Below are 57,671 nucleotides of genomic sequence, written 5' to 3'. Positions count from 1 at the left end.
GAAGATGTCCCCGCACACCGCGGCCGTGAGCATGCCCGGGCCGACGTAACCGGCGTGCGCGGGCTCGACCCGCGCCCCCGCCGGAGACCACCGCGACCCGGTCCGGTCGGCGGTCCTCGCGCACCACCGTGGTGGAGCCGTCGAGGAGGGCGACACCACGGTGGGACAGGGCCAGGCCCTCCACCACGCCGCGCTCGGCAACTCCTATCCGGATTCCCACGTGATGGCCCGCCGGATGGGCCTCTCCCTGCGCAGCTGCCAGCGCCACGTCTCCGACCTGATGCGCACCCTCGGCGCCCGCAACCGCCTCCACGCCGGCTACCTCCTGGCCCGCGCGGGCCTGTGAGGCGCCGCCGACTCGACGACTTCGCTGTCGATCAGGACGCGGCCGCCGGGCACGAGACGCCCCGGTCTCGGCCCCACATCCCGGCCCGCGAGGCAGGCATTGGCTCGGGGGAACCGGGGCACGCGGGTGTGCATGGAGACCCATACGACTGGCATGACCACCGCGCGTGGCGGGCTGCCCGAGCGACGGGCCGGCGCCTCGCACCGGCGGACCGGAGGGCGGCACCGGTGCTCCGGGCGGCGCCGGGGCAGGTGGCACCGTCGGCTCGTGGCCTATCGCGAGATCGAGCTGCTGCCCTGCCCCGCCCCGGAGGCGAACGGCGAGGACTGCCTGCTCCTGGTGCACATCCGCAAGGTCGTCGGACGGGTGACGTACCGCGCCTGCGACCGGTGCGCAGAGGGAGTGATCACCGACCTGGCTCTCGACGAACCGTTCCTCGGCAGCGGGCTCGGCACCCGAGCGCTGTCGTATCTGCGCTCCCGGTATCCCGGCGTCACCTGGCGCGCCACGCTCGACCGCCGCTTCACCCGCGACCTGCTGCGGCGGATGCGCGTCCCGATGGCACGCGCCGGGCAGAGCTGCCCCCACCTGCTGCCCCCTGTCGACGCCCCTGCCGGTGCCTGAGCGAAGCCGGCAGGCCGCGGGACGAGGCGGCGCGTGCTCGGGCCGGGGCCGCTCGGCCGGTGCGTGGTGCCGACGGCAGGCCCACGCACGGTGGCGGTTCGTGTGCCGGGCGGTACGAGGGCCCGGTGAGGAGCGCGACGGGCTGCTGCTGCAGTGCAAGGGCGCCGCCGCGGCCGCGGCCGCGTGGTGGGTGGCGGCCTGGCTGCTGCCGTCGACGGTCACGGCCTTCGCCACGTTCACCGCCTTGCTGGCCCTGCAGTCCACGGTCTACCGGTCCCTGTGGGACTCGGCGCAGTATCTGGGGGCCATGGCGCTGGGGACGGCCGGAGCGGCGGCGTTCGGCAGCACCGCCGGCGTCCACGTCTGGAGCGTCGGGGTCCTCGCCTTCATCGCCCTGATAGGCGCACGGTTCCAACTCCTCGGCCGCCAGGGCGCCCAGGTGCCCGTGGTCGCCCTGTTCGCGTTCGCCGGCGGCGGTGGCGACATCGACTACATCGGACATCTCGTGGCGGCCGCGGCCATCGGGGTGTGCTGCGGACTGGCCGCCCATCTCGCGGTCGCCCCCTCACCCCACACGGACACGGCACAGGAGATGACCGCGGACCTCACGGCCCGCGCCGAGAACCTCCTGCGCGCACTGGCCCGCACGGCGGAACAGGAAACCGGTGAAGAGAGCTCCCCGGAGTACTGGGCCCGCCGCAGCCAGGAGCTGGCCACCCGGGCGGCCCGGGTCCGCGCGGCCGTGGACCGCGAACAGGAGAACACCCGACTCAACCCCCGCCGCCCCTGGAGCAGCGCCGAGGAATCACTGCACCGCTGCCATGAGACGATCAGCATGACCGAGCGCCTCGGCACCCACATCCGCTCCATCGCCCGCGCCCTGACCCACGCCCCGCGCACTCCCGAAACGGCGCGGGTTCTCACCTCGTACGCGAAGCTGCTGCACGCCACCGCCGACGCCCTGCAGTGCCTCCGTCCGCCCCAGGGCCCGGAGGACCCCGACGCACTGCGCGGGCACATCGAGGACGCCATGCGGCGCTACCACGACGCGACCGCGGCGGTGCGCGAGGACCGTCCCGACACTCCCGGCGAATGGCCGGTCTACGGCACGGCCCTCAACGAGGCCGTCCGCATCCTCGAAGAGATCGAACACACGGCGGACCGCACTCGAGATGGCTCCCCTGAGCCCTGCCGGTCCGAGTGACACGGCGCGGCGCGGGCCGGTCCGCGCGCTCGATTCCGCCCAAGGTCACGTCAGCGTCCGCCACCGACCGATCCCGCCAGGAGTGGAAGAGCTCGACGCATGGCCGTGCCGCCTGCGGAAGGGGGGACCGCAGGCGGCACACCGACCACCAGCCAGCGCCGCCGCCCGCGACTCGGGGGGTTGTCCGCGGACGGCGGCGCTGACGTGCGTCTGCCCCCGCATTCCCACTCCACACCTCCCCTCTTCGGGGGAAACGGAGATGGGTTCCAGGCCGGGAGGGGCTGAACCTCGGCGCGTACACGGACATCCGGGAACCGTCCGAAGTGCCACGCATGGAGGCGGTGTTCGGGGGCACACGGGTGTCGAGCGAATGGGGCCGCTCAACCGGCCCTGCGGCTTCCCCCACCGCAGGGCCTCATGGGGTGGTGACCGGCCCGCACCTGTGGTGCGTGCGGGCCGGTCACGCTACCCCCGCCCCACCCCGCGCGTCGCGCCCCGCTCGCTTCACGACCTGGCGCAAGGCCATGGTCGTACCGTCCGGCAAGGGCACCTGGCGGGCGTGCGGTCCGGACCCCTCACCGATGCGGGTTGCGGAACAGGCCGAGTGTCTTGGTGAGGGTCTTCAGAGGTGAGGTGTCCTGCCGCGGAGCGCCCGGGGCGATCGGCGTGGAGATGTCGTTGCCGCCGGTGGCTTCGGCGAGCGCGGCGAGTGCCGACTCGGCCGCTTCGCGGTACAGGTCGCAGGACGCGGTCATGGCCTCGAGCGCTTGGGCGTAGCGGGTGACCATGGTCCGTGCGTGGATGAGCTCCTCCTCCTGGGTGAGGAGGTGCCATCCCTGGCGCAGCCGCGCCAGGGCCGGTTCGGCGTCGGCCGGCAGGGGACGCGGCGCCGAGGCGAACTCGCTGATCGCGCGCAGGAGTTCGGTGGGTTCCGTGCCGTCGAGGAAGACAGCGCGTACGGTGAAACGCTCGGCGTCGTAGCCCGGGGCGTGCGGTGCCCAGGGCAGCACGACGGCCCCGCCGCGCGGCAGCCCGACGCCCAGCTCGCGTTTCATCGCGAAGTCGGCGATCAGCGCCTGTTCCGGCGTGGCCCGGTGCTCGACCACCCGGTGCCGCAGGCTCGGTGGCAGAAACGCGGTGATCGGCCGCCGCCCCCGCGCGTCCGGCGTCATCGCCTCGTGCACCACGACATGGATGAACCAGCTCTGCCGGGCGCACGCCCGCAGCCGCCGCCGCAACGCGCCGTCGTCCTTCGGCAGGTGGTTGACCGCCCGCAGCCGCACGCCCGGAACCGTCTCGTGATCCCAGGCGACCTGGTCGCTGTCGGGCCAGAACACGGTGGCGGGCGACGGCCAGTCCGTCTCCCACGCCCGCTCCGCCTCCGCGGCCAGCACCCAGGTGACGCCCTCGCTCTCGCTACGCCGGGATTCCGGCCCGTACGTGGTGAGCTGAGCGCGCACCGTGACACCGTCCCCGACGCGCCGCCGGGCCTCGAAGACACGGCGGGCACCGGGACCGGCGTCGGCGGACGCGTCCCGGGGAAACATGTCGGTCGAGCGGGCCGCCTCGATCGGGTCGAGCTCCAGGAAGTCGTCGATCACCCCGGCCGCCTTCAGGGCGAGCAGGTTGCGCCGGACGTCCAACTCGGGCTCGGGCCCGAGGTGACGCCCGCGTCCGAGCCATACGGTGTCGGGGACAGTGGTCGATGAAGTGCTGCTCTTGGCCATGGAACCGTCCAGTGCGTGATCGGGGCTCGACCAGTATGGTCCGCGGCGACAGGGGCTCGGTCCACGGGGCCATGGCGCCGCCTTCACGGAGGGCGGCCCGCCGCCGCGGAGGGAACGCCCGCCGGAGACCCCGGAGACCCCGGAGACCCCGGAGACCCCGGAGAGCCCGGAGGCCCCGGAGGCCCCGGAGGCCCCGGAGACCCCGGAGAGCCCGGAGAGCCCGGCCGAGGTCGGTCGCCCGACGGCGCGGGACGGCGAGGGGAGCGCAGCCCTCGGCCATCCGCCCTCCCGCGCTCGCGCTCCGTCGGACCGACGGTTCCGGGCCCCCGGACCCACCCCGCGCACCGACGCTGTTCAGTACCGCAGCAGCCCCGCGTCGATCCGCTCCCACGCGGCCCGCAGTTCGGCGAGCCGTGCCTGTTCGAAGGGTGCTCGGTCCGCCTGCTCGCGGGTGTCCTCGGACAGGTGGAAGAGCTGGTCCCGGCCGGACTTGCCGCGGTAGTACTTCCAGTCGCCGCGGCGCAGTGCCCGCTCGCCCCGCACCCGCCAGAAGAGGTCTCGCTCGGGCACTTCGGCGCCTCGCAGCAGGTGCCCGGCGAGGCTGACGCCGTCGAGGGGGTACGCGGGGTGGGGACGGGCACCGGCCAGGTCGAGGAGGGTGGCCGTCCAGTCGGGCGTGAACACCGGCAGGTCGCTGACCTGGCCGCCGTCGATCCGCGCCGGCCAGCGCAGGATCGACGGAACGCGAATCCCGCCCTCCTGGAGGGAGCCCTTGTTTCCGGCGAGCGGCCAGTTGTAGGAGAAACGCTCCCCGCCGTTGTCGCTGCCGAAGAAGACGAGGGTGTCCTGCTCCTGGCCGGAGCGCCTCAGCGCGTCGAGGACCCGCCCGATCGAGCGGTCGAGGTCTTCGACCATCTCCCTGTACTTCTCGATGGAGCCGCCGTCCTGGTGCCAGAGGGCGGAGCGGTCGCCGGTCTTGATCCGGCGGACTATCTCGGCGCTCGTGTCCTCGTCGCCGTCGGCGATCCAGGGCCAGTGCGGAGTGGTGAAGTTGAGGTTGAGCAGCCAGGGCCTGTCATGGTCCCGGCTGACGTACTCGCTCGCCCGCTCGGTGAGGATCCGGGTGTAGTAGCGCAGGTCCTTGTACACGGCGTCGCCCTCGTAGAGGTCGTACTCGCCGCCGAGGCCGAGCTTGGAGTAGTACTCCAGGGCTCCGCCGAAGTTGCCGAAGAACTCGTCCCAGCCGGAACGGGTCGGGGAGTAGTCGGGAAGGTATCCGCAGTGCCACTTGCCGATGAGGGCGGTGGCGTAGCCGGAGTCACGCAGCAGCGAGGCGAGCGTGGGATGCGTCGGCTCGAGCCCGACGGACTTGTCGGCGATCGGCTCGGCGAGACCTCCCTTCGTACGGCCCGGGTAGCGGCCGGTGTAGAGGCTGAAGCGGGTGGGCGAGCAGGTCGCGGAGCCGGAGTAGGCGTCGGTGAAGCGGACGCCGCCGCGGGCGAGGCGGTCCAGGTGCGGAGTGCGGATGTGCGGGGAGCCGTAGGAGGAGAGATCCGCCCAGCCCAGGTCGTCACCCAGGACGAAGAGGATGTTGGGCCGCCGGGAGTGGCGGCGCGGGTGCGCGGCGCGGAAGGGGCGCTCCCGCGGATCGGCCGGGATCGCCTGCGCGGACGGCGCGGCGGCACCGAGGGCGGCAGCGGCGGCGACACCGGCGGCGGCCCCACCGAGGGCACGGCGGGACAGGGGCGTGGACATACGAGTCTCCAGAAGGGCGTGCGGATGTACGGGCATGCCGCCGAGGCCCGGCAGGCGGGGACGGCGCCGAGTGCGGGACGGGCAAAGGAGCGTGCGCTGTGTGGCCGGGGGAGCGGGAAGGCCGGCAGGTCAGCGGCAGCGACAGGCCGCGCTCGCGACACGGACGAGGTCCACGTGCCGGCGCTGGACGAGGGTGACCGAGCGGTCACGCGAGGGCTGCATGGGCCAGGAGTCTCGCCGCGGCGGGTGAGGGGCGTCAACGGCGCAGAGGGCGGTTTACGCGTCGTTCGTATGATCGACACGCCACCGCAGGACCTGGCACCCCACGCGGGCCTCAGGCCGCCTGACCGACGCCCCTGAGACACTGCCGCCGGGTCCGGCTCGAAGACCTCTCAGCCCGGCCTCCGCCCCTTCGGCAGCCTGGTCCCCACCGTCGTCAACGCCCGCGCCCAGAAGGGGAGGACGGCCATCGAAGCGGAGCCGGAGCCGTGGCCGGCGAGACACGGCCGGGGCCGGGCGAGGGGACGACCCTCCACGGGCCGACCCGCTGCGCGCCGGCCGGGCTCAGTTCACGGGCATGCCGATGCCCGGCAGCCACAAACGGCCGCGGTCGTTGACCGTCAGCTCCCAGGCCACCAGTTCGTCCGGGCAGACCGAGCCACGGCCGCGGACGTCGGCGACCAGCAGCCGGGCCGCCGACCGCGCCGCCGCGGGGTCCTCGTCCGCGAACACGGCCCGCCACCAGCCGCCGTCGCGGACCTGCCAGCCGCGCTCCCGCATGGTCTGCTCAAGGCCCGGTTCCTCCGGCGTGGTGCGGTGGTCCACCATCAGGGACAACTGCCCGCGGTCCTGGCTGTATCCCACCCGCAGGTGCCGCGGCCAGTCCCGCGCGCACCCCACGACGAAGGACGCCCAGTCGCCGGGCAGCTGCACCGGCAGCTGTTCCATCCACGAGTCGAGGAGCAGCGTGAGCGAGGCCTCCAGGTGCTCCCAGGACGCGGCGGTGTGGTGACCGTCCCAGCGGAAGGCCGGCCAGTCCCGCTCCGGCCCCCGGTGCAGCAGCCAGAGGTAGGGAAGGGCGTCGAAGCCGTGCGGCTGCTCCGGCCGCCAGCCGACCGCACCCGACTCCACGAGACCGTACTCGGACAGGTGCAGGTCGGAGGCCGAGTGCGCGGAGAGCGTGGCGCCCGCCGGACTGCCCGCCAGCAGCACCAGATGCCGCCCGGTGTGCCAGCGCACGCTGGGGCCGGCGGCCGAACCACCGTACAGAGTGGGCTCGCCGAGCTCGGCGACCACCGCTTCGTACACCGGCCTCAGCGCTTCTCGCCGCCCCGCCCGTCCGGCCCCGGGCGGGTACGGGGCGACGAGCACGGCAGGCGCGTCCAGGTGCACCTCGGGCCGCTCGTACAGGGCACGTGCGTGGGCGGCGACACCGACGGGACCGGGAAGGGAGGGGGACGAGCCGATGACCATGGCGCCATCGTGTCAGGCCGCCTCGCCCGACCGGTGCCCGCCCCCGCGGCAGAGGGAACCGTTGCGCCGGCGGCCGTGGGGCCCGCCCGCCGCCCGCACAGCACGGAGCGGAGAGCCGTGGGGAGGTCGGCGGCCGGCGGCTCGGAAAGGACAGGAAGGTATGCTTCCGGTCAACCAGGGGATACGAGTCGACATGTCGACAGGTAAGACCGCACCCCCGACGGCCGCCACCGAGCCTTCCCTCAAGCGAGCCCTCACCACCCCCCTGCTCTTCTTCTTCATCCTGGGAGACGTCCTCGGCGCCGGCGTCTACGTCCTGGTCGGCCAGGTCGCCGCCGACGCCGGCGGCGCCGTGTGGGTGCCTCTCCTCGTCGCCCTCCTGCTGGCTCTGCTGACCGCCGCCTCCTACGCCGAACTGGCGACGAAGTACCCGAGGGCCGGCGGAGCCTCCCACTACGCCACACGGGCGTTCGGGCCCGCCGTCGGCTTCGTCGCCGGATTCTGCATGCTCGCCGCGGGAATCGTCTCGGTCGCGGCACTCGCCCGGGGCTTCGGCGGCGCCTACCTCTCCGCGTTCGTCACCCTTCCCGTCGGACTGGTCGCCGTGGTCTTCCTGATCGCCCTCGCCCTGGTCAACGCGAGGGGCATCAAGGAATCGACCCGGGCGAACGTCGTCGCCACCGTCATCGAGGTCGGCGGCCTCGCCGTCATCGTCGCCCTGGGCGTCTGGCTCCTGGCACGGGGCGAAGGCGACACGAGCCGACTCACCCAGCTCGGCACCCCGGAGAAGGGCGCCGCCGCGGCCGTGCTGAGCGGTTCCGTACTGGCCTACTACTCCTTCGTCGGCTTCGAGACCTCGGTGAACGTCGCCGAGGAGACCCGCAACCCACGCCGCTCCTACCCGCGAGCGCTGTTCGGCGCGCTCGCGACGGCGGGCGCCGTGTACGTCCTCGTGGGAATCGCCGCCTCCGTCGCCGTGCCGACGGACACGCTCGCCGGATCGAGCGGCCCGCTGCTCGAAGTCGTCAAGGCAGCGGGCGGCGTTCCGACCTGGCTCTTCAGCGCCGTCGCACTCGTCGCCGTCGCCAACGGCGCCCTGCTCACCGGCATCATGTCGTCCCGCCTCGCCTACGGAATGGCACGAGAGGGGCTGCTGCCGACCGGACTGACCAAGGTGCTGCCCCGCCGCCGTACGCCCTGGGTCGCGATCGCGGCCACCACGGGGCTGGCGATGCTCCTCGCGCTGACCGGCACCGTCGACGAACTGGCCTCCACGCTCGTCCTGCTGCTCCTCGTGGTCTTCTTCATCGTCAACACCGCCGTTCTCGTCCTGCGCCGTGACCCGGGCGAGACCGACCATTTCCGGGCTCCGACCGTACTTCCCGTCCTGGGCCTGATCTCCTGCGTCGTCCTCGCCACGCAGATCGAGGCGCTGGTGTGGGTGCGTGGCCTCATGGTGATCGCGGTCGGCGTGGTGCTGGCGGCGGTCGCCGCCATGAGGCGGACGAAGACCACCCTCGGACCCTGAGGCGTCTCGCCACCGCGCCGTTCGCCCCCAGACCCCAAGGCCGGGCACCGGCCAAGGCGGCCGGCAGCGGCAGGCCACCGCGGCACCTCGGCCCGTCCGCCATCCCGACGGCAAGCGCCGAAGCCGTCCGGACGGAATGAGATGCGCGGGGCCCCGAGGGGAAGGCGTAGCCATAGCCCGCCGACCCGGTGGGCCTGGACCTGTGGGAAAGGCGCGGCATGGAAGATTTCGACGTGGACCAGGTGGTGCAGCGAGCCCTTGACCGGCTCACGCTCCTGGCGGAGACCACGACCGCCATGACCAGCACACTCGACTCCCATGCCGCCGTACGCCGGGTGTGCCGCATCCTGGTCCCCCAGCTGGCCGACTGGTGCGCGGTCGACCTGCTCGACGACAACGGGCGTCCCCGCCGGGTCAGCGTCGTCCACCGTGACCCCGGCCGGCTTCCGGTCGGCGGCCTCACCGGGCTGCTGCCGGACGTCCCGGAACATCCCGTCGGCCCGCTGTCCCGCGTACTCGTCGGTGCCGGCCCCCTGCTTCTGACCTCGGCCGACATCTCCAGTCCCGACAAGGCCGCGGACGCCCTGCACGCCCGGCAGCTCGAGATGTTCCAGCAGCTGGGCACCGACACCGCCGTCGTCGCCCCCGTACGCGCCCGCCGGCAGGTCCTCGGGGCACTGACCATCGGCCGCTCCGCCGACCGTGCCCCGCTCACCGCCGACGACCTCGCCATGGTGGAGGACCTGACCCACCGCATCGCCCTCGGCGTGGACAACGCCCGGCTGCACCGCGAGACCCAGCACATCGCCGAACGCCTCCAGCGCTCGCTCCTGCCCACCCTGCCCCGCACCGGACCGCTCCGGCTGGCCGCCCGCTACGCACCCGCCGCCACCACCGCCGAGGTCGGCGGCGACTGGTACGACAGCTTCCCCCTGCCCAACGGCAGCACCACCATGATCATGGGCGATGTGACCGGCCACGACCTTCGGGCCGCCATCACCATGAGCCAGCTCCGCAACATGCTGCGCGGCATCGGATGCGACCGGCAGGAACCCCCGGGGCACATCCTGCGCCGCCTCGACCTCGCGCACCACGCGCTCTATCCACAGGCCACCGCCACGTGTCTCTACGCCCTGCTCGACCAGGACGACGCGGGAACCTGGACGATCACGTACTCCAGCGCCGGTCACCCGCCGCCCCTGCTGGTCACCCACGAAGGGGACACCCACTACCTGCAGGGCGGCCGCGGCCTCCTGCTCGGCGTCGACCCGGATCTCCCGCGCCACCACGCCACCGAGACCCTGCCCCCGAACTCCACCGTCCTCATGTACACCGACGGGCTCACCGAACGCCGCGGCGAAGACCTCACCCACGGCATGACCCGACTGCGCCAGCACGCGGCCGCCCTCGCGCGGGAAGACCTCGACACCTTCTGCGACGAACTGCTCACCGGCATGCCCAACGACCACACCGACGACGTGGCCCTCCTCGCCGCACGCACCCCGCCCGCCCCACAGGGAGCCGGCTGAACGCGCGCCCTCACACCGGCACGCCCCCCACCACCGACGGGATCATGCCCGCCCGGCGCGTCAGGGGTGGTGCCCGCCGTGGAGGGGGGCCGTGGCAGTGATCAGATGATCGACCACGTCGGTGAGTTCGGCACGGTGCCGGTAGGCGGCGCGTTGACGCTCCGCTCCGGTACCGATGGTCTCCAGACGGGCCCAGAGGGTGTGCACGAGCTCCGCGTCGCCGTGCTCGACCAACGAGGGCTCCAGCCAGGCCAGCAGCCGGCCGATCACCGCGGTGCCGGGAATGAGGCGGCCCGTGAACACGTCGATGCCCTCTCCGGCGAGGCCGTGGCGGGCCGCGCGCCAACAGGCGGCACGCAACAGCTCCGCCGCGGGCCGTGGCGGCGGCTCCCGGCTCTCGACGGCACGCAGGGCCGTGGCCACCATCGCCCTGACGAGACCGGCGAGCAGCACGGTCTCGTCAGCGGTGGTGTTCGCGTCGGCCATCCGGAACTCGAGCGTGGGCAGGTGGTGCGAGGGCCTGATGTCCCAGTAGAGGCCGCCTCGGTCCAGGAGGACCCCGGTGGCGAGGAAGCCGCCGACGAGGTCTTCGAAATGGTCGGCGGATTCGAAGTACGGCGGAGGACCGGCGACCGGCCACCTTCCCCATGTGGTCGTACGCCAGCTGGCGTGCCCGGTGTCACGCCCCGCCCAGTAGGGCGAGTTGGCCGTCAGGGCGATGAGGGCCGGGATCCAGGGGCGCAGATGGTTGCTGACCTCCAACGCCTCGGGCAGTCCCGGAACGCCGATGTGGACATGGCAGGCACAGGCGCTCTGTTCGTCGTCCAGGGCACCGAACCGCTCGGCGCTGCGGGCGTAACGCGTGCCCGTACTCAAGGGCGTGGGGGCGACCTGCCCGAACACGGGCGTGCCACTGGAGACGATCCGCAGTCCTTGCCGCGCGGCGGCCCGGGCGACCGCGGCGCGGGTGGCCCGGACCTGCTCGCGTAACTCGGCGAGACGGGAGTGCGGTTCGGAGCGGGCCTCGATCTGATAGCGGGTGATCTCGGGGGTGACCTGATCACCGAGTTCACCGGCTGCCTCGGCCAGCACCTTCTCCGCCTCGGGGGCCACAGCGCGCGTAATCGGGTCGACGAGGAGGTACTCCTCCTCGACTCCTATCGTGAGGGGGATCGCCGCCCGTGTGGCGAGGCGGTCTCGGCCCTGACCCGATGCGCCCTGTCGCGAGTCGGCTGCTGAGTGCCCTGTACGCGTCATAGCAAGCATGGTGTCACGCACAGTGATCACCAGCCAGAAGGCACCGACCGCACCGAGCCGGCTCCGGGAAGCGAGGGGCATGGGTCCCGGACGCGACCGGTGCCCCCACCTCACCCGGAACGACCCGCGCGTCGCAGGACGGCTGGAGGCCGTGCGAGTGGGGAAGGGACGGTACGAGCCGCGGTCCAGGCGTCCGCGGGCAGACGAGGGAGGACACATCCATGGCACAGGCCCACCGGCCGACCGGCACCGACTCCGGCACCCGTTCCCCGGCGACGACCCCGGCCACCCAGCGGAACCGACTCCTCCGGCTGGGCACGGCGTCCGTCGCGGCGGCCGCGATGACGGCGACCGTCGCGCTCTACATGACCCTGGTCGCCTTCGGGAACATCACGGACTTCGGCACCAACCAGCAGTTCGTCCAGCACGTCCTGAGCATGGACACCACCTTCAAGGACCCCGACCTGATGTGGCGGGCGGTCGAATCCCCCGCCCTGCAGAACGCCGCCTACGTCGCCATCATCGTCTGGGAGACCCTGGCCGCGACGGTCCTCCTGGCCGCCACCTGGTTCTGGATCACAGGTCTGCGCCGCGACACGTACGACCGCGCCCGCGCCGCAAGCACGGTGGGCCTGGTGATGGTGCTGCTGCTCTTCGGGGTGGGCTTCTTCGCGATCGGCGGCGAGTGGTTCGCCATGTGGCAGTCGTCCGACTGGAACGGTCTGGACGCCGCGGCCCGCAACATCGCGCTGGCCGCCTTCACGCTCCTCGTGGTGCACCTGCCCGGTCTTCGCCGAACAGGTCCCGAACAGATCTGACCCCAGCGGCTCGACCACGACACGTGCCCTCGGAAACTCTCCGCCACCACCCCCGGTGATACCGACGGCGTGAGTGCGACCCTGGACAGGCTTCCTGCCGGACGGCCTCAAGCCAGTCCGATCCGCGTTCGCCCTCACCGCCCCCTCGAAACGCTACGGCGAGGAGCGAAACTGCAGGTCAGCACCTGTATCGGTCACTGCACGGCTCTTGACCAAGCCGCCCTACCGAGGAGTAGCCTCCTGGTGGCCTCCCCCCACAGAGCCGACCCCCTTCCCCGAGGTGTGCGTTGAAGAAGTACGTGCTCTCCGCCGCCGTGAGCGCTCTCATCGCGTTCGCGTCCGCCGCCGCTCCGGTCCATGCCGCCGATACACCGACCTACGACCGGTCCAGCCACCCCATCCTGTTCGTGCACGGATACAACTCGTCAGGCTCGTACTGGAACACCATGGCCGGCAACTTCCGGGCCGACGGCTGGCCGTCTTCCCATCTGGACCAGTGGTCCTACGACTGGCGTCAGTCCAACGCCACCACCGCCCAGCAACTGGCCGCCGAGGTGGACCGCCTGCTCGCGGCCACGGGGGCGTCCAAGGTCGACATCATCACCCACTCCATGGGCGGATTGTCCAGCCGCTACTACGCCAAGAACCTGGGCGGCAGCGGCAAGATCGACACCTGGGTCTCGCTGGCCGGCCCGAACCACGGCACGGACTGGGCCAACGGATGCGACGACGTCTCCTGCCACGAGATGCGTATCGGTTCGGCCTTCCTCACCGCGCTGAACTCAGGCGACGAGACCCCGGGCGCCCCGCGCTACGGCACCTGGTGGTCCCCGTGTGACACCGTCATCAACCCGGACACCAGCGTCGCCCTGAGCGGCGCCACGAACACCCGCACCGCCTGCCTGGGCCACGTGGCGATCGGCTCGGACACCACCACGTACACCCAGGTCCGCGACTTCTCCAACGCCTGACCCGCCCACCGAGTTTGGTGGCCGACGGCGGCGATGCGCGGGTCGGTTGTCGCTCGGCGCTTCCTGGTCCTGTGGGTGGGGCGACGTTCGTCGTCTTTCGATGGCTGAGCGTTTCTGCGGTGAAACACCGCCGCCGGTCGGGTGAGGATACGCCTTGGGTGCTGCCGGTTGTCGCGTCCGTGGGCTACAACCCGCGTGTGATCAGAACTCTGTCGCGGAGCTTGCCGCTCCTCCTCGTTCTCCTGCCCTCACTTGTTCCCGCCGCCGCCTCGGCGGCCGATGGCCGGCACCGGGCGCCGGGTCCGGATCCCGTCGTTTTCGTTCACGGCTGGAACTCCGACGGGTCCACCTGGCGGACCATGGCCGACCGCTTCCAGGCCGACGGGTGGCCGGCCGGCCATCTCGACCGATGGACGTACGACGCGACTCAGTCCAACGCCACCACCGCCGCCCGGCTCTCCGAAGAGATCGCGCGGGTCCTGGACCGCACCGGCGCTGCCAAGGTCGACGTCATCACCCACTCCATGGGAGGCCTGTCGTCCCGCTACTACCTCAAGAACCTTGGCGGCACTGCCAAGGTCGACGCGTGGGTGTCCCTGGCCGGCCCCAACCACGGGACCGACACCGCACACTGGTGCGGGGGCGAGCCGTGCGTCGAGATGCGGCCGGGTTCCGAGTTCCTGAACTCGCTCAACTCCGGCGACGAGACCCCCGGTTCCGCCCGCTACGCCACCTGGCGCTCACCGTGCGACATGATCATCAGCCCGAGGGAGAGCGTGGCGCTCGCCGGTGCCGTCAACACCACCACCGCTTGCCTCGGCCACAGCGAACTGCACAATGACCAGAGGGTCTACGAGCAGGTCAAGAAGCACATCGGCTAACGGAGGAGCGACTCGGAGTCCCGCCGGGTGCCCGCCCCACCCGGCGGGGCGCCGACCCTCGACCCGCGGGGCCCGGTCAGTTCAGCTCGATCTGGTAGCGCAGGAAGCCCCGGTTCTCGGCGACTCTGTCGTACAGCCGTCGCGCCGTGGCGTTGGTCTCGTGGGTGTTCCAGTACACGCGTACGCAGCCCTGCTCGCGCGCCCAGTCCACCACGGCGTCGATCAGTGCCCGCGCCACGCCCCGGCCCCGCGTATCGGGGGCGGTGAACAGGTCCTGGAGGTAACAGACGTCAGGCCCGGAGGTGTTCGCGTGTACGAAGAAGTGCGTGATGCCCACGATCCGGCCGTCGAGCCGCGCCACGCGCGCGTGCATCCGCGACCCTGCCAGGAACTCCTCCCATGCCCGCTCGTACATCGCGGGCGGCTCGGTCCGCTGGTAGAAGTCGATGTAGGCGCGGAACAGCGTCTCCCACGCCTCTCGGTCGGCCGGTCCGGGCTTTTCGATGGTGATCATGCCGCCACTGTCGCACGGAGGCGTGGGCTCCGGTGCGGAACCGCCTGAACGGTGGTGAGGCCGCTGAAGCCCCCGACCACGAACGCACCTACGGGACGATTCTTAGGCATCGATTCAGCCCGCGTCGGCCGAAAGTCGCATGACCGTTGGGTGATGGCATCCCCTGCCGAGGCGACGGCGCCGTCGGGTACGCCTGGTCCGGGAAGAAGCCGGACCAGGCGTGCTGCTCATTCGGGCGGCGACACGCCTCACGCACCGCGTTCTCTTTTCGGCGCTCTGAGCGGCGGGGGGGCGGGGACACGCGCACCCCTCCGCGACCCGCAGGAGCAGTGCCCGCTCCGTGGCGTACCCGCCCGGACGGTCAGACCGCCACGAGCTCCTCGGCGGCGAAGGCCTCCACGAACTCCCGGGTACGACGGTCGAAGGCCGCGTACTGTGCCTCTCGCTCCGCGCCCGTGCTCGCGTCGCCGACCAGGAGATTGCCTTCGGCGTCGATGCGCTGGGGGCGTTCCTCCGCGTCGGTGAGGAGGCCGACGGTGGAGCTCGAGAAGCCGCAGTAGAAGGCGATGCCCTCGTTCAGGCTGGTTTCGAGGACGCTCTGCATGCCTGCCACGACCGGATCGTCGGCCGTGGCACCGGCCAGGGCCAGCCACAGGATGCGCTTGCCGGCGAGGCGGGGCTTGCTGCGGCCGTAGGCGAAGCCGTAGTTCCATACGCGGTCGATCCAGCCCTTGAGGATGGCCGGCACGCTCTGCCAGTACACCGGGAAGACCGCGACGACGGCATCGGCGTCGAGGATGCGCTGCATGTGGGCGTGCACTTCCCGCGAGTACGTCTTGTCCCGGTTGCCCCAGTCCGGCTGGTCCGCCACGTTCATGCGCGGGTCGAACCCCTCGGCGTGCAGGTCGAGCAGGTCGACGCGGTAGCCGGCGGCCTCGAGTTGGGCCGCGGCACGGCGGGCGGTGTGCGCGGTGAGGGAGTCGGTGCGGTGGTGTGCGACGACGACGAGGGCTGTCCTGGCACGGCTGTCGGGCTGCGTCACGGTGTCTCCTGGTGGGTCTCGGCCGCTCTCGGCCCCTGTCGGGCGGTGCCGGCCGCTGACGGGCGGTCTGGTGTACGGGTCCAGTTCAGCCGAGGCGGCGTAGATGATCCATGGGAGAACCGCTCCAGAACATAGGAGATCGTCTACGATTTCTCCTGTGGATCCTTTGAGTTCGCTGCTGAGCGGTATCCGGGCCGAGGGGTCGGTCGTCAGCCACGCCGTGCTCACGGTGCCCTGGGCCGTCCGTTTCGCCGACTCCGCGCCGCTCACCATGATCAGCGTGCTGCGGGGCGGTGGCGTACTGCTGCTGCCCGACGGAACGGACCGGGCGATCGGCGCGGGTCATACCGCCCTCGTACGCGGCCCCGGACCGTTCCACCTCGTGGACCGCCCCGCCACCCTGGACAGCTCCCACGCCGCGTACGAGATCGCCTGTTTCACCGAGAGCCCGGAGTGCGGCGGCCAGGAACTCGGCGGTATCCGGTGGGGTGCCGACTCCGAGCAGGCGACCGCGCTGATCGTGGGCGCCTACCGCGCGGCGGGCCGCCGTCATGAGCGGCTTCTGCGAGCCCTGCCGCCCGTCCTGGTGGTCGAGGAGGAGGCCGAGGTGTGTGCCTGGCTGGAGACGGCCGCCGCCGATGCCGCCCGGCTGTCGGCCGGTTCCCAGGCGCTGATGGACCGGCTCCTGGACTGGGCGCTGGTGTGTACGTTGCGCAGCTGGTTCGAGAAGGCCGGCGCCGACGCGCCCAGCTGGTACCGGGGTCTCGCCGACCCGGTCCTCGCACCCGCGCTGGAGTCCTTCCACGACCGGCCCGCCGAACCCTGGACGGTGGCCTCCCTGGCCGCTCGGGCCGGCGTCTCCCGGGCCCTCTTCGCCAAGCGCTTCACCCACCTGATGGGCCGTCCGCCCCTCGCCTACGTCACCGAATGCCGCATGGACGAGGCCGAGGCGCTGCTGTCCGACACCGACCTCGGCATCGCGCAGATCGCCAGGTCCGTCGGCTATGCCGACGCCTTCGGCTTCAGCGCGGCATTCAAACGCCACAAGGGCCGAAGCCCCAGCGCCTACCGTGCCGCGGTGGCCGTGGCGGGGACCGGTTCCCTCGTCCAGGTGGACCGGCGACGCGACACGCGGAAATCACGGGCCCCCGCCATGGAGGGACGGCAAGCAGCGCGCTGACACGCGCCGCCGGTTCGGCCCCGGCACGCGGCCACCGGAAAACCCTGTCGCGGTCCGCCTGAGCGGGTGGCATGCTGGCGACCGCGAAGGGGTGTAGCTCAGATGGCCAGAGCGCCGGTCTCCAAAACCGGATGTCGCAGGTTCGACTCCTGTCACCCCTGCCACGGAGACGCACTGCGGCGCCCCGCCCCCTCGGCAGGCGCCGCCTTGCTCCGCTCCGCGTCCGCCGCCCCCCGCGTGCGGGGGCGGCCCCGGCGCGCGTGGCGGTGTCGTTCGAGCTGACCGGAGGCTGGGATTCCGGTAGGTGGGATCCGCCGGGGGCGAGGTCGGTCGCCTGTGCGATGATCGCCGCTGATCCTCATGCCACCGCCCCAAAGGGAAAGCAATGCACGCTCGCGTGTCCGTGTACGCCAGATCCGGGAGACCGGCCGCGTACCTCACCACGCTTCTTCTCGCCGTGTCGACGCTGATGACCCTGGTGCTGCCCGCACCGGAGGCTTCGGCGGCCCCGGCCGCGGTCACGGCGGAGGACTGCCCCCAGGCCCCCTGCACCGACGAACCGGTCGCCTACACGTCCCTGGCGCCGTCGGCCGCGGCCAGCGGGACGAAGGCCGTCGTGACCCTCACCGGGTCGGGCCTCAAGTCCGAGCTCACGCTGCGGATCGAGAACTTCTCCGGCGACCGCATCGAGGCCACCACCCTCTCCGTCGCCGCCGACCGCCGGTCACTGACGGCCGAGTTCGACCTCACCGGCGCCCCGGCCGGTGTCTGGTCGCTCGGCGTCGCCGACGGGCCGTACACCGGCGCGGTGAGCCAGACCGGCAGCTTCACGGTCACCCAGCCCGGTACGGCCGGTCTGGGCCTGTACCAGCCGGTCGCGCCGACCCGGCTGATGGACACCCGGTCCGGTCTCGGGGTACCGCGGGCGAAGGTCGGCCCCGGAGGAACCGTGACGCTCCGGGTGGCAGGGGCGGCCGGGCTGCCGGCCGAGGGGATGACCTCCGTCGTCCTCAACGTCACGGCGACCAACGCCACGGCGGCGAGCTTCGTGTCCGTGTACCCGGACGGGGCGCCGCGCCCGAGCGCGTCGAACCTCAACTTCACGGCGGGCCGGACCATTCCGAACGTGGTGGTCGTGCCGGTCGTGAACGGCAAGGTCGGCTTCTACAACCACTCCGGCTCCGTGGATCTGCTCGCCGACGTCGCCGGCTACTACACCGTCGGCGACGGCTCGGGCCTGACGTACCGGCCGGTGCGGCCGATCCGTCTGATGGACACCCGTACCGGGGTCGGCGTGCCCCAGGGCAAGGTCGGCGCGGGGCAGACGGTGACGATGCCGGTACCGGAGCCGGGCATTCGGGCCGTCGTCCTGAACGTGACGGCGACCAACGCGACGGCGTCCGGCTTCGTCTCGGTCTACCCGTACGACACTCCCCGCAGCAGCGCCTCGAACCTGAACTTCACCGCCGGACAGACCATCCCGAACCTGGTGGTCGTGCCCGTCCAGCACGGCAAGGTGACCTTCTACAACCACGCCGGCTCCGTCGACCTCGTCGCCGACGTCGCCGGATACTTCACCGTGGACGGGACCGACGCCGCGTTCGAGCCGGTGGCCCCGCGGCGGCTCATGGACACCCGGACGGGCCTCGGCGTCCGCCAGGGCAAGGTCGGCGCGCGGGAGATCGTGACGCTGCCGGTCCCGGCCGGCGTCGACGCGGTGGTCCTGAACGTGACGGCGACCGCCCCGACCGCGTCGAGCTTCGTCCAGGTCTTCCCCGACGGGACGATCCGGGACACCGCGTCGAACCTGAACTTCACCGCCGGGCAGACGATCCCGAACGCCGTGGTCGTGCCCGTGGTGAACGGCAAGGTCAGCTTCTACAACCACGCGGGGTCGGTGGACCTCCTGGCCGACGTCTTCGGCTACTACAGGTCGTAACCCGAGAACTCACACACGGCGCAGGGGCCGCGGCGAGAACTGGCCGCGGCCCCTACGTCTTCTCCGGACAGGCGGCCGGCTCCTCGCCGAGGAAGGAAGCCACGGTCCCCGTACCCCGCCACCGGTCGACGCCCCCCGGCCGGCCGTGGACGGCAGGGAGCCCGGACCCGCGCCGGGTACGCAGCAGCCTCCACCCGATCGTCGCCAAGGTGCCGGTACGCCAGCAGCCCCACGAGGTACGGCCGGCCCGTCGCGGCGGCCGCCGCCCCACCGGAGCTTCGTCACGGGCCGGAGGACGGCGTTTTCGCGAGGGCCGGCCGATGCCGTCGGTGCCGCTCGAGCGGGAACGGTCAGTTCCAGCGGACCAGTGTTTCGAGGTGGTCGTCGGAACCGTCCAAGGGGGGCTCCAGGTCGGCGACCTTCACCGGCTGAGCACCGAGCGAGGAGAAGTCACCGCGGTAGAGCGTCAGCTTCCCGCCCTCGCCGCTGGAGAGAAAAGCGAAGCTCTTGCCGTCCGGCGAGGGGACCGGCGTCATGTTGGAGCGGTCGTTGGCCGGAACCAGGTCCTCGTTCTTCAGGACCTTGGAGTAGTCGGACGCGAGCGTGATCTGCTGCATACCGCACACGAGCGTGGTGTCGTCGCGCCAGAACGCCGGAGCGCAGGTCTTCCGCTGGCCCAGGCCCTCGGTGGCGAGGTCGACCAGCTTGTGACCGCCGCTGGACTCGCCGTCCGGGGACACCCGACTCAGCTTCAGGGTCAGAGCGCCGCCCTGCGGGTCCGTCACCTCGGCAGCGACGTCGCCAGAGGGCGTGACCGCCTGTGGCGAGCCGTCCGCCGCCAAGGCCGTGGCGACGGTAGCGGCGTCCTGAGTGACGACGCCGGCGGCCTGGAGGGGCGTGAGGTGCTTCTCGGTCGAGTAACCGGCTCGCGGATCACGCGAGCCCAGGCCGTCGGCGGCACTCGAGTAGGCACCCTCGTCGTACCAGAGGTGCCCCGTTGCGGGATGGAAGGCGACCGACTTGTTCGTCTCCCGGTCCGCGAACGCGTCGGCGTCCGGCGGAGAGACCTCCTGCCCCGTGCTGAGGTCGTAGGCGGCGGCCCGCTCCGTGTCGCCGGCCTCCGTGGTGCCGGCTATCAGGCTGATGTCCTTGTTGAAAGCGAAGGTGCCCAAGTTGCGGAAGCTGCCCGATTCGCACACCGTCATCGGCTCGACGTCCCTCGGCAGAGTGATGTTTCGCTCCGCGACCACGGCGCCGTTCTTCGCCGAGTAAGAACGCAAGGTGAGCCCGTACAGCGGATTCTCCTTGCTGCCGTCGGGTATCTCGTGACAGTAGGCCACCGTCAGGCTGTCCGGCTGAGCCAGCGACGCCGTCTTGACGTCTGTGACCTTGGTGCCTCCACCGCCCCCGGCTGCCGCTTCACTTCCTCCGTCTGACGCACCACCACTACAAGCGGTGAGAACAAGTGCAGCCATCCCCGCCGCGACTCCGGCATGGACAAGACGCCCCATCGTGGTCCTTCGTTCCGATTGTTGATCAAGAGGATGATCATTTAAGCAGGCCCGGAACTGCCCCCGCCGGGCAGCAGTAGAGGGAGCCCGCAGGCTTCACCCCTTACTGGTCGTTTCAGAACGAATTGAGCTGCGGGTCTCGTCCTCGACGATCTCGGTCGGCAGGGTGTCCGGGGTACGCGCTGATCTTGTTCCCGATGACCTGTGGGCGCGGATGGCCGCTGCGGCCGCTCGCTCCGCCCGAACCGTGACACCTCGACGACGCACTGTCCCCTGCTTATTACGGAAAGTCACCCATTCTCCCCGTGGCACTCATGTGACGGGGCGCCGCCACCGCCCCGGGCAACATCCGCCCCGCCGGCCGTCATGCAGGCCCCTCGGTCCGGCCGCTCCGCCACCACGTCTGCCGACCTCGCCGACACCTGGGCCGGGGCGACCACCCCGCGCCGGCCAGGCCGCACTGGCGCCGCGCGCGCGAGTCGGTCCCGCCGGAGGAGAGGTACTGCTGTGATCGTCCGACTGGCGGGCGATCCGCTCGGTGACCGCGAGGGGTCGATCCCGGGCGCGTGGCCTGGTAGCCGGCTCACGGCCGGTGACCGACTGGGGCCACCACCTCGGCGGAACCCTGGACGAGGGGGCGGATCGAACCCGGCCGCCGAGCGTCCCCTGTCCGCGGTCACCTCCGGGCCCGATGACTCGCCGCCCGATGCGGTCGCGGGCCAGGGCGCTCGGCGAGACCGAGATCTTCGACTGGATGTCGGGGGTGAATGGACGAAACATGGGCAAGTGCGGGCGGGAGGGAAAAAACGATGCTTCGATCGACCAGGAGGAGCCTTGAGTGACTTCCAGGAATCGAGCCGCCGGCAGGACAGCAGCAGTACGGCGGCGGTAGCGCAGACGGCCCAGGACAAGGCGGGCGAAGGCGCCGCACTGGTCGGCGAGAAGGCCGCCGAGGTGCGCGGGACGGCCAAGGAACAGGCTGCCAATGTCGTCGGCGAGGCCACCGCCCAGTCGCGGAACCTTGTCGATGACCTGCGGGGGCAGCTTCAGGGGCAGGCGCAGTCACAGACCGAGCGGCTGGCGGAGAACGTGCGCCGGCTCGCGCGGGAGCTGCGGGAGATGAGCGAGGGCGGCAAGCCGGACTCCACCATGGCGGGCGTCGCCCGCCAGCTGGCCGACGGAGGCGAGCAGGCCGCCGCACGCATCGAGCAGCGCGGCCCCGACGGGCTGGTGGGTGACCTGCAGGACTTCGCCCGCCGCCGCCCAGGGGCCTTCCTGGCGGGCGCCGCCGTGGCCGGGTTCCTGGTGGGCCGGGCCGGAAAGGGAGTGGGCGCGGCCTCCTCCGCCGGCAGCGGCAGCGGGGAAGACAGCGGATCCACCGCCGGGGAACGCACCGCGGGCGGCGTCGCTCCCACCGCCCGCTCCGGCGTGCCCGCCGGCTACGAGGACCCGACCGACACCTATGGCCAGTCGCAGCCCCCGCATGTGGTGCCGAATCCGCCGTCCTACCCGCCGTCGGGCGGTGGGCAGCCGTACGGCGGCTCGCCGCGCCCGGGAGAGGGGGTGTGACCCGTGGCCACCGCATACCAGGAACGGCCGACCCGCCAGGCACCGCCGTCGGCGGCGGCCGCGGAGCCGTCGATCGGTGATCTGGTCGGTGCGATCGGCCAGGACCTGTCCGGGCTGGTCCGCACCGAGATCGAACTGGCCAAGGCCGAGCTGAAACAAGAGTCGGCGAAGGCCGGCAAGGCGGCCGGAATGCTGGGCGGCGCGGGCTACGCCGGTCACATGGTGATGCTGTTCGGCAGCCTCACAGCCGTGTTCGCCCTGGCTCACGTCATCGACATCGCGTGGGCCGCACTGATCGTCACCGCCCTGTGGGCCGCCGTCGGCGCGGCGCTCTACATCAGCGGGCGCGCCGGATGGCGCAACGTCCATCTCAAGCCCGAACAGGCCGTGGAATCGCTGAAGGAGGATGCACGATGGGCCCGACACCCGACGAGCTGAGGACCGACGCGGAGTACCGGCGTGCGCACCTGGCGCACAACGTCGATGCTCTGGCCGACAGGATGGCCCCGCGCAGGGTGGCACGGCGCAAGGTCGATTCGGTGCGCCACCGGGTCAGCGGAGTGAAGGAGCGTGTGATGGGCAGCGCACAGAGCACGGCGCACGGGGCGTCCGAGAGCCTGAGTCAGGCCACGGACAGCATGACGGCGACCGCCAAGGAGGTCGGCGGAACCCTGAGCGAGACCGTCCAGCAGGCGCCTTCGCAGGTGAAGCGGCAGACCCAGGGCAGCCCGCTGGGCGCGGGACTGATCGCCTTCGGCGCCGGCATGCTGACCGCGGCTCTCCTCCCGACCACGCAGGCGGAGGAACGCGCAGGACAGAAGCTGCGGGAGCACTCCGGTGAGCTGCTGGAACCCGTCAAGCAGACGGTCGTCGAAGCGGCTCAGGAGGTCAAGGAGGAGATGCGGGAGCCCGCCGCCCAGGCCGTGGAATCGGTGAAGGGCACTGCCCAGGAAGCGGCGGAAACGACCAAGGACCACGCCAAGAGCGCCGGCCGGGAGACGGCTCAGGGCCTGCGACAGACGGGCCAGGACGCCGCCGACGAAGTGCGCCGCACCCCCGGCACCCCAGGGTCGACGGCTCCCTGATCTTCTCGGTCTAGGGACCTTCACCATCGAACGGGCGGGCCGGTTGCGGCCCGCCCGTTCCGTGTTCCCGCACCTGGACGCCGCCCGCCCCGAGCGCCAGGGTCGCTACCTCGGACAGTGGGTCGCCACCGGACCAGGCCGAGATCGACGCCATCAAGGTCTACGCCGGCGGACCGTGCGAGCATCAGGTCGTCCACTACGCCACGGCGTAGCCACCGAGTCCACCCCAGCCGTACGCGGTCCTCAGAATCCGGCAACGCCTCGCCGCAGCCCTGGAGCGCACAGGCGCCATCACTCGGGCTGCGTCACCGTCATGGCCCAGCGGACGTCCTGCGAGGAGGCGTCGACGCCGATGGTGAAGGAGCCGGGGCGGACGACGCCGGGTGGCATGGTCACCGACCCGCGGGCCGGCGTGTCCGTCGGGCAGGTCACGGCGAAGTCGGCCACCTCCGTCTCCTGCGACCGCATCGTCACCCGTAGGGTGCCTCCGCCTTCGCAGGCCACGGTGAGGACGGTGGGGAGCCCGCCATGGGCGCCGCCCGATGCGACGCCGCCGTCTCCCCACTGCTCCTCCACCCACACCAGGCCGTCGGGGCCGGGGTGGGGCAGCAGGACGTCACCCGCCGCCGCTGTCGCCGTGCCCGTGGCACCCAGGCCCAGGAACGCCGCCGTCGCTGTGGCCAGTCCCGCTCGTGTACGCCTCACTGCCAACCCCCGTCGTTCCGTTGATCCGTGGTCGGGTTTCAGCCTGTCGCACCGAACCACCCCGCGAATGCAGCCGCGCTCCTCCAGGTCGTCGAGAAACGCTCCGATCGTCTCCACGGCCGTCTGCGTCCCGCCCGACAGGGTACGGGGCAGCGGCGCGCCGCCCGGTCTTGGTGCTGAGCGCTGAGGGGGCCGTGGCCCCGCCGTACGGGCGGGGCCACGGCGGGCCGGGTCAGCGGCGGAGCTTGTTGGTGTCGAGGATCTGGTCGGCGGGGGGCAGGGTGGCGTCGACTGGCTTGTCGAACTCGGAGAGCTTGATGGTGCCGGCGTCGGTCCCACCGGTGTTGATGATCTCGACGGGGTAGGGCTTGCCGGTCTTGGCGACGTGGACGGTGCTGACTTCGTCCCCGTCGCGGTCGTAGATGACGGCGAGGCTCTGGCCGGCACGGGTGATGTCCGCGCCGCGGCTCATGGTGGAGCCCGAGTCCTGCTTGAGCTCATCGGACAGGGTGCTGAGGTCGCACATGTCCTTGCGGATCATGGCCTTGGAGGTCTTCTTGTCGACCTTCATCCAACGGCCCTTGACGAGCTCGAGGAAGGCGTCGGTCTGCTTCGCGGTGAGCTCCTTCTCGCCGGAGGCGAGGGAAGTGCGCCAGAACTTCTCGTCACCCTTCATGACGATGGTGCCGCGGTTCTTGATCAACTGGATGACGCCGCCGGTGGGCTGGGTGATGGTGGCGCGGCAGGAGCCTTTGGTGTCCATGGCGATGTCCATGATGAGGGTGCCGCCGCTGTCGTCGGGGGCGTCGCCCGTCAGGCGCAGGGAGGTCACGCCCTGGAGGGCCGTCTTGGCCTTGTCGCTGATCTGAGTGCCGGTCAGGCCGTCGAAGGCGTCCTTGGGCTTGGCCGGGCTCGGGCTGGCGCCGGCGGTGTTCTTCGCGCCGGCGTCGGTGCCGGCCGGGCCGCAGGCGGTGGCCGCGGTGATGGCGGTGGCGATGAGCGCGGCCGCGGCGACGCGGCGGTGAGTGCGGTGGTTCACGTGCTGGGTCCCTCCCCTTGTTGAACATGTTCACCGTATGCGGTGCCTGTGACAGGCGGGACTGGTTTTTCGGGCGGCCGGGAACCGGATCCGGCCTCCTGCTGGAGCCGCTCGGAGCGCGTCGTCTGTCTCGCGACGAGCACCACGGTTGTCAGCCCCAGCCCGTGGTGCGCCTCGTCGCGCATCACCCGCCGGTCCTCCGCCAGCACCCGCGGCACCCCCGCGCCACGCTCGTCCTTCTCCACACCGCCCCTCAGCACCCAGCATTTGGACCGAACTCCTCTCGCCTCACAGACGCAGCACCCCCACCCCCCGTTGCTCGTCGGCCGCGAAGAGAGACCGCTGTCGGCAGCCCGACGATCACCTGCCTTCGCTGGTGCATCGCCCGCTGCGACCACCGACCCCCGCCGCACATGCGGACGTGGCACATATCCGGGGACCGGGATCAAGGCGAAGCAGGCCCGCCGGCGAGAGCATCGGGCCGGCCGTTGTGCACGAGATGCGTGCGCCGAAGAAGAAGACCACGGCCGCGAGAAGACGACAGCGAAGAAGACCCTGGCCAAGAAGACAGCGGCAAGAAGACCTCCGCGCCGTCGCGGCGCTGGAAGTCCGCCTGAGATGTCGCGATGCAGATCGCAGGAGTCAGCAACTCGGGCGACGACAACCGGATCCCGGTGGTCGCGCGCGAGCGCGGTATCGAAGTCATCCCATTCCAGCGGAGGTCAGGGGAGTTGTGAGGCGTACGCGCCGCGGACGGGCACCACCCGGCGCGAGACGGTGAAGGCGTGGTGGGGGATCGGCCAACGGCTCGATGTGCTCTACGGGCTCCCTCGTGATCCGGAGCCGGACTGGAACCGGCCCGAGGTCCTGTCCCTGCGGCATCCTCCGTGGCTGGCCGGCGCGGAGGATGCCGCGGTGGGCAGCGGCAGGCGGAGGGCCGGCGCCAAGCGTACGGGTGTCGTTCGCGGCGCCCGGCGGCCGCGAGGCCCTGTCGCGGTGCCAGCCTTGCGAGCGCGACGGTCAGCGGCGCGGGTAGTCGGTGTAGCCCTCCGTTCCTCCGCCGTAGAAGGTGGCCGGATCCGGGGTTGCCAGCGGGAGGTCGTCGCGCAGGCGCTCCACGAGGTCGGGGTTGGCGATGAAGGGGCGGCCGAAGACGGCGAAGTCGACGAGCCCGGCGTTCAGGAGGTACTCCGCCCGCGCCCGGTCCAGTCCGCCGGCGAGCAGGACGGTGCCGTCGTAGTTGTGCCGGAAGGTCTTGAGGAAGTCCTCCGAGATGTCCGACCCGCCGCTGAGGTGGAGGTCGCTGAGGTGGACGTAGGCGAGAGCGCGTCCTGTCAGTTGCTGTGCCAGGTACGCGTACAGATCCTCGGTACTGTCGTCGACCGGGAGGTCGTTGGCGAGGGTGAACGGCGAGAGACGGACGCCCACGCGGTGAGAGCCGATGCGGTCGGCGAGGGCGTCGAGGGTCTCCAGCAGGAACCGGGCGCGGTTCTCGACGGAGCCGCCGTACCGGTCGGTGCGGTCGTTGACATGGGCGTTGAGGAACTGCTCGAAGAGGAAGCCGTGGGCGCCGTGCAGCTCGACGCCGTCGAAGCCGGAGCGGGCGGCGCGGGCGGCCGCGTCGGCAAAGTCGGCGATCAGGCGCGGGATCTCATCGGTGCGCAGGGGGCGGGGCGTGTCGGCGTCGGCGAAACCGGCGTCGCCGATCCAGACTTGGGCCTGGGCGCGCAAGGCGCTGGGGCCGACGGGCGCGGCTCCACCCGGCTGGAGGGAGCTGTGGGAGACACGGCCGACGTGCCACAGCTGGGCGAAGACGCGACCGCCCGCGCCGTGGACCGCCTCGGTGACCCCGGCCCAGCCGGCGGCCTGCTCGTCCGTCCAGAGGCCGGGGACGTGCGAGTATCCCTGGGCCTCGGGGGAGACGAAGACGCCCTCGGTGATGATCAGACCGGCGCCGGCGCGCTGACGGTAGTAATCCGCGGTGTCGGCGTCGGGGATGTGGTCGGGGCGGCGCGAGCGCGTCATGGGGGCCATGACGATGCGGTTGCCGAGGGTGAGCGAGCCGAGGGTGTGCGGCGCGAAAAGGCTGTTCATGGTGTCGTTTCCCCGTTCGGGTGAGGTCGTTCGGTGATGCCGATATTGACTCTATGGACCACCCAGGAAGCACTCCATGACAGGAACTCTCGAAAAAATTGACTGATCGTCTCATCACCTTGAGCGGACGGCGATATAAGCTGCCGATCATGGACGTACTCACCGACGTACTGGCAGCCACCGGCTTCAAGGGCGTGCTCCTGGCCCAGCTCCGCTCACGCGGCTCCGGCTGGGGTTGCGGCCTCGAGCAGAGCGGCACGGCCGGCTTCCACCTGATCGCCGAAGGCACCTGCTGGCTGCGTACGGCCGGACAGGCGCCGCTCCAACTCGTCCCCGGAGACGTGGTCCTGCTGCCGCGCGGCGAACCGCACCAGCTGACGGGCGGGCCCGAGGAACCCGCCGTGCCGTATGAGCAGCTGGAGGCCTCCCACCCGCCCAGCCCGGAGGGCATCGTCGACCTCGGAGGTGAGGGGCCGACGGTCCGGGTGGTCTGCGGCAAGTTCACCTATGACGGCGACGCGGCTCACCACCCGGTCCTGTCCGCGCTGCCGCCGGTCGTGCATGTGCCCGGTATGAGCACCGACCCCGAACTGCAGGGCGTCATCCGCCTGCTCGTCGCCGAGACGACACGGGCCAGGCCCGGGGCACGGGCGGTGGCCGCCCGCCTGACCGACGTGCTGTTCGTCCAGGTCATCCGCGCCTGGCTCGACGGCACCGGCCCCAACGCGGACGCCGCCCCCCGCTCCTGGCTCACAGCACTGCGCGACCCGCGCATCGGCGCCGCGCTGTCCCTGATCCACGACGCGCCGCAGCGCCCGTGGACGGTGGAAAGCCTGGCCGGCGCCGTGTCCATGTCCCGCCCCGCCTTCGCCCGCCGGTTCAAGACGCTCGTCGGCGACTCACCCCTGGCGTACCTGTCCCAAGTGCGCATCACCCTGGCCGCGCGCCTGCTCCGAGAGACCGACCAGCGGGTCGCCGACATCGGCGAAGCCGTGGGCTACACCTCGGAGTTCGCGTTCTCTCGTGCCTTCACCCGCCTACGCGGCCTGCCACCCGGCCGCTACCGCCGCGCGGAGCCTGCCCGGGCGGCGTAACGGCGGGAAACCCAGCCGGGCCTCGCCGCCACGAAGAACGGCCGTCACGGCTCGGCGGCGCCGTCTTCCGGTCCCATGGCCCTCGGCTCCCGTCCCGTCGCCGCGGGAGCCCTGCCGGCCGCCGCCGCTACGGTCGCGGTCCCTACATTCCGAGCGACCACTGCATCACGCGTCGAGGCTCGGCCCCGGCCCCGGCTCCAAGGAAGTAATCGCCCTGGCAAGGAAGTCACACTGCCCCTCCCCCCGTCATGTCGTTGCCCTTGGAGAGGGAGAAGTCGGAGCGGAGAGGGCGAGGCTTGGGAGAGCTCTCATCAGCGTCTGCGTCACGTCCAGCGCCGCGGGCAGTGCGCCTTTCACGTTCTCAGCGACGCGAGCCCGGGACAGCGACTCCTGGTGGCCGTCGTGGGCGGTGACCTGGAGGGTCTTGTCGACGGTGACGACGGCCAGGTGGGGGGCGAGGCGGGAGCGGTCGCGGTCGTTGTCGTCCACGGGTGCGCAGACGGCGGAGACGGCTGCTCCCCACAGGCCTGGCTGCGTAGGTCCGGGACGGTGTAGTGCTGGAACCTCTGATCGATAGCATCTCGTCGCGACACTGTGGTCGTCAGTGGCCTGACGAGGTGAGAGAGCTATGAGCGATGACGTCCTGTCGATCATTCCGAGTGATCCGCAGTGGCAGCCGGACCGCGATGCGGTCGACCACGTCGTCGCGCTCGTCGAGGACCTGGCCCCTTGTGCGCCGGGCGGCGTGGAGGTGGAGATCGAGGTGACGTGGCATGACGTGGTGACGGCCGTCGACTGCGGGGCGAACCTGGAGAGGATCGGTTGCCCCTTGTGTCAGGCGGCCATCGACACGGAGTGGTGGGCCGACCTCATTGAGGCTCACTGCGTCGACGGGTTCACCACGCTTGCGGTCGAGGTCCCGTGCTGTGGAGGATCAACCACTCTTGACGTGCTGGATTACGACTGGCCCTGTGGTTTCGCCCGGTTCGAGATTGCCATCTGGAACCCCGAACGCCCCTGGTTCAGCGAGGACGAACTGACGGCTCTAGGGGACCGACTGGGCCATCCGGTGAAGCAGATCCGGGCACACATCTGAGTCTCCGCAGCTCAGGCGATCGCCTGATGTTCGGTGCGGGCACGGGCGCGGGTGGTGGCGAGATGGTAGGAGTCGGTCCAGGGGTGGGTGAGGCATCGACCCGGCCACCATCCACACCTTCGCCAGCTGCGAATGGAGTAAGAAAGGCCAGCCGCTCTGCCTGATCGGCGACTTCACCAGCTCGTTCACGAGCTCCGTCTCGAGCGTGTAGCGGACGCGGTAGCCCTCCATCGCGGCCTCGGTGCTCAGGGCAAGGAGTATGCGGGGGTTGCCGGTGCCGCGATCGGCTCGCCCGCGGCTCGCCCGCGGCGGAGCCGATCCGGACAGCCATGCGGGTGCAGGTCGCGCGTGCCTGCTGACCTGGGGTGTTGCAGTTTGGTGGTCTGTGCCGCTTGTCGGCTGCTGTCCGTGTGCCGGGCCCATCGTTGTCCCGTCCTTGCTCGTGGCGGCCGGCCGGCTGCTGTCGTGTCTTTCCCCGGCCTTCCCGCCGCCGGGACAGGGACCGCCCCGCACCGGCCGCGGGCCACGCGCGCCCCCTCGCCCGCCCCGTCGTCCACCCGGCTGGGCGCGTTCGTCGCCGTGCTCCGTGAGGAGCCGGAGCGACCGCCGCCATGGGTCCGCGCAGGGCGGCCGGGGGTGATCTCGGCCTCGCGTATGCGTGGGCCCCTCGAAGGGCCTTACAGCGGAGGCGGCTGTCGCAGCGAGCTCTCGGGCCGTTCCTCCTCGACACCCGTGCGGCCCATCACCCTCGTAAAAGATGCGGCCGGCGCCTGTTGATGCCGGGACAGATGCGTGCGCCGTGGTACGGGATAGCAGGAGTCGATTCGAGTCGTGATCGTGAAGGGTGCCGCCCGTGTCTCAGGAGCAACGCAAACGGGGCCAGAGGATGCGGCTGCCCGTGAAGGCGGCCCTGCCCGGCCGTCACCCGCACGAGGATCAGGCACCCGTCACCGACCGGGTGGTCTTCGGGGTGACGGCCGTGCTGACCTTGGGCTTCGTGGTCTGGGGCGCCACGGCCACCGACGCCCTGGAGAGCGTGTCCGACACGCTGCTGGACGCCCTGATGCACAACGGCGGCTGGGCGTTCGTCCTGGCCGCCTCCGGATTCGTCGTCTTCGCCCTCTGGCTCGCCATCAGCCGGTACGGACGGATCGAGCTGGGCCAGGAGCACGAGAAGCCGGAGTTCAGCACCGTCTCCTGGGTCGCCATGATGTTCAGCGCCGGCATGGGCATCGGTCTGATGTTCTACGGCGTCAGCGAACCCCTCGCGCACTACACCACTCCGCCGCCGGGCACCGACCCCGCGGACTCGGCGGACGCGATGCAGACGGCGCTCGCCACCACGCTCTTCCACTGGACGCTGCACCCGTGGGCCATCTACGCGGTGGTCGGCCTGGCCATCGCGTACAGCACCTTCCGGCGCCGCAGGCGGCAGACGATCAGCGCCGTGTTCGTGCCGCTCATCGGGAGGAAGCGTGCTGAGGGGGCACCCGGCCGGGTGATCGACATCCTGGCGATCTTCGCGACGCTTTTCGGCTCCGCCACGTCCCTGGGGCTCGGCGCGCTCCAGATCGGCAGCGGCATGCACGAGGTGGGCTGGCTGGGCAGGGCCGGGACGGGGCTGCTCGTCGCCGTCATCGGCGTGCTGACGGTCTGCTTCGTCTTCTCCGCCGTCTCCGGGGTGGAGAAGGGCATTCAGTGGCTTTCCAACACCAACATGGTCCTGGCCGTGATCCTCGCGATCTTCGTGTTCGTCGTCGGTCCCACCATTCTGGTCCTCGACCTGATCCCTACCTCCCTCGCCGCGTACTTCGACGATCTGCCGCAGCTGATCGGCCGGACCGAGGCGTCCACCGGCGGCGGTGACGTCGCCGACTGGCTGAGCAGTTGGACGGTGTTCTACTGGGCCTGGTGGATCTCCTGGACGCCGTTCGTCGGCATGTTCATCGCCCGCATCAGCCGGGGTCGCACGATCCGTCAGTTCGTCGGCGGGGTCATCCTGGTGCCCAGCACCGTAAGCCTGGTCTGGTTCGCCGTCTTCGGCGGTACGGCCATGCGCCTGAAGGAGCAGGGGAGCCTCGGCCAGGCGACCACGCCTGAGGCGCAGCTGTTCGGCGTGCTCCAGGAATTCCCGGCCGCCGGCGTGATGAGCCTGCTCGTGATGATTCTGGTCGGCATCTTCTTCGTCTCCGGCGCTGACGCGGCGTCGATCGTGATGGGCACCCTCTCCCAGAAGGGCACCTTCGAGCCTGCCCGGTTCATCGTCGTCTTCTGGGGCGTGGTGACCGGTTGTGTGGCGGCCGTGATGCTGCTCGTCGGCGAGGGCAAGGGCGACGCCCTCGCGGGCCTGCAGCACTTGACGATCCTCGTCGCGGCCCCTTTCGTCCTCGTGATGATCGGCATGTGCTGGGCGCTCTTGCGTGACCTGCGCCAAGACCCGCTGATCGTCCGCCACGAACTCGCCGAAGAGGCGGTGGAGGAAGCCGTGATCGCGGGCCACGAGAAGTACGCCGGCGACTTCGAGATCCGCATCGGCCCGTCACAGGACGAGGCGCCTCCACGGCAGACGCGGGACGGCCGCGACCACAAAGACCCGGGAGCCCCGCCTCCGGCCCCCTGACAGGGGCGACGACCGTGCTGGCCCCTGTCGAGAGAGCACCAGGTCAGCGACGTGTGCCTTCGTCATGGTCGCCGATCGCCCGTGTCGCGGCTGTCCGCACCGAGGCGGCCGGCTCGGTTTCAGCGCGGTCCACGCCCGCGTGGCAAGCTCCGCCGACCGGGTGCGTGCGCTCGTGGATCAGCACCCGGCCTGGCACGAGGTCTGGGGCGTCCTCGCGTACCCGGGGCTTGGTGCCGGCCGTCGGCGACCGCTGCACCGCCCGCCGCGAGCTCTTCCAGGACCTCCTGGAGATCCCCGGGCCACCGATGAAACTCGTGCCGGCCACCGGGCGACCGTGACACCGCTTCCGTCTGCTTCGAGACCCGCCAGACCAAGGCACCGAGGGCGTCGTAGCCGAGCGCGGCGAAGGGGACGTACTGTCCCCGGCACCCGTGTACCGGGCCGCTGCTACCCGCCGTCAGGTTCATGGCGCAGCTCCTCGGCACCGTCAGCGCACTTCAGCGCGGCCGCAAGAGGTACGGACGCACGACGGCTGCAGGCCGTGAAGGTGAAGGGCGACGAGGCGGGCGACGCCCCGCCCGGTTGCGAGAGGTCACGGCCGCGGACCTCACTCATCCACCCGGCCGACCCGGGCAGGCGCACGTCGCCACCCTCGCCGCCTTCACCGCGCCCACGACGGCCTTGCCGGAGTGGCTCGACCAGCTGGCGCTGGGGGCGGAGCATCGCCGACGCGTGCGGACGCGAGGCCGCCGGACGAGTGCGTCGTCGGCCTGAAGGGTCCCGAGCCGGAACCGGGCCGCCTGGTGCCTGCCGCGCCGCTTGTGCAAGTACGCGCCGCCTGCCGGATCTGGAGGCCGGCGACGGCACCGTACCGGTCAACGTGCGGGACACCGCCCCGACCCTGCCGACGGCGTGCCCCGCGGCCCCGGGCCGCATCGGCCGCTTGTCGGCGTCATCCGTTGAGCCGCCCCGTCACGCTGTCACGGACCGCTCGGATGCAGGCACTCAGTGGCTCCCGAACTCATCGACATCGGTCAAGCGACAGAGCGACGCGGTGACTCCCGAAGCCGTCGACGAACGGCCTCCGTTCTCGTGTGCAGAGCCGGACGCCGGTGCGGCAGGCGCAGCGCGACATGAAGACCGAGGGTCAGTCCGTGAAGACCGGGAACACGAGCTCGTACGTCCCGTAGTCCATGAGCCCCGCGACGGCGACGACGACCAGCGAGAACACCACCGTGAGCACCCTGTCGCCCGTCGAGGAACAGGGGATGGCGAACATGGGATTCCGCGGGTGGTAGGCGATCCGGACGGTCTTACCCTTGGCGTGGCCGTGGATGTAGCGGATCACGCCGTCGGTGGCGGTGAACGTCTGGACGGTCCTGCCTTCGTCCTCCCAGAAGATCTGCCGGCCCTCCACGGTGATGCCGTAGCGGGGCAGGTACCACTCCCGCCACGCCATCGCGCACATCATCGCGGCGAACCAGGTGAGCGACACGCCCGCCACCCCGAGCAGCAGCGTCGCGATGGCCCGGCTCCAGTCGCCGCCGAGCACCCCGACGACGACGGCGAGGACCGCGACGGCGGCGCAGGCGGTGTACATCACCCCCTTCCCGTGGGACGGCATCCCGCCCCGTACCTCGTTCTCCTCGGCATCCTCTTCGTCGTCACCGATGACCAGGCTCCGGTTCACGACGAGCGCGGAGCCGTCGACCGTCTCCTCCTCCGCGGCCCGTTCGGGCAGGGCGGCGTTCACGGCGTCGGCGAAGACGCCGGCGGCGGCCGCGCTGACGTCGGTGACGCGGTACACCGTCGGCTCGACCCCCGCCGGAGCGGTCAGCTCCACCGCGAGGTCGCGCCGTTCGGCGCGGACGCGGGCGATCGCGGCGAGCGGTATGCGCAGTTCGGAGTCCGGACGCCGCAGCAGCAGCTCCTCGCCGGTGGAGCGGAGTTCGGTGCCCTTGTCGCCCTGGAGGACGGGAACGGGCGAAGAGATCGACATGCGCGTGATCGTAAGACGCCAAGTACCCGCTGGTGAAGAGGTGTGGGGGTTTCGGACGAGACCCGTGGTGCCGTACCGTCCGCCTGTGAACCTGGTGATGACAGTGCTCCTCCTTGCCCTCCTTGCATCCGCGGGCGTCCTTTTCTTCGGCCTGATGCTCATGCGCGGCGAAGGGGAGGAGCTCAAGAAGATGACGGAACTGTACGAGTCCGGCGTCGAGGTACGGGCGAAGCTGGTGAGCCTGGTGCCGTTCGGCACCAACGGTTACGCGAGCGCCACCTACGAATGGCAGTCCCCGGAGGGGTCGGGCCGGTTCAACACAGGCGCGAGCGTGGGCCCCGCCCACGTGGTCGGCCAGCGGTACCCCCTCGTCTTCGACCCGCGGAACACCAAGCGTGTGCACCTGGGGACGAAGGTTGCAGTCCGCAGGGAGCGCAAGCGCCGTCAGGGCTACGCCCGCAACGCGCGGCGGATGGCGCTCCTGTCGTTCGCGGCCGGCGCCCTGGCGACGGTGGGACTGATCATCAGCCCTTGACGGCCGTCAGCGACTTCAATGGCCGGCCGAGAATTTCCCTGTCCGCCGTCAGCCGGTGCCGAACGGGCAGCAGCCCACGGTTGTTACGCCCCGGCCCATGCGACTCCGAGGGCGGCCGGTGTGTCCGCGATTGGTCTTTGTGATCAGCGGCTGGCGGCCTGGCCTGCGCTGATCAGTTTGGTGTTGGGCGATAAGGCTCCGGGCTGAGCTATCAGGCTCGGTGATGGGGGCGGGGTCTGTGTGGGGCTGCTGTTCAGGTCGGCCAGGCGTCTTCGCCCGCACCGGACAACGACTCCTCGCCCTCGCCGCCGACATCTGGCACAACCCGACCACCAGAACCGCAGTCAAGCAACACCTTCGGCCTCGCGCTGGGGTCGCACTCCTCCGGCAAGTTCTTCAAGCTGACCGCTCAGAAGCGGATCGTCATAGACATCAACCACTGATCCGTGAACTCCACCACTCGGCCGTCGGCTCCTGTCCGACGGCCGCAGCAGGGGCCCGGGCGCTGTACAAGGTGCGCCGCCGCGATATGACTGAGGCGGTGGTCGGCGCGATCACCAGCACCGTACGGCGGGCGCAGACGCTCGTGCCGGGGCCGCCTCGACGCGTTGGTTGGGCTCCGCCGGTCGGGCGCAGTACCCACGAGCGGGCGGAAAGACGCCGAAAGGGCACGTGCTCGATGAGCACGCGCCCTTCACGGGATCCGGCGATCACGAACCGTATCCGGCGATCACGAGCCGTAGTAGCCGACGACGTCGGCGATCAAGTCCGTCGAACCGGAGTGGTTGTAGAAGCTGATCTTCCCGTCCTCACTCATCGGCACCACCACCAGGTTCGGCACGGTCTGCCCCGCGATGAAGTTGACGCTCGACACGCTCGGGCGCCGCTCACCCGCCGGGAAGGCCGACACGTAGCCGGCCGCCCTCGGGTTCGTCACGGTCAGGTTCAGGACGACGGCGCGTACGCCCTTTGCCGGCACTCCGGGAAAGCCCGACGCCCACCACGTCACCGTCTCACCGGGGCCGATCTTGCCCCGGGTCCAGTCGTTGGCCGTGCGTGTGTCGAAGCCCCGGTCGGGGCCGACACCGATGAACGCGGCGCCCCCGGCCGCCTCGTCGTCGGTGAAGTACCCGGCGACGTCGGCCAGCAGGTCGACGGAACCGGCGTGGTTGTAGAAGGACACCTTGCCGTCCACGAGCGGCACCGTCACCAGGTTGGCCACGGTCCGGCCGGCGGCCGGCACGTTCAGGGTGGACGAGCTGCCGCGAGGGGTACCCGAGGGGTAGGCCGTCACATAAGTCGACCGGGTAGGGCTGGTGGCCGTCACGTTCAGGACGACGGCGGTGGCCCCGTGCGCCGGTACCCCGCCCCGGCCCGCGATCTGGAGCGTCACCGTGCCCTGTGCCCCGACCGGTGCCTTCGGCACGCCGAGGGCTGAGCGGGTGTCCATCAGGCGCTCCGGCGTCACCGAGCGGTACGCCGATCCGCCCTTGCCCTGCACGTAGTACCCGGCGACGTCCGCGAGGAGGTCCACCGAGCCGGCGAAGTTGTGCAGGTTCACCTTGCCGTCGACGACCGGCACGACGACAGCGTTGGCGACGGTGAGCCCGGCCGTGACGTTCAGGTTCGAGGCGTACGGCTTCGGCCGGCCCGACGGATAGACGGTCACATGGGTGGCCGACGTCGCGTTCGTCGCGGTCACGTTGAGCGCGACAGCGGTGATCCCACTCGCCGGCACGCCGGCAACGCCCGCCACCTTCAGCGAGACCGCCTTGCCCGCGCCCACCTTGGCCTTGGGCGCGCCAAGGCCGGTACGGGTGTCGAGGGTCCGGGTCGGTGCCAACGCCTCGTACGTGCCGGACAAGGTCGTCACCGCACTGCCGTACAGCTTCAGCGAGCCGGACTGCGTGATCGGCGTTCCCACGCCGTCGCCCGGCGCAGCGGTCAGCATCCAGCTGTACGTGCCGTCCTTGACACCCCGCCCCAAGTCGTCACGACCGTCCCACGTGACGGAGACGGTTCCGGCCGTCCGTCCGTCGCCCCGGCCGGTGAGGGTACGCACCGCCGTCCCCGTAGTCGCGTCGCGCAGGGTCAGCTGCCAGGCACCGGCAGGCTTCGAGGGCACCCAGCGGGGCCGCCACTTCTCCCCGTACAGCACTCGCTGGTAGTCGGTCACCGTGGACTGGACGAAGGAGAACGGCTCGGTGGCCACCCCGCTGGGCACGAGGTGGATCCGCCGGTCAGCCGCCACATAGGCGAGTGGTCCGCCGAACTTGTCGACGCTCCAGGTCACTCCGCGCTGGTTCTCGGCGGTGCCCGCGAGGTCACCGACGGTACGGGTGACGGCCGAGCCGTCCCGGAAGGCCGTCAGCAGCAGTTTGCCGGCGGACTTGTCGTGCCGGACGAGATAGCCGTCGCCGACGAGCGCCTCTCCGGACGGCACGGCGATGTTCTTCTTGGCCGTGCGGTCGTAGACCCCGGCGGGGCCGTTCGGGCCACAGGTCCAGTAGAGCCAGCGGCCCACCGCCTGGAGTTCCTTGGCGACGCACCTGGCACCGGTCGTCAGGGTGCTCTTGGTGCCGGTCCGCAGGTCCTCGCCCACGACCTGACCCGCGGTCGCGGTCTGGGTCCAGTAGGTGTAGCCCCACACTGAGGCGGCGGTGACCGAGGTGCGGCTGCGGATGGCGTTCAGGTCCTGGTAGACGCCGAGGTCGCCGACGTACTGACCCACCGGATTGGTGCCGTTGACAATGGCGTAGCGCCCGGTCACATCGAGGAGGGTCCCCTGGGTGGACGGCGGCGTGCGGAAGAATCCGGCGTCGTCGTCCTTCTGGACGGAGTTGACCTCCGAACCAATGGTGTCACTCTCGGTGAAGACCGCGCGGCCGTCACCGGTGCTCGTCACGCCGTTGCCGTAGGACCAGTCCTCGTAGACCCGCTTGCCGGGGCGGTAGGCCGTCCCGTCATGGATGATCGGTCGGGTGAAGTCGGCCTCGAAGAAGACGCCGTCCGCCTCGCGGGTGGCCAACTGGCCGTTGGCCAGGGACAGCTTGTTGATCCGCGCGGGCACGCCCTCGACGGCTGCCACCTCGGTCGGCGCTCCTCCGTCGGAACCTTTTCGCAGCGCCCAGTGCGAGGAGTCGGCACCGGCGGCGAAAACGGCCCGGCCGTCGGCGGCCGTCACCATGACGGTCTCACCGTGCCGGTAGAGCGTTACTGGCGCGGCGCCGTCGAAGCCGACCCGGCGTACCGGGGAACCGGACACATCAGCGTAATCGTCCGGCTCCTGTGGAACGTCGCCGCCGAGGAGCAGGTGGTCGCCGTCCGCCGCAATGGAGATCTTCTCGTTGGCATAGCGCGACACCCCGAGGTCGATCGCCGGTGCGCCGAGGTCGCTCCTCGGCACCCAGCGGACCGACAGGCCGTCCGTCAGCACCAGCCGGGCGGGTGTCAGCACGATCTGCGACCTGACCGCGCGCCACATCACCCGTCCCTTGTCGAACGCTCCCGTCATCAGATCGATCATGCCGATCATCGCGACCCGGTCAGGTCCGGCGTACTCGACCACCAGGCTCTTCGCGTCGGCCGCCAGTTGGCGGCTCACCGTGGTGCCCGCCGGGGCGGAGACGTCCACCCGTGCGCTCCATGTGCCATCGGCCGCGATGGTGAGCAGGTGGTGAGCATAGGTGCCCGCCTGCCCGGTGCGGGTCAGCAGAGTCGGGCCCGCGGCCGCCACGAACGTGTGCCCCTGGGGCAGTGCGAAGGTGATTCGCGCACCCGTGCCGAGGTCCTCGCGTGCCCAGCCGTCCGCGCCGGCCGCGTGGACGAGGATGTCGGTCCCGGCCGGCAGCCAGGAACGCTCCACATCGCCGTACGAGCCGCCCTTCAGAACGGTCCCGCCGAGGTCGACGTTCCGGCTGCGGCCGTTCCAGCCGGTCCACAGATAACCGTTCCTGCCCTCCTGGCTGTAGAGCACGCCCGAGGCACCGGCGCCCAGCGGGACCGTCTTCCTCGGCTGGTACCGGTCCGACTGGAAGATCGTTTCCTGCGTGACGGAAGCGGATTCGGCAACGGCCTCCGTCGCCCCCAGCACACCCGGCCCCCCGGCCACGCCCAACAACAAGGCCGTACTGACACCTACCCGGAACCACCTATGACGACGCAACGCGCTCCCTCCCCAGAGACTTACACGGTTGCCCCACAGAAGCGGCTGACGTTAGCAGGAACCCCTCACACCTCGGCCACCTGCCCGGCACTATGCCGGGCAGCACTGGCACCCCCCGGCAGCGACGCTCGTCCCGCACAGGCGTGGAGCCGAAGCTGTAGGCACCGAAGGGCACGGGATACCGCTCATCGCTGCCTACGGTGGAAAAGCGGCCGACGGCGGCAGCGACGAACTGCCGCGACAGCGCCCTTGCGCAGTGCGTCCAGGGCCTTGTGGTCCGGGGCGTTGCGTAGCGCGTACGTGGCGCGGGCCGCTTCCTCGGCGGCCGCGGTCAGGCCAGGCATCGGGATGGAGACGGTGACCTTCGGCCCCTTGATGGCGGACCGGGTGGCGTGCGACCCGACCCCGGGCAGCGGCGAAGGCCTCGGGGGCGGCCCCGTCGAGCGGCAGGCCCTCGCGTACGGCCATGGCTCGGCGGTGCGCCGCCGGGGCGGAGGCGTACGTGGTGGCGGCGCCAACTCCTTGTCTTGGTGGTGTTCCTGCCGTGCCTCGCTCAGTCTGGGGCGGGTGGTGCGGTATTGGATCACCCGGCGACGACCGCACCAAGGAGCGTTCCCACGACGGCCACCACGGTGCTCAGCACGAGCCCTCCCCAGCGGCCGGCGGCTCAGACACTGAGCTGTGCATCCGGCGGCGGAACGGCGGGTGGATGCCCCTCCGCCGCTCTAGTTTGAACGGGTTCGAAGCGCTGGTAGTCTCGACCGACTTTGACACCTCCGGGGAGGAGACGCACAGCGTGCGGATGGTGAGTACGGGGGGCCGTCGCAGGACGAAGACCCTGGCGGCGGTCGCGGTCGCGGTGGCGGCGGCGCTGCTCTCCGCGGTCCCGGCAGGGCCGTTCGGCTCAGGCGAGGCCCGGGCGGCGGATGTGCCGGCTGAGGTGGTGTTTCCGGCGGAGTTCAGCGCCGATCCGGACGCGGGCGTGCTGCCGGCCGCCGGGACGACCGGCTTCGTGCAGGGCAGAACCAAACCCCATTGGGTGTCGTTCGCCGACGGTGCGCGCACAAGCCTTCCGGCGGCGTCGGGCCAGATCCGTCCCACCGGCAGCGATGTGCTGGCCGTCTACCAGGGCTCGCAGGTGCTGTTCCAGGATCCGAAGAGCGGTGCGCGGAGCGTCGTTTCGATTCCGCAGAACCGCCACTATCTCGGGACGATGGGCCTCGGCGTCATCACCCGTACGAGGACGGCTCCGTACGACACGTTTCTCCGGTACCTCGACGGGGGCGTCGTACGGGACAGACCGCTGTCCGGGCTGCCCGCGGGTGCGTACCTTGGGCGCGTCATCGGGTGGTCCGGCGAGCACGGCTTGCTCGCCACCTACGGTGCCAACGGCGCGGGGAGCATGGGCTGGGTCGATGCCTCCTTCACCGTGCGTCCCTTGCCGCCGAATCCGTCGGGAGACGGTTGGCAGCACTGGAAGGACGGCGTGCTCGCCGACCAGTTCCTGCTCTATCCGACCGGGCAGAAGCTCCAGGTCTGGGACGTGACGGGGGACTGGTCCGGGCCGACGGCGGAACTCCTCTGGAGCGGTGGGACTCCGGTGGCTTTCCTCGGCGACCAGGTGCTCGCCCGCGTCCCGGGCGAGGGCGCGGAAGCGCTGGCGGCGCTGGTTGCCCGGTCTCTCGGCGACGGCGGCGAGAGACCGGTGCTCGACCGTGTCGTGGGGGACACCCCGGTGAGTGCCGACGGCAGCACGGTCGTGGTCGCCCGCCAGGGCGAGGGGACCGAGCGCTCGCTCCACGCCGTGCGGGTCCCAGAGGGTGGCGGCGCGCCGGTCGCGACCCGGATCGGTGAGATACCGCCCGTGCGCACCGCCGTCCGCAGCATCGCGCTCGGGCAGGGCGTCCTGTACTCCACCGAGGTGGTGGCGGGCATCCGGGCCAGGGTTCGGTCGGCGGACCTCCCGGTCGACGCCGGCTCGTCGGCCACGGCGCGGAAGGTGGACCTCGGCGTCGACGACCATCTGGCCGAAGGCGCGTGCTGGGTCGGAGGCGAGTGCGAACCAGGGGTACCCACCGGTGACGGTCGGGTGGTGTACAGCGAGGCGGGCACCCGTGACCGTCTCTTCGTGCTCGGCGCGGACAAGAAGCTGCCGGCCGAGGCGCTTCCGGGTGTCGAGCTGGCGTATCCGCCGTCGGCATCCGGCCGTTACGTGGCCTACCACACGATCCAGCAGCCGGGGAACACGGGGGTGGTCTACGACCTGGACACGCAGCGGATCGTGCTGCGCAGGCCGGACACCGGTCGTGTCGCCATCGACGGCGGCACGCTGTGGGCGGCGTCTTCCAAGGCCGACGCCCGGGTGACCGCCGTGGACGTGCGCACGGGCGCCGTCGTCCGCACCGTCCAGCTCACGACCGCTTCATGTTTCCTGTCCATGCTTCATGTGCGCGGCAGCTTTCTGCACTGGTCCTGCGGCGACGGCCACAACCGTCTGCGCGACCTGCGGACAGGCAAGGACATCGCGCTGCCCGCGAACCAGTTCGCCTGGCTCGGAGACGGCTACCTGGCCTACGCGCTCAACGGGGTCGTCTCGGCCTTCGCGCTGGACGGCACCGGGCGCACCCGGGTACTCGGCACGACGAAGAAGACGTACACCGTGACCGTCGACCGCTTCGGTGGCCACGTCGCCTTCGCCGACGACGAGGACCGCATCCATGTCGTCCCGACCGGCTTCGCCGCCCCTGCCCTGACCACCCTCGACACGGACACCGCTGAGGTCCTTGACCGTGCGGACCTCAGCGCGTCCTGGACCGGGCGCTGGTGGCTCAGCAAGCCCGCCGCCTCCTGGACCCTGACCGTCAAGGACCGGACCGGGGCCGTCGTCAGCACCTCTGCCGGCGGCGAGGTGCGCGGTCTGGTGAAGGCCGGCTGGGACGGCAAGGACGAGAACGGCAAGAACCTCGCGGACGGTGGCTACACGTGGGCGCTGACCGCCGTGCCCGCCGACGGCTCCGGGACCGGACTGCGTCGCGTCGGGGAGGTGTTCCTGACGCATGGTGGATTCGGGACCTACGAGCCCGTCACGCCTGCCCGGCTGCTCGACACCCGTAGCGGTCTCGGCGCTGCCAAGGCCAAGGTCGGCCCAGGGGGCACGGTGACGCTGCAGGTCGCGGGACGTGGCGGGGTGGCGTCTGGTGGGGTGTCGGCGGTGGTCCTGAACGTGACGGCGACGAACCCGAGCGCCACGACGTTCGTGTCGGCCTATCCGTACGGGACGCAGCGCACGGACGCGTCGAACCTGAACGTGGCGGCCGGCCAGACCGTGTCCAACCTGGTGACCGTGCCGGTCAAGGACGGCAAGGTGACCTTGTACAACCGGGCCGGCACGGTGGACCTCGTCGCGGACGTGGCCGGGTATTACACGTTGAGCGGTGAGGGCGACCGCTTCCTGCCGGTGGAGCCGGCGCGGATCCTCGACACCCGTGCCGGGCTCGGCGCGCCGAAGGCCAAGGTCGGCGCGGCGCGAACGGTGAACGTCCGGGTGACCGGGCGCGGCGGAGTGCCGGCGACCGGCGTGTCGGCGGTGGTCCTGAACCTCACGGCAACGAACCCGAGCGCGGCGACGTTCGTCTCGGTCTACCCGTACGGGACGCTGCGGACGGCCGCGTCGAACCTGAACGTGTCAGCGGGTCGGACGGCGGCGAACGCGGTCGTCGTCCCGGTGAAGGACGGCCAGATCACCCTCTACAACCATGCGGGCATGGTCGACCTGCTCGCCGACATGTCCGGTTACTTCACCACCGACGCGGCCCAGGGCGCCCGGTTCCAGCCGGTGACCCCGGCCCGGGTGATGGACACCCGGCAGGGACTGGGCGGCCACAAGCTCGGCCCGGCGCAGGGCGTGGCACTGCCGGTCGCCGGGACCGGCGGAGTGCCGGCGACCGGTGCGTCCGCCGTGGTCCTCAACGTGACGGCGACGAACGCGACGGCCCCGACCTACCTGGCGGCGACCACAAGCGCGGGAACCCCGACGGTCTCGAACATCAACCTGCTGCCCGGCGGGACGGTGCCGAACCTGGTCGTCGTGCCGGTGACGGGCGGCCGGATCTACCTGTACAACCACGCCGGTTCCACCGACGTGATCGTGGACGTCTTCGGCTACTACACGAACACGAACTGAGCCTCAGGGCTCGCCGAGGGGGTGGCGTGGAGGGCCAGCCACGCAGGAGGGGGCACACCGTCACGTGATGGTGTGCCCCCTCGACGTTTCCGCTCAGCCGCAGTCGGCCCAGGAAGACCCCGACCACCTTCTCGAAGGCCCGCGGGCGCGCGCGTGTCCCGGCCGGGGCGCCCACCGCTGTTTGAGCGATGCCGTGGGCGGCGGTCGCGATCGCGGAGACGGGGGCGGCGGTGCGGGAGGGTGCGTGGCGGTGGGTGGGCGGAGGTTCCCGGCGTAGGGGAAGGTCTCCGGCCCGGAAAGGAGGCCGTCGAGACAGGGTCCCCAGAGCACACTTCGCCCGTACAACCTTCGAGCGGTGGAGAGTCTTGTCAGCGCAACACCGGTGACAAGACATGTGGGGGGCGCGGATGCGTCGTACGACGAGACGGTGGACCCGGGTGACCGGCGTGGTCTGCGGGGCCGCGGTGGCCGCCGCGACGCTCGCGGCCCCGGTCGGCGCGGAGGACAGCGACGGACCGGCGGCCGAGGCCTCTGCGGCTCCGGACGCAGGCGGCGCCGGCCGGCTGAGCAGTGGCGAGACCGCCGTGCTCGACCGCGGCGCGCTGCGCGTGGCCGGCACGGACGGCGCGGCCTCGGGGCCGTTTGCTCCCGTCGGCGCACCGGGGAACGCGTGGTGCTGTGCTTATGGGCTTAGGGGAGGAGTTTCCAGGTGTGGCACCGGAGGTCTGGAACGCCATGTCACTGGCGAGGATGGTGTTGGTGACGGGCCCCTTGCCCGAGCCGTTGGCGATGATCTCGCGGAAGTCGCCCGTAGTGCCTTGAGACGTCATCTCATTTGGTGATGAGCACGAACCCTGGCGATACGGACGTGAGGCCCGAACCTGTGCCTCGCGCGAGGGGGGCGAGGCACACGCGTCCTGAACTCCTGCAAGCAGTGATGAAGGGTGGACAGGCTCAGCGTGAGGTGGAATGCGTCAGCGGTGACGATGGCTTCCTTCGTCAGAGGGACAGGGCGTGTCCGGCGGATCATCGCATCGTACGCTCGGGTCCATGCACGCCACCCTGACTGACCACGCCCGATGCCTTTTCGGGGACGAGTACGGGCCCACGCCGCCGTGTGACCGTGAGCACGATGAGGACTTCTTCATCGAGGAGCTGACGTTCGCCGATGCCGACGCGATCCTGGCCATGCTGCGAGAACTGTGTCCGAGCTTGGTCGACGGGTACCTGCCCGTGCGGATCCGTAACCTCGCGTATCGGCTCGTTCTTCTTCAGAAGCCGGATGAACCGGCGCTCATGAGGGAGGCCGCGGGCAGCCTTTATCTTCACGGGCCTGACTGGGACGACATAGCGGCCGAGCTTGAACGACGGGCCGACGCTCTGGATGCGGCAGGCTAGGTGCGGTTCTGTCTCATGTCTTGATCCATAGCCGGACCGCAGCTGCGGTGACGGTGCAGTGGAATACGGAGGCTCTCTTGTCGTAGCGGGTGGCGACGGCCCGGGAGTTCTTGAGTCGGTTGATCGTGCGCTCGACCTCGTTGCGGCGTTTGTAGATCTCGCTGTCGAAGCCGGTGGGCCGGCCGCCCTTGCTGCCGCGCCGTTTGCGGTTGGCCCGCTGGTCCTTCGGCTCGGGAATGGTGTGCTTGATCTGGCGTCTTCGCAGGTAGCGGCGGTTGCGGCGCGAGCTGTATGCCTTGTCGCCGCCGACACGATCCGGCCGGGTGCGAGGGTGACCGCCCTGCGGGCGGGGGGACCCAGATGCGTTCGAGGACCTCGATCATCTGCGGCGCATCGTCCCACTGGCCGGGCGTGAGCAGGAAGGCCATCGGCCTGCAGCCGCCTTCACCCGCGAGATGGACCTTGCAGGTCAGGCCGCCGCGGGACCGCCCGAGTCCTTCGTCGGGGCGGTGGTGCCGGGGCGTAGTTCTTTTTTCGGGACGCGTGGCTTCTTCTTGCGGGCCCCGGCCGCGTGCTGGTGGGCTCGGCAGGACGTCGAGTCGACGCTGACCATGATCCAGTCGATCCGGCCCGCGAGGTCGGCGTCGGCCTCGGTGAGTGGGGGAGGTCTCGGCGTTCGTCTCGGCCCTGGCGGCCGTCGCGGGTGTGTTCCTCGGCTTTTTCGGGTTCCCGGTCGTGGTGAACTCGCCCATGGCTCGCACACCGGACCCGGTCGTCGTCACAACCGATCCGCCTGTCATTCCGACGGCCACTGAGTCATCATCGGCAAGTACTGACGGCGTCTCGTAAGAGCCGTCGATCGCGCCGCCGCCGGCCCTGCCGTCAGGCACTGTGCACCTCAGCGACCTCGAAGCGTTCTCCGGGAGTATCGACTACGAGCTCCGTTCAGTGACCATGGGAACCAAGCGCTACGACCAGGCGATGGTGTTCACGAACCCCTGCGACGGTCCGCCCATCGAGTACAGCGTCAACGAACGCTACAAGTCTCTGACCTTCACCGCAGGTCTGGACGACAACACCACGGCGGAAACGGTCAAGGTCGCGGTCATGGGCGACGGGCGTGGACGGAAGGCCGTAGGCCTGGTGATCAATCGCCTGCAGACGGTGACGGTCGACCTGACGGGCGTCGTCAAGCTCGCCATCGAGGCTTCAGGGCCAGAGTGCTCCTACCGGGACGGCATCGTCGCCGCCCTGGGGGACGCCACCCTCCACTGGTGACATCTGCGGCCGTGTACCCGCGGCCGGTGTCCATTGCGGGGCCGTGCGGAGCGTGCGACCACGGGGAGGACGAGGAGGGGCCAGGGCAATCCGGTCCCCTCCTCGAAACCCACTCACCGGCACGGGCCGACCCGGTTGACAGCCCCCCGGTCACTGCCAGGCGTGAACCGCGCAGTGGCGGCGCGGCGTTCAACCTCGACGGCACCCTGCGCCGGGAAGCCGCCCGCTGCTGGAGGCCGGGCATGAGGGGTGGCTCACCGAGTGGGAGGCTGAGGCGGAGTGCAGGTTCGGCAGGGACGAGTGGCAGATCCTGATCGAGGCGCTGGGCAACCGGGGCGGTGACCGCCTGTACGCCGCGCAGTGGACGGAGGCCGACCGCCGCCAGGCCGAGCGGGAGACCGCGGAGGGGTGGCACGGGGGCCGGTGTGTACGCGCTGCGGAGCAGAAGTCCATCGACGGGCGCCGGCAGCCGTTCCGCCGGTCCTCCTGTCCCGGCGAGGGAGCGACCTTGGCGGGTGGTGTGTACGGGAAGCAGCCGACCGCGCGGAAGCCGAAGGTGTCGCGCACCGCCAGGCGGGAGGCCGTTGCGCGGAAGGCGGCCGCGGCGTCAGACGAGGAGGGATCGGGGTCCGTTCGGCCGCCGCCGGCAGCCCTGGCCGGCTCGCCCGTCCCCTGGCGCAGCCCTTTCGAACGTGTCCTGCTGGTGTGGTGTGGTGGAGGGTCGCTGTGCTGTACGGGGCGGGCGCGGGCGAGGCGGACGGCACGGTCCGGTGCGTGGCCGCTGAGGCGTGCGGCCGGCCGTCGCCCGGCCCTCCACCACCATTGCCGTGACGGCCTCGTCCGTTTCGCCCCTGCCGGGCCCGTCGCCCTGTTCGCCCCTGCCGGTCCCGTCGCCCTGTTCGGCCGTGTCGCTTGTGCCGGCCGGGGTGTGTTGGGCTGTGTGTCCCGTCAGATGTCGGGCCTGCTGACGTCGTGGTGAGGGGAGCGGGGGAGGGCCGGGGGGGGGGGGAGGGTCAGAAACGGCAGGGGTGGGTGGAGCCGCCGTTGCGCAGGTTTCCGTCGTAGACCCAGCCGCTGCCGCGGATGTAGGACCAGGTGTTGCCGTAGCTGTTGGTGATGTAGCAGTTGACCGTGATCGCTGTCCCGGACGGCTTGGTGGAGACGGCGGTGCAGGAACCGTAGGGGCCGACGCGGATGGGTGCGCTGCCGACGGCGTAGTCCGTGCTGCTGTAGGGGTTCAGGTTGCTCGGCGGCGCGCCCTGGTACCACGGGCAGTCGGGGCCGGGGTCGCCGCCTGGGCGGGTGCGGCCACGGCGACCGGTGCGGTGAGTAGCAGTGCTGTCAGGGCGATGCGGGCGGCGACGGGCGGTGCGGACATGGGTGGATCCCTTCGTGGGTCCATCGGTGGGGGAGGGCTGCGATCCAGCGTCCGGGAGGGGCGGGCGTGGGGGCAAGGGACGGCTGTTGTCCCGGACAGGTGCTGCCGTGTCCGGGACGGCGGGGGGTGTCGGACGGTACGGGGCGGGATCCGGCTCCCCGGGCACGATGAGGGGGATGCCGTGTCCCTGGGCCTGGGACCGACGCCCCCCGTGACTCAGCCTCACCAGCAGGTATCTCCCTCATGAAGTCCTGCAGCTGCGGGACCGTCCACCGAGCCTCGGCCACCGTCGCCAAGCCGCGGCGCTGTGGGTTGGAGCCGATGTGGCCGGCGACATGCTGGCAGAACAGGTCGTTGATCGGACCGAAGGCCCGCTCCACCACAGCCTTGGCCTGCGGCCGCCGGGGTGGAGCGGACTGGACGCTTGCCCCGAGCGTCTCAAAGGCGGCGACGAAGCCCTGCGAGAGGTAGATCTTCCCGGGGTCGACGACGATCGTCTCGGGCACGATCACCGGGCGGGCGGCCGCGCCTTCCAGGTGCTCGTCCAGCGACAGCATCCGCTCATAGGGCACTTCGGCCCGCGACAGATGCAGTGCTGCGGGCCAGGTGGGGCGGGCAGGACGCGGAACAGCCATCTCGGCCAGGAGCAGGGCGGCGTCGACAGTTTTGGTGCTGTGCGGGCGCAGGACGGCGGCCAGGACGGCGGCCAGGATGGAGCGGGTGGAGACGTCGACCGCGATCTCAGCTCCGGCCGGCCCCAGCTGCCATCCTCCAGGACGGCCATGATGTCCAGGCGGCATGATGTCCAGGCGGGTGGTGCCGATCTGCACCTGCTCCCCGGGCCGCAGCACCACCGGCGCCGGCGAGGCGCGGGCGGGTGCGGTGGCGGTACGCGCCGGGCGTCCCGGACGATCGGCCGGGTCGGCCAGCACGCTCACCAGCCGATAGAACGTCGACCGGGACGGCATCTCCACCACGCCGCGCCCGTGCGTGTCCTCCAGGATCCACCCCACCAAACACCTGCAGTCCCTTCACCGTCCCCTTCGACCGGCCCCGCTGGCGCCGCAGCGCCTCCAGCACCGCGGCCACGACCCGCTCGTCGGCATACCCCGTCGGATGACGCCCACGGGCCGGCACCGCACGCTTGTCGACCAGCCCCCACAAGCCCTGCTTGCGGTAGACGTGCCGCTTCCTCTGCACCGTCGTACGCGTCACCCGCGCGAAGCCGAGCGCCGCCAGTTCCTTCGCCTTGGCCGCCTCCCGCTGCGCCAGCGTCCACCGCTCCGGGGCGTACTCCGGCCGCATCGTCTGTCCGTCACGGCTGCCCTCAGGGTGCAGCCACCCGGTCTCGACCTCCCGGATGTGGGGCAGCCACGCCAGCGCCCGCTGCTGGGCCGCCAGCGGAACGGTCTCGAACAGCCCCCATTGCGGCACCGTCTCCGGCGCCTGCGCGCCCACCACTTCGACGCCCGGATCGGCGAACAACCGGCCCAGCAGCAGACTCATTTCCGTGCCGCCCTCCTGCGGCAGGCAGACCTGCCGGCCCTGCAGCGCGGCGACCTGCCAGGTCTGCCCCTGGTAGACGACGTGCCCACCGACCCCCGGCCGCCGGCCCTTACCGTGTGTGCCGCCCACGGCGCTCATCCTCTCTCCGGTTCCCCGCCGACGTCGCGCAGCCGACTTTCGACGCCCTTTCCACGGTCTGCGTCAGCGCAGATCAGCGCCCGCTCGTGCAGCGGCCCATCGAGAGGCGCTGTCAGATACCCGCACCACAGCGCGTGATAGGCGGAAGGAAGTACCTGCAAAGAATCGCCCACCGCGGCTACGCCGTCGGCCAGCGGCCGGGGCTCGGCGAACGCTTCGGCCAGCGCAGACCGCATCCCGGGCGGACCCTGATAACGGAGGTGTCGGTAGCCGGCCAGCCATCGCAGGTTCGCCGCCACCACCGCTGGAGGTGGCTCGATGCGCCGGTAAGACCAGCCCACACGCGCGCACGCCGCCTCCAGGACCATCCGCACCCGCCGCGCCCTGTCTCCACCGGCGGTCGGGCTTGAAAGGCAGTCGGCGAGCACACCACTGCCGTCGGCGTACCGGGCGAACAGCTGAGAAACCCACGAGCACACCCACCCGTCGGTATCCCGCCACAGAAGCCGTACCGGACGTGCCGACAGGCCGGTCAGCTCCGGGTCCCGGTCCAGCACCATCAGCTGGGTGCGCATCGCCGACGAACCGCGCACCACGTCCCGTCCCGTGGTCGACGACCACCACCAGCCCGGTCCCCACCGGCGGCCCGGCACAACCGGAAACGCGGATACCGGCGTCAGGCCCTCGAACCGCACCGACGCCGCCGCCTGATCCCACGGCAACTGCGTCAACCGCCCAAAGACCGTGACGAACGCGGCCTCGATTTTTGCACCGTCGCCCCCTGCGGCAGCCTGCTGCACCCGCCTGCTGTGCTCGTGCCTCCACACTCGACAGCCACGCCCATGGGGGCTCCTGAACGCCGTGATCCGGATCCGCCACCGAACGGGTGAACGGCGGCCGCGATACCGTGCCGCACCCTGGTCAGACCGGGAGATCCTTCAGTTTCCGCAGGAGCCGCGTCGCACGTCGGCCTCAGACACCCCGGACCGTGAGGGTCCGGGGGCACAGTGGGCTGGAGCGTGTCTCTTTGATGGGCTGATCAGTTGATCGGATGTGCCTGTCCGGTTAGTGATCACTGATGCGATGGGGGACCGGATCGAGCCGTTGATGCCGGCAGATCCGGTCCGTGGACGGCGGTGGGCCGACCACCGCCGGACCCTTGAGGCCATCGCGTGGAAGTACCGCACCGGCTCGCCCTGGCGCGACCTGCCAGAAGAGCTCGGTCCCTTTCAAACCGCACACAAACGCCTGATCAGGTGGGCCATGGACGGTACATGGGCACGGATCCTTACAGCCGTCCTTGCAGTGGCGGACGCCGATGACGACGTGAGCTGGACAGCCTCGGTGGACTCCACCGTCTGCCGGGCTCACCAGCATTCGGCCGGAGCCAGGAAAAGGGGGTGCCTGGCCGGTCACAGCCCGATGACCACGCGCTCGGACGTTTCCGCGGTGGCTTGAGTACGAAGGTGCACCTGGCCAGTGACAGCCGGGCACGGCCTCTGTCTATCCACGTCACCGCGGGCCAGGCCGGTGACGCCCCGGCCTTTGAGGCGGTCATGGGCGGAATCCGGATCCCTTGGAGAGGACTCGGCAGGCCAAGAACCCGCCCCGCGATCGTCCTTGCGGATCGCGCCCACTCTTCCCGCGCGATCCGTGGGCACCTCCGTCGACGCGGCATCCGTGCGGTCATCCCGCAGCCCGCCGACCAGATCGGCCACCGTCTGCGACGAGGCCGCGCCGAAGGCCGCCCGCCCGGCTTCGACGCTGAGACATACAAGGAGCGCAATGCTGTCGAGCGGCGCATCGCCCGACTCAAGCAGTGGCGCGGCCTCGCAATGCGGACGGACAAGCTCGCCATCGCTCACCAGGCCGCACTCCATCTCGCTGCCATCCTCATCTGGACCCAGCGCTGAGCAAGGCGTCCGAAGAGTTCGTCAGGCCAACCCATGGACGACGAGACGGTTCTGCTCTCCGTCAAAGATGCCGGCCAGGACGTTGGCCTCCTGCCGCTGTCCGTCGAAGAGGCCCCGCTGGTCGACGTGCACGATAAGGATGTCGTGGCTGTCGATCACCTCGGAGATGCCCCGAGTCTCGATCGTGTCCGAGCATGCGTCCAGGTTCCGGCCGAACCAGTCTGGTAGCCCGCACGGCTCGCGCACCGCGTTCCAGAAGTCGTTGAGTGTCTCGATCAGCCGACCACGCAGGTCAACGATCAGTTTGCTGTCCGTCATCACAGCAGGCTAATCAGCCCCACCACGGGTGACCGACCGTTCAAAGAGACAGCCTCTAGTTAGGCCCATTCCACACCCAGCGGCCGCAGTGCGTCCCGCTGCCCCTGGGTGAGCTTGTCGCGCCTCGACTTGGTGTTCGAGACCCATACGCATCGAGACCCATACGCCCAGCTTCACGACCCCCGGCTCCTTCACGTCGACAGCGATCTCCTCGGCGTGGCCGCGCGGCACGGGGCGGCGGGCGCCTTCTCGCTCCACCCACTGCGCCAGGGCCGCCACACCCTTCTCGAAGGTGCTCAACGGCGTCGTGGACGGCTTCGCGGACGTTTCCAGCTCCGGGACCGGGGCGAGCGGCGTGATGCCGAGCTGCTCCAAGCGCTCGCGCTGCCCGTCGGAAAGGGCCTCCCAGACCTCGGGCTGGCGTTGCCGGGCGAGCCATTTGCCGATGTCCATGCCGTGGATGGTGAAGCCGGGGCAGGACCTCCGCCGGGCCTTCCTCGTCGGCGACCAGCTCCCGTATGGCGGCGTAGTGGCGCCCGAACGCGACCCCCTCAGCGCCCTCCGCGAGGCCGCCATTGCCGCCGCCGACGCGTTCACCACGGCCGCCGCCCGCCACCTCGCCTGATCACCGGCGACCGCGCCCCGGGCCGCGTCCAGACCGGTCCGGGACACGGGACCGGACGGCCGTCCACTTCCGTGACACTCGGCACAGAATCAACTTCCACATTTGCTATGCGATTACGTCATGTAGAATGCTAGGATCGCATTCATGATGGGTATCGAGGCCATCCTCAGACTCACGGTGTCCGCGCTGATGACGCGGACCGGCGAACGGCAGGGAGACCTGGCCGCGGGCCTCGGGCAGTCGCAGGCGCAGGTCTCGCGCAAACAGGCGGGCAAGGCCCACTGGTCGCTGGAGGACGTCGACCTCCTCGCCGCGCACTACCGGCTCCACCCACTCGACCTGCTCGCCGGCCCCACCCACGCGGTCGGCGTCCTGCACGGCGCACTCCCGAGCCTCCAGACCGGCGCCCAGGCGCTCGCCGTACCGGCACCCGCCCGCGTCCAGCTCCCCGCCGCCGTGCCGGAAGAACCGGCCCCCGCACCGTCCCCGGCTCCGCCGCCGGTGTCGTCGGCACGGCCGTGCGTGCTGTGCGGGCAACCCGCCACGGACGAGGTCGACGGCTACCCCCAGCACCTCTCACCCGCGGAGTGCGGGGCGGCGGTCTCCGCCGCCGGAGCCGCCGCTGCGGGCGGGACCGTGCAGACCACCACCGCACCCACACCGGCCGAGCCGTCCTCGAGTGCGGCCGAGCCGGTGAACACCCCGGAGCCGCCCTCACCGCCGGTCGTACCGGCGCCGACCACGGCGACCGCGTCGTCTCGGCGCTCCGCTCCCGGCTACGCCTCCACCACCCTGGTGGAGCAGATCACCGACCGGGTGCACGAGGTCCTGGCCGACTGCGCCGGTGACGTCGACGCCGCGCAGGCCACCCTCATCAAGGCCGCCATCCCGGACGTGATGACCCTGTTCAAGTCCTCCCGGGTCGGCGGCCGGTACGAGCATTCCGAATTCCCGCCGACCGCTGAAATCCTGCACAAGAAGTCCCAGAAGGGCGCGGACGAAATCTGGGAGGGCCGCCCGAAGTGGCGCAACGCCGCGCTTTTCTCTGCGGCGAAGAAGGGCGAGCGGATCGAGGTCACCGCGCTCGACATGAACGCCGCCTACCTGTCCGCGCTCAAGTGCTGGCTGCCGATCGGACAGCTCCGCGAGGACACCAGCGGCGTCCACGACCCGAAGAAGGCCGGCGTCCACCTGATCACCCCCGCCGACTGGGACCACGACGACCTGCCCAACCCCCTCGGACATCGCATGGAACCGGGGGAGCTGTGGGTCACCGAGTCCACGCTGCGCCTGCTCCTCGACTGCGCCCGACAGGGCCTCGCCGATGCCCCGGTGATCCACCGTTCACTGGTCTCCGGCGCCTCGGAAGCACTCCTGGAAAAACTCCGCCGCGCCCTTGCCGAAACCCGGAAAACAGCTCTGGCCAATGGCGACGAATTGACCGTGGCCTACGTGAAGGCCATGTATTCTAAACTCGTGTCGACGATCGGCGAGTCCAGCGCGAACCGGGAAATCCGCCGCCCGGACTGGATGCACATCATCCGCGCAAAGGCTTTCGCCAACCTCTGGATGAAAGCCCACAAGGCACAGAAGGCCGGGCTTCAGGTCGTGGAGATCTCCGGCACGGACGAACTCCACGTCGTCGGCGACTGGCGCAAGGTATTTCCGGAGGGCCGGGACCTGAGCCAGGTCAAGGAAAAGGACACCTACATCCTCGGGGGTAAGCGGTAATGTCCGGATCACCGGATCTATGGGCCCGCTGGGGGGACTTCGGCAAATACAACGCCCGCGGAATGAAGGGCGGTGAAGCCCTGATTCTGGAGCTCAACCGGATCGTCTACTCCTCCGGGATCTCCTCACCGGTCACATCCAAGCGCGGACTCGCCGCCCGCCTGCGCTACCTCGACAGCCCCGCCGGCCGCCAGGAACTGAAAACGCAGGGCGTCTCCCCGCGCACCATCCGCTCCTGGATGAAAGCCAAAGGCAAGATCCGCCCGACCCCCGCCAACCTGGAGCGGATCGACGCCGCCTACTGGACGCGCCGCCGCGAGAACCTGATCCGCTCCGGCTGGCTCAAGCGTCACCTCGACAACGACGGCCGCGGCCGACGGATGGAGATCTACCCGGTCGACCAGAGCCAAGTCCCCGAGAAACGTTCCCGCCCCAACGTCTCCCAGCGCTCCATCAACGTCCGCTACATCTGGTCCGACCTCGTCGACGCCTGGGCCGACCAGAACGCCGACCTCATCGACGAGATCTGGGACGACGTCATCAGCGACCTCGACTCCGAGTACTCCGCCTACGCCTACGTCACCGCGGTCGGCATCGGCGCCTGACCCCCAGCTCCCCGCGCGCCTCCGGCCTGGTCGGCCGGGGCGCTTCTCATGGCCGCCCAGGACGGCCGTCCACTCGTTCCGGTGACCGGGCAGGGGAAGGCGCCTCCTCGTCGGCGGCGCCTCGTCACAATCGCGCGGTGATCACCACCTGTCGCCCCCGTCGGCTCCGCTCCGTCGCCGCCGTCCTCGCCGTCCTCGCCGCCACCGTGACCCTCTCGGGATGCGGCGACCTGGCGACCAAGTCCCCGCCTCAGCACACTGCTCGACTGGACAAGGCGGCCGGAGTCGCCCAATTCAAGATCACCTGTACCAAGGACATGTGGGACCGAACCCGCGACAGCGGCCGCGACCGCCTGGACAGCGACACATTCGACGACGTCAAGCCGCGCAAGCTCCCAGGGGAGCCGGGCAAGCGTGGCCTCATCGAGGTCACCCTGACCGGGCCCCAACTGGTCGATTACCTGCGCAAGCTCGACTACGACGCCCACGGTGGCTTCAACCAGGACCACGACGACGAACCACTCGCCCGCCGCATGTACAACGCCCTCGCCCCCGTCGTGGACCGGATCGAACCGGGCAAGGCCCCGGTGGAGGTGCCCAGCGTCGCGGTCGACGACGCGGCGCTCGCAGGCCCGCCAGCCCCACCGACGAAGCGCTGAACCGATTTCGCCTGTGATGCTCCCAGCGTCTTCGCAGTCCTGGGAGCATCACCACATGACTGACGCTGTTCCCCAGGACGGGGCCGAAGTCCCGTCCCTGGCCCACCTCCCGGGCTTACGCCAGGGCCTGGCTCTTCTGGAGAAAGGGTGTCCGACTTCTCCAGGAAGCGCCCGAGCGGCCGGCGGCCCTGGACGACGCCCGCGAAGCTATCCATGCCGCCCTGGCCGTGGTCCCTCAGTCGGGACCGGACCCGGCCTGCGGTCAGTTCCGGCGACGCAACCCCGACATGGAGCTGTGCCTGACAGCCACCTGCGGACGCTGCGCACCCCTGCGGGCCGTACGCACCTGACCCTGCGACGAATTCCCTAAGAGGCCCGGTCTTCTGGCCGGGCCCTTTACGGTTGCCTGTATTCCGGGCCCGCCTCGGGTTTTGCGGGTTGTGTATTTGCGTTTTGTGCATGGGTTTTTGTTCACCAGCGGCCCACCGTGGAGGCGTTCACGGGCGCCGCGCACCAGTTCCGGCTGGACGATCCGTGGCCTGCCCACCAAGGCGGACGTGCGCCCCGGAGCTCGCCGCTGACCCAGAGGCCCGCTCCTGCGCCTCAGAGATCCCGCTGTGCCCGTCCTGGGGCCGGATCACCCGCGAGCGGGCGTACGCGCCTGGCCCTGGGGCCGTGCTCGGGCCTGGCCCGTTGCCCGATTCTGCCTAGCGTTTCAGTGGTGAGCCGAAGGGCTGACCTGAGTGACGTGTGCGAGCGTGCCGCACGAAGTTCTTCCGCCGGAGCGATGCATGCTTCAGCAGTTACCGGAGGAAAGGGTGTCTCGTGAAATTCGCAAGCAGGGTCGCAGTCATCGGCGCGGCAACCGCATCGCTGGTTGTCCTGGGCGCCGGGGGTGCCCACGCCCAGGACAACGACGGGCCACTGTCCTCGCTCCTCGGCATCCCCTGCTTGATCTCGGTGGGATGCGGCAACGACGGGGACGGGGGCGTCACGGGGGCCCAGAGGGTCTCCAACTTTGAGGAACTCGCCCCGGGGGAGTACGACGTCGTCTCAGTGGATTGCCCTCAGGGGCAAATCGCCACAGGTGGCGGCTTTCTTGCTGGGAGCGGCGTCGTGCTCGAAGCATCGGGTCCCAACGTGGTGCTGGGCCAGACGCAGCCAACTGGCTGGCGTACCAGCGGCACCAATAACAGCCAGTCGCCTGCTCTGCTTGGGGTGGAGGCCGTCTGCGTGGACGCGGCCCAGTAGCCCTCGAAAACGCGACCGACCCTGCTCCGCGGGGCCAAGACATCGGCACGGAGTACCTGTCCGAATCTATCCAAAAGCGGGCACCTGCGGCCGCGGACCGGCTGACCGAGGCCCTGGGGGCGCCGTTGCGGTACCGGCCGAGGGTGACGGCGGCGGCGGTCGGCCACCTGGTGCGCGCCGGCCTGCTGGTCTACCTGGGCGGCGAGGTGGAGTTCCCGGACGTCCACCCGGACCAGGTGGCCGCCCTCGGCCGCCGCCGGGACCTGCCCGAGCTGCTCGACCGCTACGTCCCCCTCGGCCCCGACCAAGCGGCGGTCCGACTCGGCGTCCGCAGGACGGACTGGGACCAGGTCGTCAGGCTCGGTTGGATCGCCCCCGTGGGGTCGGTGGACGTCGACTACAAGCGGCAAGGCGGCGTCACCACCGTGCCGCTCTACTCGGCGCAGGACGTCGCCCTGCTCCCCCTCGTACGGCCCTCGGTCGACTGGCGCACCCTACGTGCCATCGCGCCGGGCCGCCGCTCCCCGCTCGCCGCTCTGGAGCCGACCGCGGCCGGCGAGGACCGGGTGCTGCTGGCGGAGGTGGGGCGGATCGCCGGGGTGGGGCGGGCGGCGGTGGTGAACTGGTGCCGCCGCCACGACGACTTCCCCCAGCCCACCGCAGGTACCGACGTCCACCCGGAGTTCGACCGGTCCGCGGTCGTGGCGTGGCTCCTCGCCCACGGCAAGATCGCCCTTCCCACCGGCGTACCGGCGGCCAGGCTGCTCCTGGCTGCCGGTACGGGCGGTGTGTACCCGTTCCGCCTGGATGACCCGTGGCTGGACCTGGCCGAGGACGCCGAGGGCGAGGACCGGCTCACCACCTGGTCGACGGACACCGACGCCGACACCCTGGCAGAGCTGACCGCCGACGAGTACGGCGCCTCGGTGCGCCGGCTGACCGCACCCGGCACGGCCCCGCTGGCGGTGACAGGCGAGGTGCGGCTGACTGACCGGTTCCGCGCGGGATCCGGGGGCCTCCGGGTCACGCTGGCGTGGCCCGCCCGCCTCCGGGGCACCGCCTCGACCTCGCCGGCGGGCGGGGTCCTCCGTCACGGGGTGCCGTACGCCGCCCTGGGCCCGGAGTGCGTGTGCCAGCGGCACGACTGCAGCGGCCTCACCCCAGCCACGTGGTGCGCCGAGCACGGCCGGGCCGCCGAGCCGGCGATGGAGTGGCACGTCGGCGGCGGCATCCGCTGCACCGACCTTGCCCGCAGTAGCCTCACGGCCCCGCTCGCCGCCCACTGACCCCGCCCCGGCCCTGCGCGGCGTCCTGAGCGCATTCCGGCCCGCCCCGGTCTCCCTGGGCGGGCCAGGGCGTTCGCCCGCCCAGGCGGCGACACAGGGCCTCGCGAACTTCGTGTGGACGTGGAGGACGGGGAGGGGGCCGGGACACGTCCAGACGTCCCGGCCCCCTCCCCGTCGGAGGCTCGCCCCGAGGGCACGGGCCAGCCGGTGGTCCGTGTCACCACCTCCAGCGTACGCCTGCGACGGGCCCATGAGACGGCCTGCGACGTGCGCATTCACCGCCCCGAGGGCGTGCGGGCCGCCTTATTACGCAGTAATACGGGGGGTTCCCGTCCCGGGCCCTGTGTCCTCGGCACGGTCGGCGGTCGCGCCTGGTGCCGTGTCTCGGGCGGTCTGGTGCTCGTCCTGGTCGTGCTGCTCCCCAGCCCGTCCCGGCCGCCCGGTCCTGCTCCGGGGCGCGGTGCCCGTCGGGAGTGGGCGTATGCATCGGCGGTGCCCGGCTGCGGGGCGGTGCGGTGGGGGCAGGCGGGGCGAGTTCGCGTTCCGTTCTCAGCCCTCGGGTTTTTGCGGGTTGTGTATTTGCGTTTTGTGCAAGGGGTTTTGTTGGTGGGTCAGGTCTCTTATGGGTGCGCCTTTTGTGGGTTCGTCATGTGGGTTTGTGTTTTTGGTATTTGAGCGTGTGTCGGTTTCCGAATTCCCGGGCCGCGCCCCGACCCTCCCCTGTTGCTGCTGTCTTTCAACCCACCCCTACCTGGTGTAGACCACATGGCTCGGTCTGGTTCGAGTGTCGGGTACGGTGTGTGACCACTCTTGGTGGTGGTCGGGGGCTGGACAGGGGCTTGCTTTGGCTGCATACTGTTGCTATCAGGGAGCGAGGGAACGCGACCGGAGCCCCGGCCCCGCAGGGGCCGGCAGGCGGATCCACTCCGGCACTCAGCGACCGATAGGCCCTCTGACCAGTAGAAATACCGCCCGCAGGGCGGTGCAGGCACCACCGCCGGCCTCACCCCGAGGCCCGCACACCCGGTCCGACCGGACCGCCCCGCAGTCACCGAAGGTGACTGCGGGGCGGGTCACTCCCCCCGGCGCCGCCCCGCGGCGC

At 70.9% G+C, this 57,671-nt stretch carries 47 protein-coding genes, 1 tRNA gene and 2 pseudogenes; 28 read left to right on the top strand and 22 right to left on the bottom strand.

Translation table 11 applies throughout. From position 1 onward, the window contains the following. The first annotated feature begins 160 nt into the window (after positions 1–160). The 3 genes from ABTZ91_RS32440 (at position 161) to ABTZ91_RS32430 (ending at position 2,174) form a co-directional block, all read left to right on the top strand. Positions 161–346 carry a hypothetical protein gene (locus ABTZ91_RS32440; protein ID WP_352080810.1) on the top strand — a complete coding sequence of 62 codons (186 nt, stop codon included), beginning with the start codon at positions 161–163 and terminating at the stop codon, positions 344–346. 267 nt (positions 347–613) lie between these two features. Then, positions 614–970 carry an N-acetyltransferase gene (locus ABTZ91_RS32435; protein WP_352080809.1) on the top strand — a complete coding sequence of 119 codons (357 nt, stop codon included), beginning with the start codon at positions 614–616 and terminating at the stop codon, positions 968–970. Positions 971–1,070: 100 nt separating this feature from the next. Next, positions 1,071–2,174 carry an aromatic acid exporter family protein gene (locus ABTZ91_RS32430; RefSeq protein ID WP_352080808.1) on the top strand — a complete coding sequence of 368 codons (1,104 nt, stop codon included), beginning with the start codon at positions 1,071–1,073 and terminating at the stop codon, positions 2,172–2,174. A gap of 575 nt (positions 2,175–2,749) precedes the next feature. On the opposite strand, the gene ABTZ91_RS32425 is transcribed toward ABTZ91_RS32430, so the two are convergent. From ABTZ91_RS32425 to ABTZ91_RS32410, 4 genes are all read right to left on the bottom strand, one after another. Continuing rightward, complete coding sequence (locus ABTZ91_RS32425; protein ID WP_352080807.1) at positions 2,750–3,901, bottom strand: hypothetical protein; 1,152 nt, start codon at positions 3,899–3,901, stop codon at positions 2,750–2,752. A 354-nt stretch (positions 3,902–4,255) separates the two neighbouring features. Continuing rightward, positions 4,256–5,656: a sulfatase-like hydrolase/transferase gene (locus tag ABTZ91_RS32420; RefSeq protein ID WP_352080806.1), complete on the bottom strand. Its 1,401-nt coding sequence runs from the start codon at positions 5,654–5,656 to the stop codon at positions 4,256–4,258. A 129-nt stretch (positions 5,657–5,785) separates the two neighbouring features. Continuing rightward, complete coding sequence (locus ABTZ91_RS32415) at positions 5,786–5,878, bottom strand: putative leader peptide (RefSeq protein WP_352080805.1); 93 nt, start codon at positions 5,876–5,878, stop codon at positions 5,786–5,788. 342 nt (positions 5,879–6,220) lie between these two features. Further along, positions 6,221–7,129 (bottom strand): hypothetical protein, encoded by a 909-nt coding sequence (locus tag ABTZ91_RS32410; protein WP_352080804.1) that lies wholly within the window; start codon positions 7,127–7,129, stop codon positions 6,221–6,223. A gap of 193 nt (positions 7,130–7,322) precedes the next feature. Here ABTZ91_RS32410 and ABTZ91_RS32405 point away from each other — a divergent pair, with 193 nt between their 5' ends. Beyond that, on the top strand, positions 7,323–8,657 hold the full coding sequence (locus tag ABTZ91_RS32405) for an APC family permease (RefSeq protein ID WP_352080803.1): 1,335 nt from the start codon (positions 7,323–7,325) through the stop codon (positions 8,655–8,657). Between the two features lie 218 nt (positions 8,658–8,875). Further along, positions 8,876–10,186, top strand: a complete 1,311-nt coding sequence (locus tag ABTZ91_RS32400; RefSeq protein ID WP_352080802.1) for a GAF domain-containing SpoIIE family protein phosphatase — start codon at positions 8,876–8,878, stop codon at positions 10,184–10,186. A gap of 60 nt (positions 10,187–10,246) precedes the next feature. On the opposite strand, the gene ABTZ91_RS32395 is transcribed toward ABTZ91_RS32400, so the two are convergent. After that, entirely contained in the window at positions 10,247–11,443 is a 1,197-nt protein-coding gene (locus ABTZ91_RS32395) for a glutamate--cysteine ligase (RefSeq protein WP_407078074.1), read from the bottom strand. Positions 11,444–11,664: 221 nt separating this feature from the next. On the opposite strand from ABTZ91_RS32395, the gene ABTZ91_RS32390 reads away from it, so the two are divergent. The 3 genes from ABTZ91_RS32390 (at position 11,665) to ABTZ91_RS32380 (ending at position 14,113) form a co-directional block, all read left to right on the top strand. Beyond that, positions 11,665–12,261 carry a DUF2165 domain-containing protein gene (locus ABTZ91_RS32390; protein ID WP_352080801.1) on the top strand — a complete coding sequence of 199 codons (597 nt, stop codon included), beginning with the start codon at positions 11,665–11,667 and terminating at the stop codon, positions 12,259–12,261. Positions 12,262–12,548: 287 nt separating this feature from the next. Then, entirely contained in the window at positions 12,549–13,232 is a 684-nt protein-coding gene (locus ABTZ91_RS32385) for a triacylglycerol lipase (protein WP_352080800.1), read from the top strand. Positions 13,233–13,411: 179 nt separating this feature from the next. Next, positions 13,412–14,113: an esterase/lipase family protein gene (locus tag ABTZ91_RS32380; RefSeq protein ID WP_407078075.1), complete on the top strand. Its 702-nt coding sequence runs from the start codon at positions 13,412–13,414 to the stop codon at positions 14,111–14,113. A 76-nt stretch (positions 14,114–14,189) separates the two neighbouring features. Here ABTZ91_RS32380 and ABTZ91_RS32375 read toward each other — a convergent pair whose 3' ends face one another. Continuing rightward, positions 14,190–14,627: a GNAT family N-acetyltransferase gene (locus ABTZ91_RS32375; protein WP_352080798.1), complete on the bottom strand. Its 438-nt coding sequence runs from the start codon at positions 14,625–14,627 to the stop codon at positions 14,190–14,192. Positions 14,628–14,988: 361 nt separating this feature from the next. Further along, on the bottom strand, positions 14,989–15,669 hold the full coding sequence (locus tag ABTZ91_RS32370; RefSeq protein ID WP_352080797.1) for an NAD(P)H oxidoreductase: 681 nt from the start codon (positions 15,667–15,669) through the stop codon (positions 14,989–14,991). Positions 15,670–15,817: 148 nt separating this feature from the next. Here ABTZ91_RS32370 and ABTZ91_RS32365 point away from each other — a divergent pair, with 148 nt between their 5' ends. The 3 genes from ABTZ91_RS32365 (at position 15,818) to ABTZ91_RS32355 (ending at position 18,788) form a co-directional block, all read left to right on the top strand. Then, entirely contained in the window at positions 15,818–16,849 is a 1,032-nt protein-coding gene (locus tag ABTZ91_RS32365; protein WP_352080817.1) for an AraC family transcriptional regulator, read from the top strand. An 87-nt stretch (positions 16,850–16,936) separates the two neighbouring features. After that, positions 16,937–17,013: transfer RNA gene (locus ABTZ91_RS32360), tRNA-Trp, on the top strand. Positions 17,014–17,252: 239 nt separating this feature from the next. Beyond that, on the top strand, positions 17,253–18,788 hold the full coding sequence (locus tag ABTZ91_RS32355; RefSeq protein ID WP_352080796.1) for a hypothetical protein: 1,536 nt from the start codon (positions 17,253–17,255) through the stop codon (positions 18,786–18,788). Between the two features lie 350 nt (positions 18,789–19,138). Here ABTZ91_RS32355 and ABTZ91_RS32350 read toward each other — a convergent pair whose 3' ends face one another. Continuing rightward, the gene (locus tag ABTZ91_RS32350; protein WP_352080795.1) at positions 19,139–20,299 is read right to left on the bottom strand and encodes a hypothetical protein; all 1,161 of its coding nucleotides are present in this window, start codon (positions 20,297–20,299) and stop codon (positions 19,139–19,141) included. An 834-nt stretch (positions 20,300–21,133) separates the two neighbouring features. Here ABTZ91_RS32350 and ABTZ91_RS32345 point away from each other — a divergent pair. The 3 genes from ABTZ91_RS32345 to ABTZ91_RS32335 are packed head-to-tail and all read left to right on the top strand — an operon-like array spanning position 21,134 to position 22,953. Next, complete coding sequence (locus tag ABTZ91_RS32345; RefSeq protein WP_352080794.1) at positions 21,134–21,868, top strand: hypothetical protein; 735 nt, start codon at positions 21,134–21,136, stop codon at positions 21,866–21,868. A gap of 3 nt (positions 21,869–21,871) precedes the next feature. Next, the gene (locus tag ABTZ91_RS32340) at positions 21,872–22,306 is read left to right on the top strand and encodes a phage holin family protein (protein ID WP_352080793.1); all 435 of its coding nucleotides are present in this window, start codon (positions 21,872–21,874) and stop codon (positions 22,304–22,306) included. Continuing rightward, the gene (locus ABTZ91_RS32335) at positions 22,282–22,953 is read left to right on the top strand and encodes a DUF3618 domain-containing protein (protein WP_352080792.1); all 672 of its coding nucleotides are present in this window, start codon (positions 22,282–22,284) and stop codon (positions 22,951–22,953) included. The genes ABTZ91_RS32340 and ABTZ91_RS32335 overlap by 25 nt, the downstream gene beginning before the upstream one ends. 291 nt (positions 22,954–23,244) lie before the next feature. Here ABTZ91_RS32335 and ABTZ91_RS32330 read toward each other — a convergent pair whose 3' ends face one another. The 4 genes from ABTZ91_RS32330 to ABTZ91_RS32315 all read right to left on the bottom strand — a co-directional run bounded on the left by ABTZ91_RS32330 (position 23,245) and on the right by ABTZ91_RS32315 (position 26,791). Then, positions 23,245–23,658, bottom strand: coding sequence for a hypothetical protein (locus tag ABTZ91_RS32330; RefSeq protein WP_352080791.1), 414 nt, complete (start codon positions 23,656–23,658; stop codon positions 23,245–23,247). A gap of 232 nt (positions 23,659–23,890) precedes the next feature. After that, entirely contained in the window at positions 23,891–24,697 is an 807-nt protein-coding gene (locus ABTZ91_RS32325) for a hypothetical protein (protein WP_352080790.1), read from the bottom strand. Further along, positions 24,694–24,942, bottom strand: coding sequence for a hypothetical protein (locus ABTZ91_RS32320; protein WP_352080789.1), 249 nt, complete (start codon positions 24,940–24,942; stop codon positions 24,694–24,696). The genes ABTZ91_RS32325 and ABTZ91_RS32320 overlap by 4 nt, the downstream gene beginning before the upstream one ends. Positions 24,943–25,717: 775 nt before the next feature. Then, positions 25,718–26,791, bottom strand: coding sequence for an alkene reductase (locus ABTZ91_RS32315; RefSeq protein ID WP_352080788.1), 1,074 nt, complete (start codon positions 26,789–26,791; stop codon positions 25,718–25,720). Positions 26,792–26,940: 149 nt separating this feature from the next. On the opposite strand from ABTZ91_RS32315, the gene ABTZ91_RS32310 reads away from it, so the two are divergent. Next, a complete protein-coding gene (locus ABTZ91_RS32310; protein WP_352080787.1) occupies positions 26,941–27,885 on the top strand; it encodes an AraC family transcriptional regulator in 945 nt (314 codons plus the stop codon). Positions 27,886–28,131: 246 nt separating this feature from the next. Here ABTZ91_RS32310 and ABTZ91_RS32305 read toward each other — a convergent pair whose 3' ends face one another. After that, the gene (locus ABTZ91_RS32305) at positions 28,132–28,374 is read right to left on the bottom strand and encodes a hypothetical protein (RefSeq protein WP_352080786.1); all 243 of its coding nucleotides are present in this window, start codon (positions 28,372–28,374) and stop codon (positions 28,132–28,134) included. Between the two features lie 139 nt (positions 28,375–28,513). Between ABTZ91_RS32305 and ABTZ91_RS32300 the strand changes: the two genes are divergently transcribed. Then, positions 28,514–28,981 carry a hypothetical protein gene (locus tag ABTZ91_RS32300; RefSeq protein ID WP_352080785.1) on the top strand — a complete coding sequence of 156 codons (468 nt, stop codon included), beginning with the start codon at positions 28,514–28,516 and terminating at the stop codon, positions 28,979–28,981. 168 nt (positions 28,982–29,149) lie between these two features. Here ABTZ91_RS32300 and ABTZ91_RS32290 read toward each other — a convergent pair. After that, positions 29,150–29,266: pseudogene (locus ABTZ91_RS32290) on the bottom strand (AAA family ATPase); the annotation flags it as partial. A 601-nt stretch (positions 29,267–29,867) separates the two neighbouring features. Here ABTZ91_RS32290 and ABTZ91_RS32285 point away from each other — a divergent pair. Then, the gene (locus ABTZ91_RS32285; RefSeq protein WP_352080816.1) at positions 29,868–31,601 is read left to right on the top strand and encodes a BCCT family transporter; all 1,734 of its coding nucleotides are present in this window, start codon (positions 29,868–29,870) and stop codon (positions 31,599–31,601) included. A 1,147-nt stretch (positions 31,602–32,748) separates the two neighbouring features. Here the strand turns inward: ABTZ91_RS32285 and ABTZ91_RS32280 are convergent. Further along, positions 32,749–33,600, bottom strand: coding sequence for a hypothetical protein (locus ABTZ91_RS32280; RefSeq protein ID WP_352080784.1), 852 nt, complete (start codon positions 33,598–33,600; stop codon positions 32,749–32,751). Positions 33,601–33,685: 85 nt separating this feature from the next. Here ABTZ91_RS32280 and ABTZ91_RS32275 point away from each other — a divergent pair, with 85 nt between their 5' ends. After that, complete coding sequence (locus ABTZ91_RS32275) at positions 33,686–34,135, top strand: DUF3592 domain-containing protein (protein ID WP_352080783.1); 450 nt, start codon at positions 33,686–33,688, stop codon at positions 34,133–34,135. 730 nt (positions 34,136–34,865) lie between these two features. On the opposite strand, the gene ABTZ91_RS32270 is transcribed toward ABTZ91_RS32275, so the two are convergent. After that, complete coding sequence (locus ABTZ91_RS32270; protein ID WP_352080782.1) at positions 34,866–38,228, bottom strand: FlgD immunoglobulin-like domain containing protein; 3,363 nt, start codon at positions 38,226–38,228, stop codon at positions 34,866–34,868. An 874-nt stretch (positions 38,229–39,102) separates the two neighbouring features. Between ABTZ91_RS32270 and ABTZ91_RS32265 the strand changes: the two genes are divergently transcribed. Beyond that, positions 39,103–42,483 carry a FlgD immunoglobulin-like domain containing protein gene (locus tag ABTZ91_RS32265; protein WP_352080815.1) on the top strand — a complete coding sequence of 1,127 codons (3,381 nt, stop codon included), beginning with the start codon at positions 39,103–39,105 and terminating at the stop codon, positions 42,481–42,483. Positions 42,484–43,533: 1,050 nt separating this feature from the next. Further along, positions 43,534–43,881, top strand: a complete 348-nt coding sequence (locus tag ABTZ91_RS32260; RefSeq protein ID WP_352080781.1) for a hypothetical protein — start codon at positions 43,534–43,536, stop codon at positions 43,879–43,881. Positions 43,882–43,894: 13 nt separating this feature from the next. Here ABTZ91_RS32260 and ABTZ91_RS32255 read toward each other — a convergent pair. Then, positions 43,895–44,533: pseudogene (locus ABTZ91_RS32255) on the bottom strand (IS5 family transposase); the annotation flags it as partial. A 239-nt stretch (positions 44,534–44,772) separates the two neighbouring features. On the opposite strand from ABTZ91_RS32255, the gene ABTZ91_RS32250 reads away from it, so the two are divergent. Continuing rightward, a complete protein-coding gene (locus tag ABTZ91_RS32250; RefSeq protein WP_352080780.1) occupies positions 44,773–45,159 on the top strand; it encodes an NPCBM/NEW2 domain-containing protein in 387 nt (128 codons plus the stop codon). A gap of 1,013 nt (positions 45,160–46,172) precedes the next feature. Here the strand turns inward: ABTZ91_RS32250 and ABTZ91_RS32245 are convergent. From ABTZ91_RS32245 to ABTZ91_RS32235, 3 genes are all read right to left on the bottom strand, one after another. After that, positions 46,173–46,613: a hypothetical protein gene (locus tag ABTZ91_RS32245; RefSeq protein ID WP_352080779.1), complete on the bottom strand. Its 441-nt coding sequence runs from the start codon at positions 46,611–46,613 to the stop codon at positions 46,173–46,175. Between the two features lie 665 nt (positions 46,614–47,278). Beyond that, positions 47,279–48,181: a hypothetical protein gene (locus ABTZ91_RS32240; protein WP_352080778.1), complete on the bottom strand. Its 903-nt coding sequence runs from the start codon at positions 48,179–48,181 to the stop codon at positions 47,279–47,281. Beyond that, on the bottom strand, positions 48,178–48,981 hold the full coding sequence (locus ABTZ91_RS32235; protein ID WP_352080777.1) for a TnsA-like heteromeric transposase endonuclease subunit: 804 nt from the start codon (positions 48,979–48,981) through the stop codon (positions 48,178–48,180). The genes ABTZ91_RS32240 and ABTZ91_RS32235 overlap by 4 nt, the downstream gene beginning before the upstream one ends. Before the next feature lie 253 nt (positions 48,982–49,234). Between ABTZ91_RS32235 and ABTZ91_RS32230 the strand changes: the two genes are divergently transcribed. After that, a protein-coding gene (locus tag ABTZ91_RS32230; protein WP_407078073.1) for an IS5 family transposase occupies positions 49,235–50,094 on the top strand; the annotation gives its coding sequence in 2 pieces (ribosomal slippage) (positions 49,235–49,589 and positions 49,589–50,094; 861 coding nt in all). Positions 50,095–50,115: 21 nt separating this feature from the next. Here ABTZ91_RS32230 and ABTZ91_RS32225 read toward each other — a convergent pair. Then, positions 50,116–50,412, bottom strand: coding sequence for a barstar family protein (locus ABTZ91_RS32225; RefSeq protein ID WP_352080775.1), 297 nt, complete (start codon positions 50,410–50,412; stop codon positions 50,116–50,118). Positions 50,413–50,421: 9 nt separating this feature from the next. Next, entirely contained in the window at positions 50,422–50,865 is a 444-nt protein-coding gene (locus tag ABTZ91_RS32220) for a helicase associated domain-containing protein (protein WP_352080774.1), read from the bottom strand. On the opposite strand from ABTZ91_RS32220, the gene ABTZ91_RS32215 reads away from it, so the two are divergent. From ABTZ91_RS32215 to ABTZ91_RS32190, 6 genes are all read left to right on the top strand, one after another. Continuing rightward, positions 50,858–51,037, top strand: coding sequence for a hypothetical protein (locus ABTZ91_RS32215; RefSeq protein ID WP_352080773.1), 180 nt, complete (start codon positions 50,858–50,860; stop codon positions 51,035–51,037). The genes ABTZ91_RS32220 and ABTZ91_RS32215 overlap by 8 nt on opposite strands. Positions 51,038–51,181: 144 nt before the next feature. Continuing rightward, positions 51,182–52,768: an acyltransferase gene (locus tag ABTZ91_RS32210; RefSeq protein WP_352080772.1), complete on the top strand. Its 1,587-nt coding sequence runs from the start codon at positions 51,182–51,184 to the stop codon at positions 52,766–52,768. Positions 52,769–52,830: 62 nt separating this feature from the next. Beyond that, positions 52,831–53,373, top strand: a complete 543-nt coding sequence (locus ABTZ91_RS32205) for a hypothetical protein (RefSeq protein ID WP_352080771.1) — start codon at positions 52,831–52,833, stop codon at positions 53,371–53,373. A 137-nt stretch (positions 53,374–53,510) separates the two neighbouring features. Further along, positions 53,511–54,032 carry a hypothetical protein gene (locus ABTZ91_RS32200; protein WP_352080770.1) on the top strand — a complete coding sequence of 174 codons (522 nt, stop codon included), beginning with the start codon at positions 53,511–53,513 and terminating at the stop codon, positions 54,030–54,032. Positions 54,033–54,857: 825 nt separating this feature from the next. Beyond that, a complete protein-coding gene (locus ABTZ91_RS32195; RefSeq protein WP_352080769.1) occupies positions 54,858–55,283 on the top strand; it encodes a hypothetical protein in 426 nt (141 codons plus the stop codon). 143 nt (positions 55,284–55,426) lie between these two features. After that, positions 55,427–56,569, top strand: a complete 1,143-nt coding sequence (locus ABTZ91_RS32190) for a hypothetical protein (RefSeq protein WP_352080768.1) — start codon at positions 55,427–55,429, stop codon at positions 56,567–56,569. The last annotated feature ends 1,102 nt before the right edge of the window (positions 56,570–57,671 follow it).

It is taken from the genome of Streptomyces sp. NPDC126499, assembly GCF_040302485.1.
Taxonomy (GTDB): domain Bacteria; phylum Actinomycetota; class Actinomycetes; order Streptomycetales; family Streptomycetaceae; genus Streptomyces.
This window is presented reverse-complemented; position numbering and strand designations above follow the sequence as displayed.

Coding starts and splice junctions, on each gene's coding strand:
- ABTZ91_RS32425 (WP_352080807.1), bottom strand. CDS start 3,901: ATGGCCAAGAGCAGCACTTCATCGACCACTGTCCCCGACACCGTATGG.
- ABTZ91_RS32420 (WP_352080806.1), bottom strand. CDS start 5,656: ATGTCCACGCCCCTGTCCCGCCGTGCCCTCGGTGGGGCCGCCGCCGGT.
- ABTZ91_RS32415 (WP_352080805.1), bottom strand. CDS start 5,878: ATGCAGCCCTCGCGTGACCGCTCGGTCACCCTCGTCCAGCGCCGGCAC.
- ABTZ91_RS32410 (WP_352080804.1), bottom strand. CDS start 7,129: ATGGTCATCGGCTCGTCCCCCTCCCTTCCCGGTCCCGTCGGTGTCGCC.
- ABTZ91_RS32405 (WP_352080803.1), top strand. CDS start 7,323: ATGTCGACAGGTAAGACCGCACCCCCGACGGCCGCCACCGAGCCTTCC.
- ABTZ91_RS32400 (WP_352080802.1), top strand. CDS start 8,876: ATGGAAGATTTCGACGTGGACCAGGTGGTGCAGCGAGCCCTTGACCGG.
- ABTZ91_RS32395 (WP_407078074.1), bottom strand. CDS start 11,443: ATGACGCGTACAGGGCACTCAGCAGCCGACTCGCGACAGGGCGCATCG.
- ABTZ91_RS32390 (WP_352080801.1), top strand. CDS start 11,665: ATGGCACAGGCCCACCGGCCGACCGGCACCGACTCCGGCACCCGTTCC.
- ABTZ91_RS32375 (WP_352080798.1), bottom strand. CDS start 14,627: ATGATCACCATCGAAAAGCCCGGACCGGCCGACCGAGAGGCGTGGGAG.
- ABTZ91_RS32350 (WP_352080795.1), bottom strand. CDS start 20,299: ATGGGGCGTCTTGTCCATGCCGGAGTCGCGGCGGGGATGGCTGCACTT.
- ABTZ91_RS32335 (WP_352080792.1), top strand. CDS start 22,282: ATGGGCCCGACACCCGACGAGCTGAGGACCGACGCGGAGTACCGGCGT.
- ABTZ91_RS32315 (WP_352080788.1), bottom strand. CDS start 26,791: ATGAACAGCCTTTTCGCGCCGCACACCCTCGGCTCGCTCACCCTCGGC.
- ABTZ91_RS32310 (WP_352080787.1), top strand. CDS start 26,941: ATGGACGTACTCACCGACGTACTGGCAGCCACCGGCTTCAAGGGCGTG.
- ABTZ91_RS32300 (WP_352080785.1), top strand. CDS start 28,514: ATGAGCGATGACGTCCTGTCGATCATTCCGAGTGATCCGCAGTGGCAG.
- ABTZ91_RS32285 (WP_352080816.1), top strand. CDS start 29,868: ATGCGGCTGCCCGTGAAGGCGGCCCTGCCCGGCCGTCACCCGCACGAG.
- ABTZ91_RS32280 (WP_352080784.1), bottom strand. CDS start 33,600: ATGTCGATCTCTTCGCCCGTTCCCGTCCTCCAGGGCGACAAGGGCACC.
- ABTZ91_RS32265 (WP_352080815.1), top strand. CDS start 39,103: ATGGTGAGTACGGGGGGCCGTCGCAGGACGAAGACCCTGGCGGCGGTC.
- ABTZ91_RS32260 (WP_352080781.1), top strand. CDS start 43,534: ATGCACGCCACCCTGACTGACCACGCCCGATGCCTTTTCGGGGACGAG.
- ABTZ91_RS32240 (WP_352080778.1), bottom strand. CDS start 48,181: ATGAGCGCCGTGGGCGGCACACACGGTAAGGGCCGGCGGCCGGGGGTC.
- ABTZ91_RS32225 (WP_352080775.1), bottom strand. CDS start 50,412: ATGACGGACAGCAAACTGATCGTTGACCTGCGTGGTCGGCTGATCGAG.
- ABTZ91_RS32215 (WP_352080773.1), top strand. CDS start 50,858: ATGTCCATGCCGTGGATGGTGAAGCCGGGGCAGGACCTCCGCCGGGCC.
- ABTZ91_RS32220 (WP_352080774.1), bottom strand. CDS start 50,865: ATGGACATCGGCAAATGGCTCGCCCGGCAACGCCAGCCCGAGGTCTGG.
- ABTZ91_RS32210 (WP_352080772.1), top strand. CDS start 51,182: ATGATGGGTATCGAGGCCATCCTCAGACTCACGGTGTCCGCGCTGATG.
- ABTZ91_RS32205 (WP_352080771.1), top strand. CDS start 52,831: ATGAAGGGCGGTGAAGCCCTGATTCTGGAGCTCAACCGGATCGTCTAC.